At 63.2% G+C, this 57,671-nt stretch carries 47 protein-coding genes and 3 tRNA genes; 33 read left to right on the top strand and 17 right to left on the bottom strand.

Annotated elements, in window-relative coordinates; translation table 11 throughout:
- Positions 1-79 precede the first annotated feature (79 nt).
- Both FFS37_RS10640 and FFS37_RS10645 read right to left on the bottom strand, forming a co-directional pair.
- On the bottom strand, positions 80-748 hold the full coding sequence (locus FFS37_RS10640) for an outer membrane protein (protein WP_137930911.1): 669 nt from the start codon (positions 746-748) through the stop codon (positions 80-82).
- A 136-nt stretch (positions 749-884) separates the two neighbouring features.
- Positions 885-969 (bottom strand) — tRNA-Leu (locus tag FFS37_RS10645).
- A gap of 342 nt (positions 970-1,311) precedes the next feature.
- Between FFS37_RS10645 and tig the strand changes: the two genes are divergently transcribed.
- Positions 1,312-2,796 carry a trigger factor gene (gene tig, locus FFS37_RS10650; protein WP_137930912.1) on the top strand — a complete coding sequence of 495 codons (1,485 nt, stop codon included), beginning with the start codon at positions 1,312-1,314 and terminating at the stop codon, positions 2,794-2,796.
- Positions 2,797-2,987: 191 nt separating this feature from the next.
- The gene (locus FFS37_RS10655; RefSeq protein WP_408631433.1) at positions 2,988-3,470 is read left to right on the top strand and encodes a hypothetical protein; all 483 of its coding nucleotides are present in this window, start codon (positions 2,988-2,990) and stop codon (positions 3,468-3,470) included.
- A gap of 10 nt (positions 3,471-3,480) precedes the next feature.
- Here the strand turns inward: FFS37_RS10655 and FFS37_RS10660 are convergent, their stop codons facing one another.
- Positions 3,481-4,161: a GntR family transcriptional regulator gene (locus FFS37_RS10660; protein WP_137930914.1), complete on the bottom strand. Its 681-nt coding sequence runs from the start codon at positions 4,159-4,161 to the stop codon at positions 3,481-3,483.
- Positions 4,162-4,379: 218 nt separating this feature from the next.
- On the opposite strand from FFS37_RS10660, the gene FFS37_RS10665 reads away from it, so the two are divergent.
- From FFS37_RS10665 to FFS37_RS10695, 7 genes are all read left to right on the top strand, one after another.
- The gene (locus FFS37_RS10665; protein ID WP_137930915.1) at positions 4,380-5,507 is read left to right on the top strand and encodes a sugar ABC transporter substrate-binding protein; all 1,128 of its coding nucleotides are present in this window, start codon (positions 4,380-4,382) and stop codon (positions 5,505-5,507) included.
- A 97-nt stretch (positions 5,508-5,604) separates the two neighbouring features.
- Positions 5,605-7,137, top strand: coding sequence for a sugar ABC transporter ATP-binding protein (locus tag FFS37_RS10670; protein WP_137930916.1), 1,533 nt, complete (start codon positions 5,605-5,607; stop codon positions 7,135-7,137).
- Positions 7,134-9,209 carry an ABC transporter permease subunit gene (locus FFS37_RS10675; RefSeq protein ID WP_137930917.1) on the top strand — a complete coding sequence of 692 codons (2,076 nt, stop codon included), beginning with the start codon at positions 7,134-7,136 and terminating at the stop codon, positions 9,207-9,209. Before FFS37_RS10670 ends, FFS37_RS10675 begins: the two co-directional genes overlap by 4 nt.
- Before the next feature lie 13 nt (positions 9,210-9,222).
- Entirely contained in the window at positions 9,223-10,029 is an 807-nt protein-coding gene (locus FFS37_RS10680; RefSeq protein WP_137930918.1) for an SDR family oxidoreductase, read from the top strand.
- Positions 10,030-10,041: 12 nt separating this feature from the next.
- A complete protein-coding gene (locus FFS37_RS10685) occupies positions 10,042-10,989 on the top strand; it encodes a 3-hydroxyacyl-CoA dehydrogenase (protein ID WP_137930919.1) in 948 nt (315 codons plus the stop codon).
- Positions 10,986-11,948, top strand: a complete 963-nt coding sequence (locus tag FFS37_RS10690; RefSeq protein ID WP_137930920.1) for a BKACE family enzyme — start codon at positions 10,986-10,988, stop codon at positions 11,946-11,948. Before FFS37_RS10685 ends, FFS37_RS10690 begins: the two co-directional genes overlap by 4 nt.
- 41 nt (positions 11,949-11,989) lie before the next feature.
- On the top strand, positions 11,990-12,868 hold the full coding sequence (locus FFS37_RS10695) for an SMP-30/gluconolactonase/LRE family protein (RefSeq protein WP_137930921.1): 879 nt from the start codon (positions 11,990-11,992) through the stop codon (positions 12,866-12,868).
- 52 nt (positions 12,869-12,920) lie between these two features.
- Here the strand turns inward: FFS37_RS10695 and radC are convergent, their stop codons facing one another.
- Entirely contained in the window at positions 12,921-13,667 is a 747-nt protein-coding gene (gene radC / locus FFS37_RS10700) for a RadC family protein (RefSeq protein ID WP_137930922.1), read from the bottom strand.
- A 193-nt stretch (positions 13,668-13,860) separates the two neighbouring features.
- Between radC and FFS37_RS10705 the strand changes: the two genes are divergently transcribed.
- A complete protein-coding gene (locus FFS37_RS10705; protein WP_137930923.1) occupies positions 13,861-15,042 on the top strand; it encodes an MFS transporter in 1,182 nt (393 codons plus the stop codon).
- A 25-nt stretch (positions 15,043-15,067) separates the two neighbouring features.
- Here FFS37_RS10705 and map read toward each other — a convergent pair whose 3' ends face one another.
- Entirely contained in the window at positions 15,068-15,895 is an 828-nt protein-coding gene (gene map, locus FFS37_RS10710; protein WP_137931225.1) for a type I methionyl aminopeptidase, read from the bottom strand.
- 189 nt (positions 15,896-16,084) lie between these two features.
- Here map and FFS37_RS10715 point away from each other — a divergent pair, with 189 nt between their 5' ends.
- From FFS37_RS10715 to FFS37_RS10750, 7 genes are all read left to right on the top strand, one after another.
- Positions 16,085-16,507 carry a hypothetical protein gene (locus tag FFS37_RS10715; RefSeq protein ID WP_137930924.1) on the top strand — a complete coding sequence of 141 codons (423 nt, stop codon included), beginning with the start codon at positions 16,085-16,087 and terminating at the stop codon, positions 16,505-16,507.
- Between the two features lie 111 nt (positions 16,508-16,618).
- Complete coding sequence (locus FFS37_RS10720; RefSeq protein WP_137930925.1) at positions 16,619-16,855, top strand: hypothetical protein; 237 nt, start codon at positions 16,619-16,621, stop codon at positions 16,853-16,855.
- 169 nt (positions 16,856-17,024) lie between these two features.
- Positions 17,025-17,321, top strand: a complete 297-nt coding sequence (locus FFS37_RS10725; protein ID WP_137930926.1) for a DUF982 domain-containing protein — start codon at positions 17,025-17,027, stop codon at positions 17,319-17,321.
- A 164-nt stretch (positions 17,322-17,485) separates the two neighbouring features.
- On the top strand, positions 17,486-17,749 hold the full coding sequence (locus FFS37_RS10730) for a DUF6074 family protein (RefSeq protein ID WP_137930927.1): 264 nt from the start codon (positions 17,486-17,488) through the stop codon (positions 17,747-17,749).
- Positions 17,750-17,955: 206 nt separating this feature from the next.
- Entirely contained in the window at positions 17,956-29,109 is an 11,154-nt protein-coding gene (locus FFS37_RS35735; RefSeq protein ID WP_171026240.1) for a hypothetical protein, read from the top strand.
- A 180-nt stretch (positions 29,110-29,289) separates the two neighbouring features.
- Positions 29,290-30,006 (top strand): MgtC/SapB family protein, encoded by a 717-nt coding sequence (locus FFS37_RS10745; protein ID WP_137930929.1) that lies wholly within the window; start codon positions 29,290-29,292, stop codon positions 30,004-30,006.
- A 170-nt stretch (positions 30,007-30,176) separates the two neighbouring features.
- Positions 30,177-30,252: transfer RNA gene (locus FFS37_RS10750), tRNA-Cys, on the top strand.
- A gap of 142 nt (positions 30,253-30,394) precedes the next feature.
- On the opposite strand, the gene FFS37_RS10755 is transcribed toward FFS37_RS10750, so the two are convergent.
- The gene (locus FFS37_RS10755; protein ID WP_232375620.1) at positions 30,395-31,450 is read right to left on the bottom strand and encodes a hypothetical protein; all 1,056 of its coding nucleotides are present in this window, start codon (positions 31,448-31,450) and stop codon (positions 30,395-30,397) included.
- A gap of 776 nt (positions 31,451-32,226) precedes the next feature.
- Complete coding sequence (locus FFS37_RS10760; RefSeq protein WP_232375621.1) at positions 32,227-33,759, bottom strand: anti-phage dCTP deaminase; 1,533 nt, start codon at positions 33,757-33,759, stop codon at positions 32,227-32,229.
- Positions 33,760-33,813: 54 nt separating this feature from the next.
- Between FFS37_RS10760 and FFS37_RS35740 the strand changes: the two genes are divergently transcribed.
- Positions 33,814-33,990, top strand: a complete 177-nt coding sequence (locus FFS37_RS35740) for a hypothetical protein (protein WP_171026241.1) — start codon at positions 33,814-33,816, stop codon at positions 33,988-33,990.
- Positions 33,991-34,266: 276 nt separating this feature from the next.
- Here the strand turns inward: FFS37_RS35740 and FFS37_RS10765 are convergent, their stop codons facing one another.
- The 4 genes from FFS37_RS10765 to phaC form a co-directional block, all read right to left on the bottom strand.
- On the bottom strand, positions 34,267-34,743 hold the full coding sequence (locus FFS37_RS10765; RefSeq protein WP_137930931.1) for a hypothetical protein: 477 nt from the start codon (positions 34,741-34,743) through the stop codon (positions 34,267-34,269).
- Positions 34,744-34,792: 49 nt separating this feature from the next.
- Positions 34,793-34,867, bottom strand: a tRNA-Glu gene (locus tag FFS37_RS10770).
- 421 nt (positions 34,868-35,288) lie between these two features.
- Positions 35,289-36,551 carry a YcbK family protein gene (locus tag FFS37_RS10775; protein WP_137930932.1) on the bottom strand — a complete coding sequence of 421 codons (1,263 nt, stop codon included), beginning with the start codon at positions 36,549-36,551 and terminating at the stop codon, positions 35,289-35,291.
- 216 nt (positions 36,552-36,767) lie between these two features.
- Positions 36,768-38,603: a class I poly(R)-hydroxyalkanoic acid synthase gene (gene phaC / locus FFS37_RS10780; RefSeq protein ID WP_137930933.1), complete on the bottom strand. Its 1,836-nt coding sequence runs from the start codon at positions 38,601-38,603 to the stop codon at positions 36,768-36,770.
- Positions 38,604-38,646: 43 nt separating this feature from the next.
- Here phaC and FFS37_RS10785 point away from each other — a divergent pair, with 43 nt between their 5' ends.
- From FFS37_RS10785 to recJ, 7 genes are all read left to right on the top strand, one after another.
- On the top strand, positions 38,647-39,093 hold the full coding sequence (locus FFS37_RS10785) for a hypothetical protein (protein WP_232375622.1): 447 nt from the start codon (positions 38,647-38,649) through the stop codon (positions 39,091-39,093).
- Positions 39,094-39,155: 62 nt separating this feature from the next.
- On the top strand, positions 39,156-40,373 hold the full coding sequence (locus FFS37_RS10790) for an LL-diaminopimelate aminotransferase (protein WP_137930934.1): 1,218 nt from the start codon (positions 39,156-39,158) through the stop codon (positions 40,371-40,373).
- A gap of 139 nt (positions 40,374-40,512) precedes the next feature.
- Positions 40,513-41,826, top strand: a complete 1,314-nt coding sequence (locus FFS37_RS10795; protein WP_137930935.1) for a homoserine dehydrogenase — start codon at positions 40,513-40,515, stop codon at positions 41,824-41,826.
- Positions 41,827-41,933: 107 nt separating this feature from the next.
- Positions 41,934-42,290 carry a hypothetical protein gene (locus FFS37_RS10800; protein WP_137930936.1) on the top strand — a complete coding sequence of 119 codons (357 nt, stop codon included), beginning with the start codon at positions 41,934-41,936 and terminating at the stop codon, positions 42,288-42,290.
- An 80-nt stretch (positions 42,291-42,370) separates the two neighbouring features.
- Positions 42,371-42,538: a Thivi_2564 family membrane protein gene (locus FFS37_RS10805; protein WP_013531988.1), complete on the top strand. Its 168-nt coding sequence runs from the start codon at positions 42,371-42,373 to the stop codon at positions 42,536-42,538.
- A gap of 202 nt (positions 42,539-42,740) precedes the next feature.
- On the top strand, positions 42,741-43,724 hold the full coding sequence (gene glpX / locus FFS37_RS10810; protein ID WP_137930937.1) for a class II fructose-bisphosphatase: 984 nt from the start codon (positions 42,741-42,743) through the stop codon (positions 43,722-43,724).
- A gap of 191 nt (positions 43,725-43,915) precedes the next feature.
- Entirely contained in the window at positions 43,916-45,697 is a 1,782-nt protein-coding gene (gene recJ / locus FFS37_RS10815; RefSeq protein WP_137930938.1) for a single-stranded-DNA-specific exonuclease RecJ, read from the top strand.
- Positions 45,698-45,751: 54 nt separating this feature from the next.
- Here the strand turns inward: recJ and FFS37_RS10820 are convergent, their stop codons facing one another.
- The 4 genes from FFS37_RS10820 to folE form a co-directional block, all read right to left on the bottom strand.
- Positions 45,752-46,297 (bottom strand): dihydrofolate reductase family protein, encoded by a 546-nt coding sequence (locus tag FFS37_RS10820; RefSeq protein WP_232375623.1) that lies wholly within the window; start codon positions 46,295-46,297, stop codon positions 45,752-45,754.
- 151 nt (positions 46,298-46,448) lie between these two features.
- Positions 46,449-47,420 (bottom strand): patatin family protein, encoded by a 972-nt coding sequence (locus FFS37_RS10825; RefSeq protein WP_137930940.1) that lies wholly within the window; start codon positions 47,418-47,420, stop codon positions 46,449-46,451.
- A gap of 84 nt (positions 47,421-47,504) precedes the next feature.
- Positions 47,505-47,966 (bottom strand): phosphoribosyl-AMP cyclohydrolase, encoded by a 462-nt coding sequence (hisI, locus tag FFS37_RS10830; RefSeq protein ID WP_137930941.1) that lies wholly within the window; start codon positions 47,964-47,966, stop codon positions 47,505-47,507.
- 42 nt (positions 47,967-48,008) lie between these two features.
- Positions 48,009-48,641, bottom strand: a complete 633-nt coding sequence (folE, locus tag FFS37_RS10835) for a GTP cyclohydrolase I FolE (protein WP_137930942.1) — start codon at positions 48,639-48,641, stop codon at positions 48,009-48,011.
- 240 nt (positions 48,642-48,881) lie between these two features.
- On the opposite strand from folE, the gene FFS37_RS10840 reads away from it, so the two are divergent.
- Both FFS37_RS10840 and FFS37_RS10845 read left to right on the top strand, forming a co-directional pair.
- The gene (locus FFS37_RS10840; protein ID WP_137930943.1) at positions 48,882-49,328 is read left to right on the top strand and encodes an iron-sulfur cluster assembly scaffold protein; all 447 of its coding nucleotides are present in this window, start codon (positions 48,882-48,884) and stop codon (positions 49,326-49,328) included.
- A 23-nt stretch (positions 49,329-49,351) separates the two neighbouring features.
- Positions 49,352-49,825: a cell envelope integrity protein TolA gene (locus tag FFS37_RS10845; RefSeq protein WP_137930944.1), complete on the top strand. Its 474-nt coding sequence runs from the start codon at positions 49,352-49,354 to the stop codon at positions 49,823-49,825.
- 22 nt (positions 49,826-49,847) lie between these two features.
- On the opposite strand, the gene FFS37_RS10850 is transcribed toward FFS37_RS10845, so the two are convergent.
- Positions 49,848-50,765, bottom strand: coding sequence for a LysR substrate-binding domain-containing protein (locus FFS37_RS10850; protein ID WP_137930945.1), 918 nt, complete (start codon positions 50,763-50,765; stop codon positions 49,848-49,850).
- A gap of 91 nt (positions 50,766-50,856) precedes the next feature.
- Between FFS37_RS10850 and FFS37_RS35745 the strand changes: the two genes are divergently transcribed.
- The 6 genes from FFS37_RS35745 (at position 50,857) to FFS37_RS10875 (ending at position 56,462) form a co-directional block, all read left to right on the top strand.
- Positions 50,857-51,015 (top strand): hypothetical protein, encoded by a 159-nt coding sequence (locus FFS37_RS35745; RefSeq protein WP_171026242.1) that lies wholly within the window; start codon positions 50,857-50,859, stop codon positions 51,013-51,015.
- Between the two features lie 81 nt (positions 51,016-51,096).
- Complete coding sequence (gene yidD / locus FFS37_RS10855) at positions 51,097-51,483, top strand: membrane protein insertion efficiency factor YidD (protein ID WP_137930946.1); 387 nt, start codon at positions 51,097-51,099, stop codon at positions 51,481-51,483.
- A 129-nt stretch (positions 51,484-51,612) separates the two neighbouring features.
- Positions 51,613-52,431 (top strand): class D beta-lactamase, encoded by an 819-nt coding sequence (gene blaOXA, locus FFS37_RS10860; RefSeq protein WP_137930947.1) that lies wholly within the window; start codon positions 51,613-51,615, stop codon positions 52,429-52,431.
- Positions 52,432-52,578: 147 nt separating this feature from the next.
- Positions 52,579-54,555, top strand: a complete 1,977-nt coding sequence (gene thrS / locus FFS37_RS10865) for a threonine--tRNA ligase (RefSeq protein ID WP_137930948.1) — start codon at positions 52,579-52,581, stop codon at positions 54,553-54,555.
- An 83-nt stretch (positions 54,556-54,638) separates the two neighbouring features.
- Positions 54,639-55,577, top strand: a complete 939-nt coding sequence (locus tag FFS37_RS10870; protein WP_137930949.1) for a lysophospholipid acyltransferase family protein — start codon at positions 54,639-54,641, stop codon at positions 55,575-55,577.
- A gap of 96 nt (positions 55,578-55,673) precedes the next feature.
- Positions 55,674-56,462: an outer membrane protein gene (locus FFS37_RS10875; RefSeq protein ID WP_137930950.1), complete on the top strand. Its 789-nt coding sequence runs from the start codon at positions 55,674-55,676 to the stop codon at positions 56,460-56,462.
- A gap of 114 nt (positions 56,463-56,576) precedes the next feature.
- On the opposite strand, the gene FFS37_RS10880 is transcribed toward FFS37_RS10875, so the two are convergent.
- Entirely contained in the window at positions 56,577-57,539 is a 963-nt protein-coding gene (locus FFS37_RS10880; protein ID WP_137930951.1) for a hypothetical protein, read from the bottom strand.
- Positions 57,540-57,671 lie beyond the last annotated feature (132 nt).

Genomic DNA, 57,671 nt, shown 5'->3' on the forward strand with positions numbered 1-57,671 from the left:
CCCTGCGGGCGTCGGCCGCTCCCCATTCAAAAAAGCTGGCCGCGCGCATATGTCCACCGGGTGGCGCCGCTGGCAACGCTCAGAACTTGTAGCTCAGATTGATGCCGACGGTGTTCAGCTTCACATCCTGATCGCGGTCGGTGAATCCGTTCGATCCGTCATAGTGTTCCGAGCCGAAATCATAGTAGCGATATTGCGCGCCGACCACGAACTTGTCGGTCAGCGCATAGTCGACGCCAGCTCCCACGGACCATCCGACATCGGTGCGCGAGCTGGAAAAGGAGGCGCCGGCGGCTTGCGACGTTTCGATGCCGGCAAAGGCGAGGCCGCCAATGCCGTAGACCAGGAAGCGGTCCATGGCATAGCCGGCCTTAGCGTTGACCGAGCCGAACCACTTGATGTCGGTGCCGAGCATATTTGCAGGGCCGCCGAGTTCCGCCGTGCCGTCGATCGAGGAATAATTGAGGTCGGCCTCGCCGCCGATCACCGCCTGGTCGAACTGCCAGAGCCCGGCCACGTGCCCGCCGACGAATCCGCCCTTGATATCGGGTGCCGCTGAAAACGGTCCGCCGTCGTTTCCTGAAATATTGGACCGGCCCCAGCCATAGCCTGCCTGCAGGCCGGCATAGTAGCCGGTCCAGTCGAAGCCGGGCGCGGTCATCGGCAAAGCCACTGTCGGGTCGGCGGCGAAAGCCGGTACGGACAGGGCGGCAAGAAGACCTGTGCTTGCGACCACCAGACGATACATCGAACTCCCCGGACGAAGAGTCAGAAAATCCTTGTCGCCAGCTTAACCCGATTGGCAGCAAAACGGAATCAGATTTCTGGCGGCGGCATCCGGGGGGTAATCGGGCGGCGTCTTGCGGAATCGATCAAGGGAGGATTGGTGCGGATGAAGGGACTCGAACCCCCACGCCTTTCGGCACTGGAACCTAAATCCAGGGCGTCTACCAGTTCCGCCACATCCGCATGCCCCGGCAATCCCATGTAGCCATCATTCTGTCAATCTCGGAGCCGAAATGGTGGTTATTCGCCTAAACGCGAAGATGGTTGAAAATTAGCCTCGCCTGTGACAAAAGGCGTGTCGAATGTGACGGGACGCGACGATCCGCTTCTGCAGAATGTGATAAGAAGTAGGAAAAACAAGAACTTATTCACATCTTGGAACGCAGTTTGGAAGAGTTTGAACCGTAATTTCGGTCAGATCGCCAGGTTCCGTACCAAAAGCCATTTCCGGCAAGACTATACCGGCAGGCTGTGAACGGCAGGGAGCCGTATGGCAGTCTCATTGGTGAAAACAAAGGTTTTACGATGCAGGTCACCGAAACACTCAACTCCGGTCTCAAGCGCGAGATCAAGATCACCGTGCCGGCCGGTGACATGGAAGCCAAGCTGATGGCGCGGCTGTCGGATGCGCGCAACAAGGTCCGCATCAACGGCTTCCGTCCCGGCAAGGTGCCCGTGCAGCACCTGCGCAAGGTTTACGGCAAGTCGTTCATGGCCGAAGTGGTCAACGAAATCCTCAACGATTCGACCCGGTCGATCATTTCGGGCCGTGGCGAGAAAGCCGCCATGCAGCCCGAGGTCATCATGACCGAGGACGAGAAGGAAGCTGAGAAGATCCTGGCCGGCGGCGCGGATTTCGAATTCCGCCTCAACTATGAAGTCATCCCGGCGATCGAGATCAAGGACTTCTCCGACATCAAGGTGACGCGTCAGGTGTTCGACGTTCCGGACTCCGAGATCGATGATCAGGTCAAGCGCGTCGCCGAATCGGCGCGCAGCTACGAGCCCAAGACCGGCAAGGCCGCCGAAGGCGACCGCGTCAGCATCGACTATGTCGGCAAGATCGACGGCGAGGCCTTTGCCGGCGGCGCCGGCAACGATCAGCCGCTGGTGCTTGGCTCCAAGGAGTTCATCCCGGGCTTCGAGGACCAGCTGGTCGGCACCAAGGCCGGCGACGAGAAGCAGGTCACCGTGACCTTCCCGGAAAACTACCAGGCGGCGCATCTGGCCGGCAAGGAAGCCACCTTCGACGTCACCGTCAAGGAAGTCTCCAAGCCAGGCGAACTGGAAATCAACGACGAGACGGCCAAGAACCTTGGCCTGGAATCGCTCGAGCGCCTGCGTGACATCGTGCGCGGCCAGATCGAGAGCCAGTTCGGCTCGATGACGCGCCAGAAGGTCAAGCGCCAGCTGCTCGACCAGCTCGACGCGGCCTATTCGTTCGAGGCGCCGTCCAAGCTTGTCGAGGCCGAGTTCAACAATATCTGGGCGCAGGTCAACCGCGACCTGGAAGCCGCCGGCCGCACCTTCGCCGACGAAGAGACCACGGAAGAGGAAGCCCGCGCCGAATACATGCGCCTTGCCGAGCGCCGCGTGCGCCTTGGCCTGGTGCTGGCCGAGATCGGCGAGAAGGCCGGCGTGACCGTTTCGGACGAGGAGCTGCAGCGCGGCCTGTTCGAGCAGGTTCGCCGCTTCCCGGCCAACCAGCAGCAGGAAGCTTTCGAGTTCTACCGCAGCAATCCCGAGGCGCTGAACGCGCTGCGCGCGCCGATGTTCGAGGAGAAGGTGGTCGACCATCTGCTCGGCCAGATCTCGGTCACCGACGTCAAGGTCAGCAAGGAAGAGCTGATGGCCGACGACGAGGAAGCCGAGACCGCGACCAAGGCCAAGCCCGCGAAAAAGGCCGCCGCCAAGAAAGCCGAAGCCAAGGCGAGCGAGGCTGGCGACGAGGCGGAAGAGCCGAAGAAGAAGGCCGCGCCGAAGAAGAAGGCCGCCAAGGACGCCGAATAAGGCGCCCAGAGCACCGAATTTCGAAAGGCCGCCTCCGGGCGGCCTTTTTCGTTGCCAAACTGCAACATCGGATTCGCTCGTGAGAGCCGCCGGTAGCGATACGAAGCCTTGATCATTATCTGGTTGGTTGAAAACCGAGACAGCTGGAGAAGGCGTTGGGGGTGTTCGTGGACATAGGTCGCGCTGCCGCCATGGCGCTTTTCCTTGCCTCTGCCTGCGGCGTCGCCGAGGCCGGCACGGACAATTGGCGCTTCGATGCCGGCGAGGACGGCCTGGTTAGCGCATCGCTTTATGCGACCAACAAGCTGTTCACCGGCGGGGGTGCCCTCGGCTACAGCCCGATCCTGACCATTGCCTGCCGGGCGGGTGGCGAGCCGGGCTGGACGGAATGGCTGCAATTGAACGACGCGGTTTCCGCCAGCCGGAAAATCACCGTATCGGTGACGATCGACAATGACGGCAAATTCGACGAGAGCTGGTCGGTCGGCGCGCGCGGCAGGGTGCTGATGCGCGATGGCGCCGATGGCATAAGACGCCTCGTTCCGGCAAGCCGGCTGCTGCTGTCGTGGCGCTTCGGGTTGCTGGCAGGGCGTGGCCAGGCGGATTTCGACCTTGCCGGCTTCAGTGAGGCGGTCAGCCAGATTGCCGGCAACTGCAAGACTGATCCGCCCTGACCGGTTCCTCTTACTTCAACAGCCCGACCAGAACATCGAAGGCTGCGTCGATGTCGGCGCGAACGGCCGTCCGCACCGCCTCCACGTCGCGGCCGCGCAGCGCCGCCAGCATCTCCTTGTGGTGCTCGTTGGCGGTCGAATAGTTCCCGGAATCGTGCAGCATGTTGAAATACGGGCTGATCTGCAGCCACAGATTCTCGATGATGCTGAGGATGTTTTCGGAGCCGGCGGCCCGGTATATGGAAAAATGAAAGGCGTAGTTGGCGCGCAGGTAGGATTTGACGTCGCCCGCCGCATTGGCCTGTTCGAGCGCGTCAAGGTGCAGGCCGAGTTCGGCTATGCCCTGGTCATCAATGCGCTCGGCCGCCCATGCGGCGGCGATCGCCTCAATCTCGAAGCGGACGTTCCTGAGATCGATGAGGCGGGCGCGGCTGAGTGCCGGAATTCCGATCGACCGGCCTGAAACAACCATCAGTGCGTTGGCGGCGGTCAACCGCCGCAACGCCTCCCGAACCGGCATGGGGCTCACACCGAAGGCGTCCGCCAGGCTCTGCACCGTCACCATCTCGCCCGGTACGATGCTGCCGTCGAGGATCAATTCAGTGACGTGGCGGTAAACCCTGTCCTGCAAGGTCTCCCTGGACAGGGGCGCGATCTCGACCCCCGGCTTCCTGAACGCCGCTCCAGCCATCTCCCCATCAACCTTTCCGCGCAAAGGTCGCGCCACAACCCGCAACCGGAATGCAGGGTTCCGCTTGCGGCGTCAAGCTTCGGCGCCCTTCGTCTTGCAATCAAGATATTTCATCATTGATCTTTGATCAAATGGTGATACGGTCACCCCGTCGAATGACAAGGGCCACGTCTCGTGCCCTTGGGAGGCATTCGGTGTGGGATCGGGAGGAGTTTCCTATGGGTATCGGATTGAAAGTCCGGCGGCTCGCGCTGCTGGCAGGCATGGCCGTCTGCGCTTTTGGCATGTCCGCAGCCGAAGCAGCCGAAAAGCACAAGATTTTTCTGAGCATGAGCTTCATCGGCAATGACTGGCAGGCCGAGGCCGCCAACATGGTCAAGGCCATGGCCTCGCACAAGAGCATGGCCGACAAGGTCGACCTGCAGGTGCAGGTCGCCGGCCCGAACGCCCAGCGCCAGATCCAGCAGATCAATGCGATGGTCCAGGCGGGAGCGGAGGCCATCGTGATCTTCCCGATCTCGCCGACAGCACTCAACCAGGTGGTCAAGAACGCCTGCGACAAGGGCGTCAAGGTCTTCGCCTATGACGCGGAGATCACCGAGCCTTGCGCCTACAATGTGCATATCGACCAGGAAGAAGCGGGCCGGGTAACGGCCGAATGGCTGGTCAAGAAGCTCAATGGCAAGGGCAACATCATCGCTGTGACCGGCGTCCCCGGCACTTCGGTGGACGACCTGCGCACCAAGGCCGCCAAGGAGGTCTTCGCCAAATATCCCGACATCAAGATCGTCGGCGAGGCTGTCGGCATGTGGAGCCAGGCGGTCGCCCGCACGGAGCTTTCCAAGATCTTGGCCACGCGCAACTGGAACGATATCAATGGGTTGTGGATGCAGGTCGGCTGCTTCACCGCGAACTCGATGCAGCTCGAGGCCGGCAAAAAGGCCAGCGAACTCTTGCCTTGCGCCGGTGAGGGCTCCAATGGCGGGCGCATCCAGATGCTGCCGGAGGGCACTGAGGTAGAGGGCGCGGCGTCGCCCTACGCGCCGCTCGGCGCGCCGCGCATCTCCTATGCCTCGCCGCCATATTCCGGCGCGCTCGCCCTGAAGCTCGCCGTCGAGGCGATCGAGGGCAAGGACGTGCCGAAGACGACGATCCTGCCGCTGCCCGTCGTCACCAATGAGACGATCAAGTTGTGCAACGAGGGCAGCTGGGCCGAAATGAAGGCAGGCTGCAACGCCTTCAAGCCATCGCTGGTTTCCAATCCCGGATGGTTCGCTTCGATCTTTTCCGACCAGACACCGGAGATCGGCCTCAACGCCGCTCTCGTCGGCCAGCCGGAAAACTGAGCCTCCCAAGGCCAATGATGACGATGCGCGGGCATCTTGTCCGCGCATCGTCGATCTGCGCTTGTTGATGCCGCCCGAAAGTCCGGCGATCGAGGACATGACAGAACATTCCGAGCTCCCTGCCATCGAGATCGACGGCATCCGCAAGGCCTTCGGCCCGACTGTCGCGCTGGATGGCGTGTCGTTCCGCATCGCGCCCGGCAGCGTCCATGCGTTGCTGGGTGAGAACGGGGCGGGCAAGTCGACCCTGGTGAAATTGCTGTCTGGACTGGTGCGGCCGAGTTCGGGCCATGTCCGTGTTTTCGGCAAGGAGATCGGCTATGGCGCGCCGCGCGCCGCCCATGCGCTGGGCGTGCAGACGGCCTTCCAGGAGATGACGCTGGTGCGCGATCTCTCCGTGCTCGACAACATGCTGCTGCCCTACGCGCCCGTCGGCCTATCCGGCCTGATCAGGCGCGCAGCGGCGCGCAAGGCGGTGCGCCGCCATATCGACGAGCTCGGCTTCTCCGTCGATCTCGACGCCGAAACGGGCGACCTGGAACTTTCGGTGCGCCAGAAGATCGAAATCGCGCGCGCCGTCTACCGCAAGCCGCGCATCCTGCTGCTCGACGAGCCGACCTCGACGCTTGCCGGCCGCGACGTCGACTGGCTGGGAGACATCATCGCCAGGCTGAAGGCGGCCGGCACCACAATCGTCTTCATCACGCACCGCATGCGTGAAGTCCGCGCCTTCTGCGACACGCTGACGATCCTGAGAAACGGTCGCCACATCGTTACCGCGCCGGTTGGCGACGTCTCGGACGCCGATGTCATCGAAAAGATCATCGGTCGCAGCATCGAGCAGACTTTTCCGCCCAAACCCGATGGCGCGCAGGCATTCGGGCCGCCGGTGCTCGGCGTGCGCGATCTCAAGGTCGGGCGCAAGCTTGACGGCGCCAGTTTCGATCTGCGCCGCGGCGAAATCCTGGGTGTCGCGGGGCTGCAGGGCATGGGTCAGCAGGATCTGTTCCTGGCTTGCTTCGGCATGGCCGAGATCACCCGGGGCAATGTTCTGGTCGACGGCCGCGAGGTTTGGCTCGGTTCTCCCACCGATGCCTTGCGGCCCAACATGGCCATCGGGCTGGTGCCGGAAGATCGAAAATCCGAAGGCCTGTTCCTGAAGCTGCCGGGCACCCAGAACGCGACGCTGCCCGTGGTTTCGCGCTTCACGCGCTTCGGCCTTGTCGACACGGCGGCCGAGGCCCGTTCCGTCGAGGCGGCATTCGCCACCGTCGAAGTCGACCGCCGAGCGCTCTGGACGCGGGCGGGAGCCTTTTCGGGCGGCAACCAGCAGAAAATCGCCATCGCCAAATGGCTGGTGGCGCAAAGCCGCATCCTGCTTCTGTTCGATCCCACCCGTGGCATCGATGTCGGCACCAAGCACGAGCTCTATGTGATGATGCGCAACTATGTCGCCGCCGGCGGATCGATCCTGTTGCACTCGACCGAGATTCCCGAACTGGTCCACCAATGCGACCGGGTGCTGGTTCTCTACGATGGGAAGGTGGTGGCCGAACTGGAGGGCGACGCCATCACGGAGCCCGCCATCATGCGCCCCGCGCTTGGTCACGTGGGAGACGTCGCCGCATGAGCAGCGTTTCGTCTCCCGTTTCAACCATGTCGGGCCTGCGCCGCGCGTTGACGCGCAATCGCGGCGCGCTGATCGCAGCCGCCGTTCTTGCTGTTCTGCTGTTCATCGTGGACGCCATAAGCGCCGGGCCGCTGACCTATTTCGACGTGTCGTTTCTGTCCAGCGGCGGCGCCACCTCGGCGCTCGCGGCCATAGGCCAGACGATCGTCATCCTGTCCGGCGGTTTCGATCTTTCGGCCGGCGCCGTGATATCGCTGGTCAATGTCGTCCTGGCCTCAGGCATGGATCCGATGGCGCCCGGCGCCAGCGTCCTTTTGTGGACCGGCGTCGGCATCGGCGTCGGCATGGCTGTCGGCGCCTTCAACGGCTTTTTCATCGCGGTGCTGCGCATGCAGCCCATTGTGGTGACGCTGTCCACCATGTTCATCCTGCAAGGCGTCACGCTCTTGGTGATGGACAAGCCGGGCGGCTTCGTGTCTCCCGATCTCGGCACTTTTTACCTGGGCGACGCGATCACCGGCTGGCTGCCGATGCCGCTGGTGGTCATCGGCGTCGTCCTGCTCGCCTGGTTCTGGCTGAAGGGAACCCGTTTCGGCACCGCGCTCTATGCCGTGGGCAGCGACACGGACTCCGCAGCCGCGGTCGGCATCAATGTCGTCCTGGTGCGCTTTGCCGTCTATGTGATCGCAGGCGGTTGCTACGGCCTTGCCGGCGTGTTCATCAGCGCCCAGACCGGCAGCGGCGACCCCCTGGTCGGCAACCCGCTGCTGTTGTCCATGTTCGCGGCTGTCGTCGTCGGCGGCACACGCCTTGGCGGCGGGCAGGGCGGGCCGGTGGGAACGGTCTTCGGCGCCTACATTCTGATGATGGTGGTCAACATCCTGCTGGTGCTCAACGTATCGGCCTATTATTCGACCATCGCCGAAGGCACGATTCTGGTGCTGGCGGCCCTTGCCGGATCGATCTCGCATGCATCGGTGTTCGCCGTGCAGCTCCGCGCCGCGCGCGCCCGTTTTGCCGCCTGGCGCGCCGGCATCCTGCCGTCTCAACTCGAGCGCGTCGACCGGCGGCTCAAGGCCAACGGACCCGCGCATGGCAACCGCAATTCGGCGTCGCCGCGCCCCGCCTTGCATCTGCGCAACGCGGAGGCGCTGCGCTACGCGCTGCCGGCCTATGTCTGCCTGCTGGTCATCGTGATCGTCACCCAGATATGGCTCGGCCGCGCCATCCTCAATCCGGGCTACTGGAATTCCCTGCTGGTGCTGTCGTCCTTCCTGGCGGTGCTCGCGCTCGGGCAGGGGACGGTGATCCTCACCGGCGGCCTCGACCTTTCCGTGCCGTGGACGATCGGCATTTCCGGCATCATCCTGGCCGGCATGGTCAACGGCTCCGACGCCGCACTCCTCTACGCCTTGCCGGTCGTGCTGGTGATGGCCTGCGCCATCGGCTTCGCCAATGGCTTCGGCATCGTCTATCTCGGCATATCGCCGATCGTCATGACGCTCGCTACCAACGGCATCCTGCAGGGCTTCGCGCTGCTCTACTCGCAGGGAACTCCGGCCGGTTTCTCCTCGCCGATGTTGCGCTGGTTCATGACCGCCAAGCTCGGCTTCGTGACACCGGTGGTCCTGCTGCTGATCGTGTTCGTGATCATCGCCGTGCTTCTGCTTGGACGCACGCCGTTCGGACGGCGCGTCTACGGCATCGGCAACGGGTTGCGCGCGGCGCGCCTGTCCGGCATCGGCGTCGAGCGCACGCTGATCCTGGTCTACATGCTGTCGGCGGTCTGCGCCGCGGTCGTCGGCATCATGCTGACCGGCTTTTCCGGCCAGGCGAGCCTCGGCATGGGGGACGACTATCTCCTGCCGTCGATCGCGGTCGTGGTGGTCGGGGGCGCGCTCATCACCGGCGGACGCGGCCATTATCTGGGCATGCTCGGCGGGGTGCTTTTGCTGACGGCGTTGCAGATGCTGCTGGCCGGCACCACGCTGCCCTATGCCACCAGGGCAATCCTCTACGGACTGGTCGTTCTGGGCGCCGTCATGGCGCTGCGCGAACGGCAACCACAATGAAAGGGACGGGACGATGAGCGTAAAGGCGCCTGGGACGGCGGACGAATTCCTGGCCGGGCTGAAAGGGCAGCGCGTGCTGGTGACGGCGGGCGCCGGCGGCATCGGCTTCGCCATTGCCGACACGCTCTCGCGGCTGGGCGCCCGCGTCGTCGTTTGCGATATTTCCGACGAGGCATTGGCCTTGGCGCCAGGCAAGATCCCGCTGGTGGCGGCGGTCAAGGCCGATGTCTCGCGCGACGATGACGTCGACCGGCTGTTCGAGACGGTCGAGAAAAAACTCGGCGGTCTCGACGCGCTGATCAACAATGCGGGCATCGCCGGGCCGACCGGCGGTGTCGACGAGATCGATCCCGCGGAGTGGCGTCGCTGTCTCGACATCGGCCTCACCGGACAGTTCCTGTGCGCGCGTCGGGCTGTGCCGATGATCAAGGCGGCGGGAGGCGGCTCGATCGTGTCGATGTCGTCTGCCGCGGGCCGCCATGGCTATGCCTACCGCACGCCCTATTCGGCCGCCAAGTTCGGCGTCATCGGTTTCACGCAGAGCCTGGCCAAGGAGCTTGGGCCGCACGGCATCCGGGTCAACGCCATACTGCCCGGCATCATCGAGGGGCCCAGGATCGAAGGCGTCATCTCGGCGCGCGCCAAGCAGATCGGGATCAGCCATCAGGAGATGACTGGGCGCTACCTCCAGAATATCTCGCTGCGCCGCATGACCAGCCCCTATGATGTCGCCTCGATGGTCGCTTTCCTGTTGTCGGACGCCGGCATCAACATTTCCGGCCAGTCGCTGGGCGTCGACGGCAATGTCGAAACACTTTGAGGGACATGATCCATGGCACAGGTAGCGGTCGTCGGCAGCGGATTCATCGGACGCGCCTGGGCCATCAGCTTCGCGCGCGCCGGCCATGATGTGCGCATGTGGGATCAGTCGCCCGCCGCAACGGGCGGCGCGCGGGACTATATAGCTGGCGTGCTCGGCGACCTTGCCGCGAACGATCTGTTGCGGGGACAGTCCATCGACGCCGTGCTCGGCCGCATTGCCATCGCTGTAGAGCTAGAGGAGGCATTGGCCGATGCGGTGCATGTTCAGGAAAACACGCCTGAAAACCTCGATGTGAAGCGGGAAGTATTCTCCCTGATCGATAGCCTGGCCGGTCCGCAGACAATCATCGCAAGCTCCACCTCCGCGCTGTTGCCGTCGAAATTCACCGACCATCTCAAGGGGCGGCACCGCTGCCTGGTCGTCCATCCGATCAACCCGCCCTATCTCATTCCGGCCGCCGAGGTGGTGCCCGCGCCTTGGACATCGGTCGAGACGGTTGAGAGAACGCGCGCCTTCCTCATCGACGCCGGTCATGCGCCGCTGGTGATGAAGCGCGAGCTCGACGGTTTCATTATGAACCGGCTGCAGGGAGCACTGCTCGAGGAAGCGTTCCGGCTCGTCGCCGACGGCTATGCCAGCGTCGAGGATGTCGACATCGGCATCCGCGACGGCCTGGCGCTGCGCTGGTCTTTCATGGGGCCGTTCGAGACCATCGACCTCAATGCGCCCGGCGGCGTGCGCGACTATGTCGAGCGCTACCAGCGCATCTATTCCAACATCTTTCCGCAGATGCTGCGCCGCGTCGACTGGGGCGGCGATGTCATGGAAACCGTCGAGGCCGAACGCAGCAGGCGCCTGCCCAGGAAGGATCTCGGCGATCGGCAAGTGTGGCGCGACCGCCGGCTGATGGCGCTGGCGGCGCACAAGAAGAAATCGGATCAGGAGTTTGGACAATGACGGAAACCAGCCGCAAGACCGGCGCTTCGCAGACAAGGGGCAAGGTCATCATCACCTGCGCGGTGACCGGCGCGATCCACACGCCGACCATGTCGCCCTACTTGCCGATCACGCCCGACCAGATCGCGTCGGAGGCGATCGCGGCCGCGGAAGCGGGAGCGGCAATCCTGCATCTGCACGCCCGCGACCCGGAAACCGGCAAGCCCGACCAGACGCCGGAGGCCTTCGCCCGCTTCCTGCCGCGCGTCAAGCAAGGCACCAACGCGGCCATCAACATCACCACCGGTGGCAGCCCCTATATGAAGGTCGAGGAGCGCGTGCGTCCCGCCGCACAGTTCAAGCCCGAGGTCGCCTCGCTCAACATGGGGTCGATCAATTTCGGGCTCTACCATCTCGCCGACAAATACGAGACCTTCAAGTTCGATTGGGAAAAGCCGCATCTGGAAGCCACGCGCGACCTGGTTTTCCGCAACTCGTTCAAGGACATCGAATACATTCTGGCGACCTGCTACGACAATGGCACGCGCTTCGAGTTCGAGTGCTACGACATTGCGCACCTCTACAATCTCGCCCATTTCGCGGATCGCGGGCTGGTGAAGCCGCCTTTCTTCGTGCAGTCGGTGTTCGGCCTGCTCGGCGGCATCGGAACGCATCCTGAAGACGTCGCCCACATGAAGCGCACGGCCGACCGGCTGTTCGGCGACCAGTTCCGCTGGTCGGTGCTCGGTGCCGGCGCCAGCCAGCTGCGCATCGCCGCGCAATCGGCCGCTCTTGGCGGCAACATAAGGGTCGGGCTGGAAGACAGTCTGTGGGCGGGCCGGGGCAAGCTCGCCAAATCCAACGCCGAGCAGGTCGTGCTGGCGCGCAAGATCATCGAAGGGCTCGGCATGGAGGTGGCGACGCCGGACGAAGCGCGCGAAATCCTGTCGCTCAAGGGCGGCGACAAGGTGGCTTTCTAGGCCCAATCGGCGCAGGCCTGGCAACAAATGAGGAGGACGGAATGAAGATCGAAGTCGTGGTGGACGTGAAGACGACGCTGGGCGAGGGGCCGCTCTGGGACGTCGAGCAGGAGCGCCTCTACTGGATCGACAGTTTCGACGGGCGCGTGTTCCGGGCGACCGCCGATGGGCGCGAAATCCGCTCCTGGGACGTGCCGATGAAGATCGGCTCGATGGCGCTGCGCAAGGATGGCAGCGGTGCCGTTGTCTCGCTGCAGCGCGGCTTCCACCTGCTCGATTTTGCCTCCGGAGAGGTAACGCTGATCCATGATCCGGAGCCGGACAAGCCGGCTAACCGTCTTAACGACGGCAAGGTCGACCGGCGCGGCCGCTTCTTCGCCGGCTCGATGGACACGATGGAGGAAGGGCCATCGGGCGGGCTTTACCGGCTCGATCCAGACTTTTCCGTCACCAGGATCGATTCCGGCATCATCTGCTCCAACGGTCCGTGCTGGAGCCCCGACGACCGCACCTTCTACTTCGCGGACACCTGGACCGGAGAAATCTGGGCCTACGACTACGACATCGCCACCGGCGCCGCCACCAACCGGCGCACTTTCGTGCGTGTCGACGCCAGCAAGGGCGGGGCAGCGGACGGCTCGACAGTCGATGCCGAGGGCTATCTGTGGAACGCGCTGGTCTATGACGGAAGGCTGGTGCGCTACGCGCCCGACGGCTCGGTCGACCGCATCATCGACATGCCGGTGAAGAAGATCACCAGCGTCATGTTCGGCGGGCCGAAACTGGACACGCTCTACGTCACCTCGATGGCAAAGCCGCCCCTGCCGCGTTTTCCCGGCGATGGTGTTCTGCGCGGCAGCCTGTTTGCCATATCAGGTCTTGGCGTGACCGGCGTTCCCGAGCCACGGTTTGGCGGGTGAGGGCGGACCCTTCGAACCCGCCCAGCAGGTTCGAAACGGATGCGGCCCCGCCTCAGATCAGCAACAGGCCCTTCATGCTGGCATAGCCTTTGCGCCCGATGATGATGTGATCATGCACGGCAATGCCCAGCCGCTTGCCCGCCTCGATGATCTCCTTGGTCATCTCGATATCGGCGCGCGAGGGCGTCGGATCGCCTGAGGGATGATTGTGCACCAGGATGATCGCGGTCGCCGATAGTTCGAGAGCCCGCTTGACCACTTCCCGGGGGTAGACGGGCGTGTGGTCGACCGTGCCCGTCTGCTGGACCTCGTCGGCGATGAGGGCGTTCTTCTTGTCCAGGAACAGGATGCGGAACTGCTCGCGGGCCTCGAAAGCCATCGCGCTGCGGCAATAGGCGAGCAGCTGCGTCCAGGACGAAAGCACCTCGCGGCCCTGAACCTCGCCGCGAGCCATCCGCTGTGCGGTCGCCGCGACGACCTTCAGGTCGAGCGCCACCGTCGGGCCGATTCCCTTGACCTCCTGCAGCAGGCCGACCGGCGCGCCAAGCACTTCGGCGAAGGTGCCGAAGCGCGCCAGCAAGGCCTTGGCCACGGGCTTGGTGTCGGCGCGCGGGATCAGCCGGAAGAGCAGGAGTTCCAGAAGCTCGTAGTCGGGGAAAGCGTCAGCTCCCGCTGAAGCAAAGCGTTCGCGCAGGCGGTCGCGGTGGCCGAGATAATGCGGCTTGTCCTTCAATGGGCCGGCCTTCGCCCGCGGCTGAACCGGCATTTCGGAAAAGAAACTCCGCTCGTCGTCGCTCATCTGCCTCTTGCCGCCCGCCCTTCGCCAGGCGCAGACACTAGAGCGACAAAGAGAGACGGTCGAGACCCCTTTGACGAGGGAGTAAGATGGGGTGACGCCGGTTGCATTGGCGAGGAATCGAACAGGTTGATACTTGGCGGCCAATGTTCTCCAATCCAGAGTTTCTCCAAATGCCTGGAGTTTCGCGGATACCATGCCAACGTCGCATCCTGTCGTCACTTTCGCTCTGCTCATCGTTTGTGCGACCCTCTCGCTGGCTGGGACCGATCTCATCTTGCCGGCTGTGCCCCAATTGCCGGGCATCTTCGCCACCAACGAGGCGACGGCGCAGTTGGTGCTCGCCGCCTATGTCGGCGGCAGTGGAGTTGGCCTGCTCCTGTTCGGACGGCTGGCCGACCGGTTCAGGCGCGTGACCTTGCTTGCGTCGTCGCTGGCGGCGTTCGCGATTGCTTCCATGGGCTGCGCCTTTTCGCCTGCCATCGGCGTGCTTATCGTGTTGCGGTTTGTGCAAGGCGCCGCGTCCGCGGCAGCTCCGGTGTTTGGTCCCGGCATCATCCGGCAGTTGTTCGGCGACAAGGCCGGTGTGCGCGCGATCGGATTTCTCGGCAGCGTCGAGTCGCTGGTGCCTGCGCTGGCGCCCATCCTGGGCGCAGTCCTGCTTGCCCATTTCGGATGGCAGTCTTCCTTCGCGCTGCTCTGCGCGCTGGCTTCGATCGCCGCCATTCTCATCCTGGTGCTCGGGCTGCCGCGTGAGGAGCCGGGTTCCGGTGCTGGCGGCAGCTACGCGCAGTTGCTGGGCGACCGCGTCTTCATGCGCTATGCGCTAAGTCAGGCCATGACGCTCGGCGGCCTCATCACCTTTGTGTTCGGCGCCCCGACCATCATCGTCGATACGATGGGCGGCACACTTACGGACTTCGTCATCATGCAGGTGATCAACGTTGCCGCATTCATCGTGGCGGCCAATTCCACGGCGCGGATCGCCGAACGCTTCGGTACCGAGAACATCATCCTGCTGGGCACGGCGATGGCGGCCGCCAGCGCGCTCGCCCTGCTCGGCTACGGCCTGGCTGGCGGCGCCGACAGCATGCTGCTGCCGGTGCTGCTCCTACCCATGACGGTCGGCCTGGGGCTGCGAGGCCCGCTTGGCTTCTATCGGGGGGTCGTGGCCTCCGGCAGCAACAATGCCCGGGGATCGGCGCTAATCGTGTTCTTCATCTTCATGATGACCACGCTGGGTACGGTCGCCGCGGCGCCGATGATCACCAAGGGATTGCCGGCGCTCGCGCTTGTGGTGAGCGCCATCCACCTTTTGTCGGTGGCGTTGCTGCTGTTGCTCCCCAAAATGCGGGAGGAGCCCATGGACGGGCGGTAGCGGCCGTCCTGCGGCGTGCCAGAAACTAGGCGGGCAGGCCGGGGCGGTCGAGCTTCTTCGGCGACAGGGTGAAGATCTCGCATCCCGCGTCGGTTACGCCGACGGTGTGCTCGTACTGCGCCGACAGCGAGCGGTCACGGGTTACGGCGGTCCAGCCATCCGACAGGACCTTCACGTGCGGCCGGCCGAGATTGATCATCGGCTCGATGGTGAAGATCATGCCCGGCCGCATTTCCACGCCTTCATTGGCGTTGCCGTAGTGAAGGATGTTGGGCGCGTCGTGGAAGAGCTGGCCGACGCCATGGCCGCAGAAATCGCGCACCACCGAGCAGCGCTCCGCCTCGGCATAAGTCTGGATGGCCGCGCCGATGGCGCCGGTGCGGGCACCCGGCCTGACAGCGGCGATGCCGCGCATCAAGCACTCATGCGTGACCTCGAGCAGGCGCTCCGCCGCCCGCTTGATGGTGCCGACGGGATACATGCGCGAGGAATCGCCGTGCCAGCCGTCGAGGATGAAGGTGACGTCGATGTTGACGATGTCGCCATCCTTCAGCGGCTTGTTGTCGGGAATGCCGTGACACACGACATGGTTGATCGATGTGCAGGACGACTTCGTGTAGCCGCGATAGTTGAGCGTCGCCGGCAACGCGCCGTGATCCATGCCGAATTCGAAGACGAAGCGGTCGATCGTGTCGGTGGTGACGCCGGGGGCGACCATCGGCACCAACTCGTCCAGGCAGCGCGCGGTCAGGTCGCATGCCTTGCGCATGCCGGCAAAGCCTTCCTCGCCATAGAGGCGGATCTGACCGGTGTTTCTGAGGGGAGCCGTCGCGGCGTCTAGATAGGTGACCATTTTGTCCGTGTGGAAGTGAAGCGATGCAAGCATGCGGATGTCGTCAGATTTGGCACTTGGGGGCGAAAGGTTCAAGAAAGAACTGTCCGATCTGGCTCAAGCCGGCGAGATATTCCCATTCCGAGGGCGATTTTCGCCGGTTTTGGATGGTTTGCTTTCCTTTCCGGCCACCATGCGTTAGGTCGGGTGATGTTCTGGAGATCGCGCCCGCACCCCACGGTCCAGCGCGTCGGATCGCTTGAAGCGCGGCTGACGGCCGCCTGCTCGTGCCTGATGGGCATGGTGCTGCTGGCAATGCTGTGTCTTGGCCGGCCGGACGTGCCGACCTTCGCGGATCCCGCGCAAAGCGGCGCCAGCGTCGGCGTGGAGCGGTCGGGCGAAGTCGCGGCGCTGCTGCGGGTCACCAACAAGGCTCAGGCGCTCGAGGCTCGCGCCGCGCGGCCGATGCTGGCCAAGTTCGCCGGCGGCCATCCGGCCCTGCCGGTCGAGCAAGCTGATTTCTTCTGGTTCGTTCCATCATCGCCGGTGGCGTTCGTTGCCGGCCATCGCGCGATCCGCGCTCCGGACACGGGCGCGAACCAGCCACGTGCGCCGCCGTCCTCGCCGGCTTGAGCGGCTCAAGACCGCGCATTTCACCATCATACCCATGCATTCGCGTCGCACCCTTGCGGCGGCTTTCCGCCGCGCATTGGCGGCTTGGCGCGTCATTTTCGGATTATTGCAATGCAACGTATCAAAACACTCAAAAGCCTGTCGCGTGCGGCCTCGGCCGCCTCGTTTCTCTCCATCAAGGCGATCATCTGCATCGGAACTGTCTACTGGGCGGTCGCGGAGTCACTCTATCTGTCCGGTACCGGAGCGCTGGTCCTTGGCGTCCTGTTCGCGTTGCCGACAGCCTATGTCCTGCTCGTCGTGGTGCGCATGGCTTTCGACGCGGAGACTGACCCGGCCAACCAATAGTGAGCAGCACACGATGGAAAATCTGCCGGACTGCTTGGCGCCGGCAGGTTTCCTTGTTCAAGGGGTGATGGTTCCGCAGTGACGACACATTTCCTTGGCACAAACGATCCAAAGCAACTTTTGACAACGAACGGCGTTGCTTGGGCGACGCTGGTTCGGGAGATGTCGGATGGACAGATTGCAATTCGAAGTGCCGGTACGCATCGCGCCGGGCGCCGGCTTGCCCGTGGAAGAAATCTACAGCGTCGAGCAGGCGCTCGATTTTCTCCAGGACTGGTCGGCGCGCCGGCAGGGACCGGTATACCAGAAGGCGTTCAACGCCTGCTTCGGCGCCACGGTCGACGTGGTCAAGACGGAAGATGCCTGCCGGGCATTCATGGCATTCTGCCGTGTCGCTGGGTTGATGGCCGACGATATGATGGCGCCGCGCAAGCGTGGCGGAGAGGCAAGGGCACTGCAAGCCTGAGGATTGCATCACCTTTCCCGATCAATCGATCCGGCGTCCACCCAGCAATCTGGTGTGCGATAGCGCATCGATCCCGGCGTTAAGCTTCCGTTTCCACCTTCGCCGCTACGCCATTGCTTGTTGGGCAATGGTTGATTCGTTGCGTCAGGTTCAGGGTTTGGAAGATGTCCCCAGAAAAAGTCCGTGCGTTCCCGATCGACCGTCAGTTATTCTTGGTCAGGGAAGTTGCTGCCAAGCTCGGCAACCTGCACGGCGAGTCCGCCACCTCGTTCTGGAAGGCCAAAGCGGCGGAGTTGCTCGATGCCGTAGTAGGATCGGGCAAGGATAGAGCATCAGCAAGCGATGAAGTACGCAGGTTTTTCCTGGCCGTGCAAAGAGAATTGTTGACCGAAATTCTCATTGAGCCGGTGCCAGTTCTTTCTGCTTGAAGCAGGCTTTGCTCTATACTTTACACTGGTTTACTCCAATAGTGCGTAAGCTAGGCGCGATTGCTGGAATTTTTGTGTCGGCAGCGCAACATCTTTCCTAAATTACATCACCTCAATTCTCGGGAGTGCCCTCTCGCTAATGCAATCTGATAGGTTGCATTAGCAAGGGATGATTCGTGCCTGATGGCTCGGATCGGGGGGTGGTCATGGCTCGTGTCTGGGAGAGGGCGGTCGAATCTCGCGGCGTGTCCGCGCGGTTGAATAAGGGATTTCCGGGATTTTCCGGTTTTCTGGCATTCGCGGCCATCATGGCGCTGATGCTGTTCGTCGGCTCGACCGGTCCCGCGCAGGCTGCCTGTAGCGCTGCCAGCGGCAATGTTGAAAATTGTACCGGCGCGCCGCCCCCAGACATCAGCTACACCGCACCCGGCGTCACGACGCTGAACGTAAATACGCTGACGATCGATCCCAGCCGCATATCCCTGACCGGCACGGGCGCGGCGCCCTCCGATCCTGCCGCGGGCGTACAGCACTACACCTGCAGCAGCAATGACCCCGCGCGGTGTACGATAACGCCCGCGAAGCCTGCAAGCGGCAACGATCCCGCGACCCCCGAAACCTGCGCCGGCCCAGATTGTGTGGCGCCGCCGACCAAAGCTGCTGGTGGCCCTTCAGGCACTGCGGGTCCGACACTTCAAGTCAATTACAATCAGCCCGCAGCCGACATAAACACACCCAACAGCGGAGCGGTGATCGCCACCGGTACAATTGGTGTGCTCGGTGCCTCTAACGGCAGTCGTGGCGGCGGTGGTAGCGACGGCTATGTCTTTTCTGATGGTGGCGATGGCCACAATGGTGCCGATGGCGGCGCTGTCACCGTCAATGTCGACGGGGCTGTCCAGACGGACAACAGTTGCGCGTCGAACGCGCCTTGCCCCAGCGCTGGCATTGTGGCGAGCAGCGTTGGCGGCGACGGTGGTAATGGCGGCAGTGCCTACGGCATTACAGGCAGCGCCGGTAAGGGCGGTTTGGGTGGCGTCGGCGGCAGTGCCACCGTCAATTTCACCGGTGGCAGCGTCGAAACCCTTGGTGATTATTCCGCCGGCGTCGTTGCAATCAGTCAGGGCGGTCACGGCGGCAATGGCGGCGGAGGCGGCAGCCTCGTCTTCAATCCAGGTGGCGGCAACGCGGCTGGCAGCGGCGGCAACGCCAATGTCGTTACTGGTGCCGGTACGACGATCACCACCATTGGCGTCTATTCGCACGGTATCGTTGCCCAGTCGATCGGCGGCGGCGGCGGCGGCAGCTCCGGCGGTTTCGGCCTGTTCTCTTCTTCCGGCGGCAGTGGCGGTAATGGCGGCAATGGTGGCGTCGTCACGGTTACCAACAATGGCAATGTCACGACCTGGGGCAACAATTCTCAGGGCATCCTCGCACAGACGATCGGCGGCGGCGGTGGCGATGGCGGCTCGAACTTCGGTCTCTTTGCGTCGGGCGGCAGCGGCAGCCTCGGCGGCAATGGCGGCCCTGCGGATGTCGTGACGGTCGGCGTCACCAATTCCGGTACGATCGTCACCCACGGTCAGCAATCGAACGGCATCCTGGCGCAGTCGATCGGCGGCGGCGGCGGCAATGGCGGCAATTCGGGCGGTCTGGTGGCGCTTGGCGGCAGTGGATCTTCCACGACCAATGGCGGCATCGTCGAGGTGACGAATACCTCTACTGGCTCGATCAGCACCTATGGCAAGCAGTCCGCCGGTATTTTCGCTCAGTCTGTCGGCGGTGGCGGCGGCAATGGCGGTAGCGCCGGCGGCCTGTTCACGGCTGGCGGATCGGGTGGCGCCGGTGGCGATGGCGCGCGGGTAACGGTGACCAACGCCGGCGATATAGAAACCGGAATAAATGGTCCCGGTTCCGTCAGTTCCGCCGGTATTTTCGCTCAGTCTGTCGGCGGCGGCGGCGGCAATGGCGGCGGCGCCTTTTCCGGAAGTGTCGGTTTCAGCGTTGCGCTGGGCGGCTCCGGCGCTCCCGGTGGCGACGCCGGCGTGGTGCAGGTGCTGCGCGACGACCAGAATACAGCCTATTCGATCATCACCCATGGCGACAATTCCGACGCCGTCTTCGCGCAATCGGTCGGCGGCGGCGGCGGCAATGGCGGCTTTTCCGTTTCCGTTGCTGCTGGCGCGGTTGCCCTCGCGATGGGTGGAACGGCCGGCGATGGCGGCGTTGGCAAGGCCGTGACCGTCCAGACGGCAGGTACGCTCACCACCTCTGGCGACGGCTCGCGAGGCATTTTCGCGCAGTCGATCGGCGGTGGCGGCGGCAATGGTGGCGCGGCCATCGCGATCGCCGCCAACAGCACCGGCTTTGCCGCCGCGATCGGCATTGGCGGCTCCGGCGGCAAAGGCGGCGCATCGGATGTCGTCACCGTGTCGAGCCTGAGCGACATTTCGACCATGGGCGACAATGCCGGCGGTATCGTCGCGCAGTCGATCGGCGGCGGCGGCGGCAATGGCGGCTATTCGATCGGCGGCGCCATTGGCGGCATCGGACTTGCCGTCAACATCGGCGGCAAGGGGGCGAGCGGCGGCGCCGGCGAGGACGTGATCGTCGGCAGTTCCGGTTCGATCCACACGCAAGGCGACAATTCGGTCGGCATTCTCGCGCAATCGATCGGCGGTGGCGGCGGCAATGGCGGCTTTACCGTTTCGGCCTCCATCGGCGCGGCGTCGGCAAGTATCGGGCTCGGCGGCGCCGGCTCCGTGGGCAGCAACGCCGGCGACGTGACCGTCAATGCCGACGGCGCCGGTCACACGATTACCAAGGCCGGCTATGCCGGCACGTGGAATTTGATCACCGAAGGCAAGAACGCGGCCGGCATCCAGGCTGAAAGCATTGGCGGCGGCGGCGGCAATGGCGGCTTTTCCGGTAGCCTGGCGCTCGGCGGAGTTGCCAGTGGCGGCGTCAGCCTCGGCGGCAGCGGCAAGGGCGGCGGCGACGCCGCTACAGTTACCGTCAACAATGGCAAGAAGGACAATAACGGCGTCATAACGCAGAACAGCATCCTGACCATCGACGACAACTCGATCGGCATCCTGGCGCAGTCGATCGGCGGTGGCGGCGGCAATGGCGGTTTCGCCATCGCACTGAGCGGCTCGGGCTCCTATGAGGGGGCGGGCGGCGCGGCGGCGGTGTCGGTCGGCGGCAGCGGCTCCACCGGCGGCATCGGCGAGGACGTGACCGTCACCAACTACGGCAACATCACCACCTACGGCAAGCAGTCTGCCGGTATCCTGGCCCAGTCACTGGGCGGCGGCGGCGGCAATGGCGGCTTCAGCATCGGCGCCAGCTTCACCACAGGCGCGGTCGGCGTTGGCGTGGCGGTTGGAGGCAGCGGCGGCAAAGGGCAATCGGCCGGACCGGTCACGGTCATTTCCACCGGCAATATCGAGACGCATGGCGACCAATCGGCGGGCATCATGGCGCAATCGGTCGGCGGCGGCGGCGGCAATGGCGGTTTTGCCGGCGCCGGAGCCATCACGCTGCAAGGTGTCAGTGCCGCTGTCGGCCTTGGTGGCAATGGTGCCGGAGGTGGCGACGCCAAGACGGTCAAGGTCACGTCGACCGGCGACATCAAGACCTATGGCGACCAGTCGATCGGCATCCTGGCGCAGTCGGTGGGCGGCGGCGGCGGCAATGGCGGTTCCAGCGTTGCGCTGGCGATCGGACAACAGGCGGGTGTCGCTGTCGGCCTTGGCGGCAAGGGCGGGGCGGCTGGCGCCGGCCTCGACGTCACGGTTGTCTCGACAGGTAACATCTCGACCGGTGCCGGCTTCACCGCAGGAGGTGTACGCGGCACTGGTGCTGCCGGCATCCTGGCGCAATCGGTTGGCGGTGGCGGCGGCAATGGCGGCTTCGGCGGCTCGCTTGGCGGCGGCAAGTCGGTCGCGGTCGGGGTCTCGCTCGGCGGCGATGGCGCTGGCGGTGGCGATGCCGACATCGTCAAGGTGACAAGCACCGGCAACATCTCGACCAATTTCGACAATTCGTCCGGCATCATTGCCCAGTCGATCGGCGGTGGCGGCGGCAACGGCGGATTCAGCCTGGCTTTCGCGGGTGCTATCGGCGACCCGGCAAGCGCGACAGGGTCGGTGGCCATTGGCGGCACGGGTGGCATCGGCGGTATCGCCAAGGACGTGACGGTGACCAGCACTGGCACGATCACCACGACGGGCAAGTTCTCCAACGGCATCCTGGCGCAATCGATCGGCGGCGGCGGCGGCAATGGCGGCTTTGCCATCTCGGGTTCCGCGACGACAGGCAATGCCGGCATCGGCGTTGGTGTCGGCGGTTCCGGCGCCGGCGGCTCGATCGCCGGGAAAGTCATCGTAAACAGCTACAGCCTCGTCGACACCAACGGAAACCCGGTGCTGCAGGCGCCGCCTGCAAACACCGTTTCAATCTGGACGCAGGGCGACAATTCGTCCGGCATTTTCGCGCAGTCGGTTGGCGGCGGCGGCGGTTCGGGCGGCTTCGCCGGCAGCCTTGGCGTCGGGCTCGGCGGCGGCGGCCTGGGGGTCAGCATCGGCGGCGGTGCGGGATCCGGCTCGAATGCCGATACGGTCACCGTAACCAGCTACAACAACATCCTGACGGGAGGAACGGATTCCTTCGGCATCCTGGCCCAGTCGGTCGGCGGCGGCGGCGGCAATGGCGGCTTTGCCATTGCGTTGAGCGGCAGCCAGAACGGCATCGCGGGCAGCGTCGCCGTTGGCGGCAAAGGCTCGAGCGGCGGCAATGCCGATGTCGTGACTGTTACCAGTACAGGCAACATCAAGACCACCGGCGACGGTTCCCATGCAATCTTCGCGCAGTCCGTCGGCGGTGGTGGCGGCAATGGCGGCTTCGCGGTTTCGGGCACTCTATCGGAAGGCGCGAGCCTCGGCATCGGCATCGGCGGTAATGGCGACAATGGCGGCGACGCCAAGTCGGTCACGGTTACGTCGACTGGCGACCTGAGGACAGAAGGCCTGAAGGCCGATGGTATCCTGGCGCAATCAGTCGGCGGTGGTGGCGGCAATGGCGGCTTCACCGGCGTGCTCGCTATCGCGCTCGATGGCGGTGCGGTGGGCGTCGGCGTCGGTGGCACCGGCAAGGGCGGTGGCAATGCCGACACGGTCACGGTCACCTCGACAGGCAATATCGTGACGCTCAAGAACGGCTCGAACGGCATCCTCGCCCAATCTGTCGGCGGTGGCGGCGGCAATGGCGGCGCTGCCGTGACTGCGACCGGTGCCGGAAAGCAGGCAAGCGCCGCCGTATCGGTTGGCGGCAGCGGCGGTGGCGGCGGTACCTCGAAACTGGTCACGGTCAACAATTTCGGCACCATCGATACGACTGGCGACAAGGCCAACGGCATTCTGGCGCAATCGATCGGCGGCGGCGGCGGCACCGGCGGCTTCGCCATCGCTGGCGATTTGCAGGTGGATGGCGCCGGCGGCGCCACAGTGGCGCTTGGCGGTGGCGGCGGCACCGGCCAGGATGGCGGCCCCGTCATCGTCAACAGCAATGTCGGCACCACGCTCACCAACAACATCGCGACCATCCACACGGTTGGCGGCGATTCCAACGGTATCTTCGCCCAGTCGGTCGGCGGCGGCGGCGGCGATGGCGGCTTTTCCGGTGCGATTACGGTCACCGGCCAGAACGCCAAGGCCGCTGCCGCGGTTTCCATCGGTGGCTCCGGCGCGGGCTCGGGCGACGGCAAGACCGTCAACGTTACCTCCGTCGACAATATCCTGACCGAAGGCGACGGCTCGAACGGCATACTGGCGCAATCGGTCGGCGGTGGCGGCGGCAATGGCGGCTTCGCCTTCGCGGCGACGATCAAGGGCTCGCTTGGCAAGAACCAGAGCAAGAATGGCTCGGTGTCGGTATCGCTGGGCGGCGGCGCTGGTTCCGGCGGCGATGCTGAAAAGGTCACCGTGGATTCCACGGGTATCATCCAGACCGGCGGCGACAAGGCCTTTGGTGTCCTGGCACAGTCGATCGGCGGCGGCGGCGGCAATGGCGGCCTCAGTGTGGCCGCGGCCCTCAATCTTGGCGAGGATGGCAATCAGATCACGGTTGCTGTCGGCGGCGAGGGCGGCGGCGGCGGCGCGGGGGGTGAAGTGCTGCTGACCCGCCATGGAGCGACCATCACCACCGGCGATCAGTCGGTTGGCTTGTTCGCGCAGTCGGTCGGCGGCAGCGGCGGCAATGGCGGCATGTCGATATCAGGCGCGATCGCCGGCACCGATGGCAAGACCTTGTCGGCGAGTGTTGGCGGTTACGGCGGCGCCGGCACCAACAGCAGCAAGGTGACGATCGATAACACCGGCGCCATATCGACCTATGGCGTCGAATCGCACGCCATCCAGGCGCAGTCCATCGGCGGCGGCGGCGGTAATGGCGGTATGGCGGTCTCGGGCGTGATCGGCTCGCTCGGCAATGGCAAGAATTTGAACGTTGGCGTCACGGTCGGCGGCCTTGGGGGCGACGGAGCCATCGCCGGCGATGTGTTCGTCACCAATCACGGCCTGCTGCAGACCGGCCTGCTCGCGCCCGGCCAGACCGTGACTACCGGCGACGGCGCCTACGGCATCTTTGCGCAGTCGATCGGTGGTGGCGGTGGCAATGGCGGCAATGCCATCACCGGCGTACTGGGCGTCAACGGCAACGCCGACGGCACCCAGGTCAATGTCAGCGTCGCGGTAGGCGGCGCTGCAGGCAACGGCAATACGGGTGGCAACGTCACGATCAGGCAGTATGGCGGCATCGAAACCCACGGCACGGGCGCGTTCGGCATCCTGGCGCAATCGATCGGTGGCGGCGGCGGCACTGGCGGCCGCGCCAATTCGATCTCCCTTCAGCTCGGCGCCAAATGCACGCTTCCCGGTGTCTGCCCACCCGCGGGCGGGAAGCCGGGCTGGAACCTTCAGGCGACGGTCGGCGGCGCGGGCGGAACCGGCAACGACGCCCAGACCGTCGATGTCGGCAATTATGATTTCATCGTAACGCATGGTGACAAGTCGTCGGGCATCGTCGCCCAGTCGATCGGCGGCGGCGGCGGTATCGGCGGCGACGCCTATATGGGTCTGGGCGGTCTTTTCGATAATCCGATCGAAGTCGATCCAACCCTGATCCTAAAGCCGCTGGGAACTGCGAGCATCAAGCGCTCGGTCGCAATCGCCATCGGCGGCAATGGCGCCGGCGGCGGCGACGGCGGCACCGTCATCGTCACCAATGAAGGTGCGATCCAGACAAACGGCAGCAAGTCCGATGGCATCCACGCGCAGTCGATCGGCGGTGGTGGCGGCGATGGCGGCGACGGTCAGGCCGGCGCGCTTGGCACCGTCGGCATTGGCGGCCGGGGCGCCGCTGCCGGCAATGGCGGCTCGGTCACCGTCACCAACGGCAAGAACGATGGTGTCGCCAACAACGGCGTCTACAGCCAGGCAAACACCTACATAATCGAGACGTCCGGCACATCGCCGACACCTCCGATAGATGCCCCTCCGAATGCTGATCCCGAAGAAGGTTATTCCGCCGGCATCTTCGCGCAGTCGGTCGGCGGCGGCGGCGGCACGGGCGGTGGTGCAGGCGGCCTGCTGTCGCTCGGTGGCTCAGGAAAGGCTGGGGGCACTGGCGGTGAGGTCACCGTGAACAATTACGGCGGCATCCTTACCCATGCGGATGATTCCGTTGGTATTTTCGCGCAGTCGGTCGGTGGCGGCGGTGGCGCTGGCGGTTCGCTTGGCATCAGCGCGATCGCCGTGGGCGGCGCGGGTGGCTCCAGTGGCGATGGCGGCATTGTCACGGTCACCAACAAGGCCGTGATCACGACGCACGGCATTGATTCCTACGCGATCCAGGCCCAGTCGGTCGGCGGTGGTGGCGGTTCTGGTGGCGGCAAGAATGGCGGCATCACCGGCTCGATCCCGGCCCTTGTCTCGATCGGCGGCAAAGGCGGCGCGAGCGGCACCGGCGGAACCGTCACCGTTACCAACAGCAGCACCCTGCACACCTATGGCGCCGGCGCCGATGGCATCAACGCCCAGTCGATCGGCGGTGGCGGTGGCTCCGGCGGCCGCGCGATAGGCTTTGTTGCGGTCGGCGGCCGCGGCGGCGATGTCGACGACGGCGGTGTCGGCTACGATCCAAACGACCCGAACAACGTCAAGGGCGGCAGCCATGGCGGGGGCGGTGCGGTCAACGTCTACAACAATCCCGGCGGCAACATCATCGTCGAAGGCGTCGGCGCGCATGGCATTTTCGCCCAGTCGGTCGGCGGCGGCGGCGGCTCCGGCGGCGGCGGCATTGGCGCCAGCATCGTGCCGACTTCGGTCGGTGTTGGCGGCAATGGTGGCAGTTCCGGCGATGGCGGTGTGGTTACCGTCGAAAACCATGGCAAGATCACCGCCATAGCCGACGCCTCGGTGGCGATCTTCGCCGAATCGATCGGCGGCGGCGGCGGCACCGGGGCCATGAGCATTGCCGCGGCGCTCAGCCCGGGGGCCGCGACATTCGGCGTCGGCGGCGACGGCGGCGCGAATGGCAAGGGCGGCAATGTTAACGTCACCAACTTTGGCGATGGCCTTATCTACACCAAGGGCTTCGGTTCCACCGGCATCATGGCGCAGTCGGTCGGCGGCGGCGGCGGCAGTGGTGGTGCGAGCTATTCGGTGGCCGGCGGCGCGCCCGGCTTCTCGCTCGCGCTCGGCGGCAAGGGCGCGGCCGGCGGCGACGGTGGCGTGGTTACCGTCATCAACAATGGCGTCATGCAGCTCGATGGCGACAATTCGGTCGCGATCTTCGCACAGTCGGTCGGTGGTGGTGGCGGTAAAGGCGGCACCGCGATTGCCGCGACCATCGGCCCGCCGGTGTTCATCGGCGGCGACACGGGCGTGACCGGCAAGGGCGGCGACGTCACAGTCACCAACACCGGGCAGATCGTGCTCAAGGGCAACGGCTCCGTCGGCATCTTCGCGCAATCGGTCGGTGGCGGCGGCGGCGTGATGACGGCCGGCACCGACGGCATCATCCAGGCTGTCAGTGGCGGCAAGGGCGACGGCGGCGTCGTGACCATCAACAGCAATGTCGCGATGCTGATCACCGGCGACAATTCGGTTGGTGTGTTCGGCCAGAGCATTGGCGGCGGCGGCGGCGTCGGCGGCTTTTCCGGTAACTATCTCGGCCTCGATCAGGCACCGGCCGCAAGCAGCATGATGATGGCCATGGTCGCCGCACCGCAAGGGTTCATGGGCAGCGCCGGCGGCGCCGGGCTTGGCGGCGACGTCACGTTCGAGCAAAAGGCCGACCTCTATGTCACGGGCAAGAATTCCTCCGCGCTGATGGAGCAGAGCTCCGGCGGCAGCGGCAACATCGCCGACAATGGCGATATCAACGTCACCATCGACAAGGATATCCTTATTTTGGGCGGCTCGGGCGCCGGTGCCGGTGTCACCTATCTGGACGGCAGGAACAACGTTCTGAACAACAACGGCTATGTCGGCGCGGTTACCGGAGACGATGGCTGTATCCCGGGCGGCGTGGACACGAACTGCGTGCGCAAGATCGATGGCTATGCCATGCGCGGCGGCGTCGGCAACGACACGTATAACAATTTCAAGGACACGATGGGCTCGATCGCGCTTGGCGCCGGCCAGAACGCCTTCAACAACGAGAAGGGCGCCATCTACCGGATGGGCGACACGGTCGACCTCGGCGCGACGGGGGAGTTCACCAATGATGGCTATGTCGCGCCGGGCGATCTCAATCGCGTGATGACGACCTATGTGAACGGCAACTGGACGCAGTCGGCGACCGGCACTTATCTGCTCGACCTTGATCTCGATCCGGAGGCCGACCAGATCAACATCACCGGCACGGCCTCTCTCAATGGCGTGGTCAGTCTCAACATCATGGAGCCGGGCGCGGCAAAGCCTGGGACACAGGAGTATCTGATCCTGCACGCCGATCAGGGCGTGACCAACCACGATCTGGTGCTCGATTCGATCCCGAGCGCGGTCGCGCAGTATCAACTGCTCTATCCCAATTCGGATGATGTCGTGCTCAATGTCGACATCAACTTCGCCCGCTCCGGCCTCACCCAAAATCAGACCTCGGTCGGCAACGCGGTCAATGCCATTCAGACCGACCTGACCTCGCCGGCCTTCACCAAGATCGCCGAGGCTCTGTTCTACATCCCGACACTGGGCCAACTCGGAGCTGTCTACGATTCGATCTCGGGCGAGGGCGTCAGCGGCGTCGAGCAGCCGCAGTTCGATGCCTACGACACATTCCTGGCGTCGATGAACCGGCAGGCGAATTTCTGGCGCACCGGCTTGGGCACCGGTCCGTCCGATCGCTCCGTGACGCCGCAGGCCTATGACGAGCCGGCGCCGAAGAAGGATCCGTTCAAGGCCATGCAGCCGGACGAACGGCGCTGGAGCTACTGGGCAACGGCTGGCGGCAATTCCGGTCAGCTGAGTGGCGATGCCATCGTCGGCAGCGCCCAGAATGTCTACCAGGGCGGCAGCTTCGCGGTCGGCCTGGATTCCGCGGGCAATCCCGATGTGCTGATGGGCTTCGCGCTTGGCGGCGCCGCTGCCTCCTTCGACGTCGCCGACCGCCAGACCTACGGCAACATCATCGGCGCCCAGGCTGGCGCCTATGTTGCCCGCAAATGGGATGATTTCTACATCAATGGCGGACTGGCGTTTGGCCTCTACAACAACAATGTTCATCGCGCCGCGTCCGTGCCCGGCTCCAACGCGCCGCTCAATCCCGTGCCCGGCGTTTCGACGGAGAACTGGCGCAGCAACTTCCTGAGCGCCGGCTTCGGCGCCAATGTCGAGGCAGGCTGGCGGCAGCAGGTGGGGCAGGGCGCCATCACCCCGTTCGCCGCGCTGCAGTTCTCATTCCTGTCGATGGACGGCTTCGACGAGACGTCGATCGGCGGAAACTCGCTCGGGCTCAGTTTCGATCAGCGCGTCATAACCTCGCTGCCGGTCTCGCTCGGCCTCCAGCTGGATACGACGATAGGGGTCGGCGACGGCCAGTCGCTGCAGGCCTGGGGTCGCGCGGCCTGGGTGCATGAGTTCGAACCGGATCGCTCGGTCCGGCCGAGCTTCCAGGCAGCGCCCGGCTATTCCTTCGTGATCCAGGGTGCCGCGGCGGCAGAGAATGCGGTTGCCGTCAATGCCGGCCTGAAGATGAACTGGAGCAACAACACCGCCATGTTTGCAGCCTTCGACGGCAAGTTCGGCGACGGCGTGCAGACCTATGGCGGCAATGTCGGCCTGAAGGTGAACTGGTAGGGGCATCACTTGGAAATCGGCGGCTTGGGCAAGATGCGTCCGAAGCCGTCGAGAACCTTCAGTTGCCGCCGCGTCGCGGCGTGACCTCGCCGATTCTTTTCCGTCGACGCGACCGGACAATCGTCTCACGAAATTCCCCGAATTGTTCTATGGAAGGGAAAACCGACCCGGATCACGCCGATGAAATTTGTCGAGACCTTCCATCTCTACCCGTTCCTGGACACGACCGTAAGTCTCGCCGCGGCGTTCATTCTTGGCACGCTGATTGGCGCCGAGCGCCAGTATCGACAGCGTACGGCGGGCCTGCGCACCAACGTGCTGGTGGCCGTGGGCGCGGCCGCCTTTGTCGATCTGGCGCAGCGCATCGCCGGTTCGACCGAGGCGGTGCGCGTCATTTCCTACGTGGTCTCCGGCATAGGCTTCCTGGGCGCCGGCGTGATCATGAAGGAAGGCATGAACGTGCGCGGCCTGAACACGGCCGCGACCCTCTGGTGCTCGGCCGCCGTTGGCGCGTGCGCCGGTACCGACATGGTCGCCGAAGCCGCCTTGCTCACCGTCTTCGTGCTCGCCGGCAACACGCTGCTCAGGCCGCTCGTCAACATGATCAACCGCATTCCCATAGACGACAGGGCAACGGAGGCGACCTACGAGGTCAGCGTCATATCCAGCCGCGAGGCGATGCCGCAGCTGCGGGATCTGCTCGTGGAGCGGCTGGAACTGGCAAATTACCCGGTCAGCGACGTGGTCGTCGCCGATCGTGGCGACGACACGGTGGAAATCGTGGCCACGCTGGTCTCGACCGCGGTTGATCCGCATGAGATCGAGGCCGTGACGGACTATCTGGAACAGCAAAAGCACGTTTCCAACGCGAGTTGGGACGGCAGCACCAAGGACTGAGTTCCGCGTCGCCATTCCCAGGGCGAAGTTGTCGAGATCCGGCGCTCGTCCACATGCCATTCCAGCCAGGTGCCTGTCACGTGGACAGCTTCAATTCTGTCGCCGGTCGGTGAGATTTTTACCCAAGGCATCAAGGGTCTGTAAACTTCTCCCCATTACCACCGTCACATGGCCTCGTGGCGGAGCGGCTACGCTAGAGACGGCAAATCTCGGAAGCCTCGGTTCGATTCCGAGGCGAGGCCTCCAACATCCCCACCCGCCTGAATTGCCCGGATCGGTGCCAGTAGTATGGCGATACGCGGCTCGCCCTTTATCCCTACCTCCGCATCGCTTGCGGCGGCCCCGTCGTCTGCGTTGCGCATTACATTTCGGGCGTCGAGCGATCGCGCTAACGGAAGAGATATTTCGACACTTCGGGATTGCCGCGCCGCCACATCACATTGTCGAGGAAATAGTGGTGCACGTTGATGAATATCAGCACGATGAAGAAAAACAGCGATGAACCCAGGATTTGTTCGTCATACGGGACAAGTGCCGTCAGCACGGTCGGAATCAGCCAGAAGCCAAGGCCGCCGAGGAGCAGCCCGGCGCTGACGAACTCCAGAACCCGCACCCTGTAGACCCGGCCGAGAATAGCCAGGATTCTGGATCGCGGGATGCTTTCGGCGTCGGGTCCGTCGCGCTCGACATTGCTCTGATAGCGCCAGACGACCGCCAGATACTGCAGGGAATGAAGCGCCGGCACCACGAGCAGCCAGAGCGGGTTTATCCTCACGATCAGGATCCATAGATACAGGGACGCCGCGTAGGCGACGATCCCGTTATACGGCAGGCCGCCCCCGTTCCTGCTCCAGCGATTGATCAGCATCACGGCCGTGACGGCGGTGGAAGCCGCTGCTATGGACAGCGCGATCGCATTGACCCATGCGGGTGTGGCAAACGTATAATATTGCAGCCCGTAATAGTTTCCTTCGCTGACCGCGGTGTTCGTCTGCAGCCATGCGAACAGCCACACGGCATAGCTGTTGACCAGCAGGATCTTCTTGTCGAGGTCGGTGAAGAACCGGCGCTTCAGAACGGCATCCACCATCAGCATGCCGTAGCCCTGCTTGACATAGTGCCAGCCGACGAAAAAGAACATCGCATTGGCCGCGTTCCCCAAAAGCCTGGCATTGGCCGCCATGGCGCCATAGGCAAAGAATGCGCCCATGAGAAGCGGTACGACAATGCCCGCCAGGATGTAGCGGACCTGAAGGCCTCTGTCGTAGCCCTCGCCACGCACCTTGCGCCCGAAATTGCGGTAGAAGATCTGGTAAGAGTGGGCGAAGTGCGGATAGTTCAGCAAGTACGCCAGGAAGAACGTTATCGCCGCGACCAGGCCCTCGTATCTGAGCGGCACGAAGAACAGGACAGGCAGGATCAGAAAGGCGCTTCCGCCAAGCATCAGAAAATCGGCCAGCGGACCGAAAAGATACCTTGGCGATGGTGTTGCCGCGGGAGACCGAGAATCCGCCGAAAGCTGAACTGCCATTGAGCGCTCCCTCCATGTCCATTTAACCATCGGCCTGCTCGTCTCACAAGGTCAGCGACGCGGGCCGTCAACGGACGGGCTCGACCTCTGTACCTACGGGCCTTGTCCCAATGATACTTGGCAGGCCTATCGAGGCGCTAAGGCGGTGCGCGTCCGCTTTCTGTCGCCGGAGGAGCAGAAGAAGCTTGTTACCTCAAGCAATGGCGCGATCCGTGTCGGCGGCGCTGGTGGCAGGCGTTCGGTTTGGAGAGTCCGCACGGCTGCGGGTTTCGGACTACCAGGTCGCGAACAAATCAGCCTTCGTGGCTGCGAGCAAAAGTGGCAAGGCGCATCATATCCCTGGTTCGGTTGGCGGGATCGATTTGTCGAACGACTGTCCTATGGTCGCTCCGTCGACGCGCCGCCACTTCGACAAGACATGACCTATCACTGACCGTGGAAGGTGCAGCTAGCCAAGCCAAGCCAAGCCAATCCAAGCCAAGCCAAGCCAAGCCAAGCTTTCCCATTTCACGTGCTCCGGGATACGTACGCTAAGCGACGGTGCTCAACGGAGCCTAGCTGATAGTTTTGGCGCAAGCGCTCCGACAAAATGATACGAGGATGGCCGAGAGGCAATATGCATGCCTGGCGCCATCGGATGTGGCCGACAAAATCATATCTAAAGGAGAGGCGCTTGCTTCCAGAAATGATCAACTGTCGGATGCCTCTTCCAACAAGGCAGATTTGTCAGTCACGGATTTGAACGCTTGGAGCATTGCGTCTACGATAAAATTTTCCAACTGAGGATAGAAAGGAAATTTTACATCGCAAACGGGAGACGCAACACCGCCTTTATAAGGCTCAAATTTGCCGTCGACACGCTTGCGTTTGCTTCGTTCGAATAGCTCTCGATACCTACGAGGCGATACCCCGTAGAAATGTTGAAATTGCACCGCCGGATAGCCTTGATACCGACCACGATCGCTGCTCTCCACTTGCAGCGAGTCCGAATGGAGATCTGATGCTAGGCTTTTCGGATATGGCTCTAGAAATATGACTTTCGAGATGCCGGATGCTACTATGTGTTTTGCGCACATGTGACACGGAAACGTTGTACAATATACTACACCGTCTCTGACGGCATGGCCAAGCCTTGCTGCGTCCGTGATAGCGGACATTTCGGCGTGTACAATGCGACCATACTCTAACGCATCCATGAATTGAGAATCGAGAACCTTGGCGCTCTCCAAAACGTCGTTGACGCTCCGCTCAGGATCGATGATCTTGATCAATTCGGATAAAATCTCTCTTTTTCGCTGGTCGTTTGAGTCGTATTCACGCACGTACTCGCGGTCGTCATGATCCTCATTGTGCCAATAGGTTCCCCCAGTAGCTTTGGGAACCTCGTTGGAGCCAAGTGCAAGAATTTCACCGGTCGGCGAAAAAACCGCTGCTCCGACTTGACGTGATAGGTCGAGCGTCCGAAGCGCAGCCGCCTTCGCCAAGAACATACCGTACTCCATTCGAGTCGGCGAAAGAGAGTTCGAACCGAATAGGAGTTCGCAAAAGCGCTCAATCTGCTTTTGGACCGACTGCTCGGCGTCGGTGTTGATTATAAAGTCTGCGTCATGGAAAATCTTTGACACTCGTTGCCCGTGGGCCTGCCCGAGTTCATGTTCATCCGCCTGCGTAAGAGCTTCCGCTTTGTCTCGAAATCGATGAGGACCGGCGGTATTATCGTCACTGGCAAAGCGCCGTGACAAATAGTCGACCCGCGCCCCACGGCGCGAATAGATCGATACCTGATAAAAGAGGTCACCATAGACCGATCTAAGAAGGTCGATTTCCTCTTTCCGCTTGAACTGATGAAGCAGATAAACGACCTTACTGAATTCCTCGACGTTTTCGCGTTTGGGAAGCCGAAGGCGCTTCTTAATTATGCGCATGACGGTAGCTGAAGCCAGAAAGGCATTGTCGGAGAAGCGCTCCCGCAATTGGTCTCCGTAGGCGATATGGGTTTCATAGCGCTCATAGAGCGGTGCTTTTTTGAGCGGCTTGTTGGGTTCAACGTATTTTTGAAAAACTGAAAATACGTCCGTTACCTTGACCTCCACCACGTGATAACCACGACGTTCAAACTGGCTTCGAAAATCCAATAGCGATGGCGCCATTTCAGCTCCCATCGGAGCGACGAATCCGACGAAAATCTCAGGAAATTTAATTTGCTTAATTGCCGCACCCAACGAACTATCCCCTCTGATCTGTGTTATCCTCTAGCTGGAAGCTAGGAGGCAAAAATGGCTGGTATGAACCCCGAGAGAAAATCCCAGGATGCCATCGAGCAGGCCAACCGCAAATTGCTTCATGAGAACGATAAGCGCTTGGAAAAATGGAGAGAAGACCGCTTAAACTCCTTTGAACGAGATAGGGAAATTTCGGCTCAGAATTTCGCTCGGTCGCTGGATAGCGACTAGAATCGCTTATTGGTTCGATGAGAGCGACCAAGTTTCAGGAAGCAAATTTCCCGCATAGGCATTGTCGCTACTCATTCGCATGTCTGTCACGGATTGTTCAGCAGCGACCTAACTCCGGGTCGCTCTAGATATTTGCGTGGATCGACGAAGTTTTTGAAGCTTGGTAACGCGCTCGTGATTCTGCAAGGCACACTCTGCAGAATCAGCATGCCACGCGGTCCTTCACTCCCGCAATTCACAGGCACTTTCGTCTAGCCCCGCCGCCGCCATTCCAAATCAGTCTGCTGATGTCACTGGGGCTTCGTTGCAGGAACTGAACTGCTTGTACGTCCCCATGAATAACCGCCACTCTAAGCGACAAGTTGCGTCTGTGCCGAACCGTTGGCTCGCCGACGCCGCGCTGTCCGACGCAGCGCGCCAGTTCGAATGCGCTTCGAGCTTGCCGACCCAAAGCCCGAGCTCGGCGGCTTCGGCCTTCGCCTGCCGGGAAATTGTTTTGCCTAACGACGTGTCGACAAGGAACGGTACGAGCGGGCCGATAGGGAATCGCGTGTCGCTCTCGATGTCGAGCGCGAAGAACGAGAGGCGAAGATGAGTGGATTGCGGGAAGTGCGGCCTGCAATGGAGACGCAGAGCGCCCCGCTTGCGGTAGCGGATCGGCGATCTCCAAGCCGCCAAACCCCGAATAATGCCTACCGGTAAATAGCGATCAAGAGGCAAACTTGGTGAGACACGAAAGGTCTTAACTGCCAAATCGATACGCGCGACTGCTCGCCCTGCCAATTAATGCATAGGGAAGATCTGGTACGCCCAAGGGGAATCGAACCCCTGTTACCGCCGTGAAAGGGCGGTGTCCTAACCGCTAGACGATGGGCGCGCTCAGACGAAGCGGCTTATACTGACGTTGTGCGCAACCGGCAACCCGTCAGTTGCCGCCTTGGACAACTTTTTTGCGGGCCTGCCGGATTGGCGATTTGGCTGGGGTGGATATCACGGCCACGCGCCTTGGCGATTAGCAGAAACGGAGCAAGGAGCGAAGCGACGCGGCGCAGACCCTGGAACCCATGCCGCGACGTTGAAGCGCGGCGACGGTGCGGAATTCTGCTCCGCTGCGCTCCCCGGTTGACTCCCGGCATGGATCTCCGGGTCTTCGCGACGGAGCTTCGCTCCTGCTCCGCCCGTGGATGACGAAGTTGGGGGCGCTTCGGCCAATCTCGAATGTTTGGAATTATGCGCTGGACACGACATTGGCTAATGGCCTTAGCCGCGGACAGGCTCCGGCACGCCAAAGAGCGCCTTTAGCCCTCGCCACCGCCGCCGCTGCGCCGGCGGCAGCGCCAGTTCCAGTCGCGCTCGGGGCCGACGTCAACATGGACCGATTCGGTGTGGCAATAGGTGCCGACGCCGCCGCGCCCGGGCATGGTCCTGATATAGTTCGCCAGTTCCCACTTGGAGACGCCGGGCACCTGGATGTCGGCGGCTGCGCAATACATGTGCAGCGAATTCTTGGCGCCGTTGGCACGGCGGTTGCGCGCCGGATCGCGATAGCCCGAGGTGACGACCATCTTGCGGCCGTAGTGCCCCTCGATCGTCTTCAGCACGCGCACCAGGGAAGGCTTCAGGCAGGCGACATCGACAGTCTCGTTCTGCTTGAGGAGCCCATTGGGCGCCAGCCTGGCCATGCCCGCGGCGGACGCGACCTGATAGCCGCCGCCGCCTTCGTCCTCGTTGAGATCGACGTCGCTTTCATCGTCGAGGCCGGATTTGCGCTTGATTTCGAACAGCGCCGTCTGGCGCACGCCAGGAAGCGCGTCACTGCCGGTGACATGACCGGTATCGCCGCCGATCGAAGCCAGCTGCACGGGTTTTTGCGTGGTATCCGTCGAGGCCAGCGTGATGATCGGTTTTGCCGGCGCCGGGGCCGGCTTGGCCTGTATGGCAGGCGCCTCGCTTCCGCGCGTGTTGACCAGCGGGGCAGGCGCCGCCTTCGCGGGCGTCGCGCCGAACATCGAGGCCAGGAAGCCTTTTTTCTTCGGCGCTTCGGGTTGCGGCATTTCGCCTGCTGTCACATAGACCGGATTGTTCATCGCCGGAGCCGCGGCCGGCTTGGGCGCCGTTACTTCAGCATCGGCGGCAGCGATCTTCTGGGCGACCGCGTCGGTCTGTTGCGCCGTCTGCGTCGGCGGCTGCAGGGACTGCGGTGTATGCCCCGCGATGGTTTCGGCGTCCGCCGGCGCCGTCAGCGGAAAGGCCGCCTCGGGCTTCGCCGTCGGCACATAGGCGATGGTTTCCGGCAGGGCGGTATCGCCTTCGCCCATCACGGTGGCCTGCTCGGTGGTGTGTGCGCTCGTCATCTGCGATGACGAATCGACCATTGCGACCGGCTTGCCCGTCGAGGCCGCGTGGATGTCCGAGGAAGAGGCATTGTAGCCGGGCGTTCCGACCGACATTGTCGGGTCGCCCGCCGAGGTGCAGGACGCCAGGAGCACGGAGCAGAGCGCTGCCACAATGGCGCGGCGTTCTCCCTTTGCGAGGCTCCATCCTGCTGATTTCAAAGTCAAATTCCCCCTCGATGTCCGGTCGGTATGTCCTTGGCGCAGCACTGGAAATTGCTGCCCGAGGTGACCTTTGTCTCCGATCCGGAAACGAGACCTGTGTCAAATCCGCAAGCGTTGAAGTATTTTCGCGGTGGATGCCGAATTACGGCCGCTCGATGGTTGACGCCACCATTTCGCCCGCTTTTACCGGGCCGTCAACTCACCAGACATTACAGTCCGTTACACACGCACCTTCACATAGGTGCCGGGGGCATCGCCCAAGGTTTTCATATGCTTGCCGGGTTTCCGGGCAGGCACGCGGCTATTGTCCTTGGCCTCTATCCAGCTCTGCCAGTGCGGCCACCAGGACCCCGGATGGTCGGTTGCATCGGCGACCCATTGGTTGAAGTCGCCGGTCGGCGCGCCGCCTGTCCAGTACTGGTACTTGTTGGAGGCGGGCGGGTTGACCACGCCTGCGATATGGCCCGATCCGGCCATCACGTATTCGACCTGGCCGCCGAAATATTTCGAGCCGAGGAAGACCGACAGCGCCGGCGCGATGTGATCCTCCCTGGAAGCGAGATTGTAGATCGGAATCTTGACATCGCCGAGCGAGACAGTGTGCCCGGCCAACTCCATCGTGCCGCGCGAAAGGTTGTTCTCGAGATAGCAATTGCGCAGATAGAAGGAGTGGTTGGCCGCAGCCATGCGCGTCGAATCGGCGTTCCAGTAAAGCAGGTCGAAGGGCAGGGGATCCTTGCCGCGCATATAGTTGTTGATGACATACGGCCAGATCAGGTCACCGGAGCGCAGCATGTTGAAGGCGGTCGCCATCTTCGTGCCGTCGAGATAGCCCTTTTCGTTCATCGACTTTTCCACCGCCGCGACCTGCTCCTCGTCGACGAACACTTTCAGGTCGCCGGCATGGGTGAAGTCGACTTGCGTGGTGAAAAAGGTCGCCGACTTGATGCGGTCGTCGCCTTCTGCGGCCATCAATGCCAGCGCGGCTGCCAGAAGCGTGCCGCCGACGCAGTAGCCGATCGCGTTGACGTCGCGTTCCCCGGTCGCCGTCTCGATCGTGTCGAGGCCGTATTGCAGGCCCTCCCGGATATAGGCTTCCCAGTTCTTGGCGCCGTGGCGTTCGTCCGGGTTGATCCAGGAGATGACGAACACGGTGTGACCTTGTTCGATCGCCCAGCGGATGAACGACTTCTGCGGGTTGAGGTCGAGTATGTAGAACTTGTTGATCCAGGGCGGGCAGATCAGCAGCGGGCGTTTCAACACCGTCTCGGTCGCCGCATCGTACTGGATGATCTCGGCGACATCGCTGCGGCCGATCACCTTGCCGGGCGTGGTCGCGATGTTGCGGCCGATCTCGAAGGGGGAATAGTCGGCCTGGCGCAGTTTCAGATCGCCCTTGCCGGCGGCGATGTCCTCGGCCAGCATCTTCATGCCGCGCACCAGGTTTTCGCCGTTGGAGGCGACTGTTTCTCGAAACAGCTCCGGGTTCGTCAGGATGAAATTCGACGGCGAAATGGCGTTGGACACCTGTTTGACGTAGAAGCTTGCCTTGTGGCGGGTGTGGTCATCCAGGCCTTCGGCATGGTCGACCAGTTCGCTCGCCCAGCGCGATGTGACGAGATAGGCCTGCTTCAGGAAGTCGAAAAACGCATTGCGGCCCCATTCCGGGTCCTGGAAACGCTTGTCGCCTCGCTCCGGCTTGACCGCGTCGTCCTGGCCCTCGGCGTTCGGGCTGACGCGCTGGATGGCATTCGCCCACACGGTCATATAGCCGGCGAACAGCCGCGTCTGCGCTTCGAGCGCGCGCTGCGGATCGGCAAGCCAGTATTCGCTGAGCTTGGAGAAGGTCTTGACCATGTCGACGACGGGTTCGGCGACGTGGTCGCGCACCTCACCCTTTTCGCGCGGCTCGGCCCAGGCTGAAGCCGCTTTGCCGGCTTGTTCGATCATGCGCGCCATGTTCAGCGCGAAGCGTTCCGGATCCTTCACCAGATATTGCTCGACGGTTGAAGGTCCGCCATCTTCCGCTTTGCCCGAATCGGGTGTTTTGGACATGGTTCGCGGGGTTCCTCCGGAAGCGTTTTCTTGACATATTAACATGGGACATCCGACAGGGTCCAATCTCGCTTACCTCGGCTGCCAAGGAAACAATATGACGATTAATGTTGGCGAGACTGTTTTTTTAGGTGCCGCACGCTTTTGCCGCGTCGGCGCGGCGATCGTCCTTCTCGGGGTTGCCGGGTGCTCCAGCACGGGCACAAGCGGTCCGGTGCCCATGGCATCGGATGCCGGCGCGAAGGATACCGGCACCTTTCCGAACCTGAACATTCCGCCCAAGGTCGCGGCGCCGCAGTTCACCGAAGCCGAGCGCAACGCCAAGCTCGCCCAACTGAAGGCCGACAAGAGTGGCCAGGCCCCCAGGGGCGGCGCTCCAAAGGTCGCCGGTCAGGGCGCCATGACCGATCTCGCCAAGCAGCATGGCCCCGAGACGCTGAAGCAGATCGAAGGCAAATGCGACCCAACCCTCGACCCTACCTGCAAATGAGTATATAGCGCGCGCCCAATGCCCTAACATATGCGGGGCTCCCCTTGCTGTCTGGAACTGCCATGGAAGAATTTCACAAGGTCCGCCGGCTTCCGCCTTACGTGTTCGAGCAGGTCAATCGGCTCAAGGCCAGCGCCCGTTCCCGCGGCGCCGACATCGTCGACCTCGGCATGGGCAATCCCGATCTTCCGACACCCAAGGCCATCGTCGACAAATTGTGCGAGGTCGTGCGCGATCCGCGCACGCACCGCTATTCCTCATCGCGCGGCATTCCGGGCCTGCGCCGCGCCCAGGCGAATTATTATGCCCGCCGTTTCGGCGTGAAGCTCAACCCCGACACTCAGGTCGTGGCCACGCTCGGTTCGAAGGAAGGTTTCGCCAACATGGCGCAGGCCATCACCGCGCCCGGCGACGTGATCCTGTGCCCGAACCCGACCTATCCGATCCATGCCTTCGGCTTCATCATGTCGGGCGGTGTCATCCGCTCGCTGCAGGTCGAGCCCGATGACGGCTTCATTCCGGCACTGGAACGCGGTGTTCGTCACTCGATCCCGAAGCCACTGGCGCTCATCCTCAACTACCCGTCGAACCCGACGGCACTGGTCGCCTCGCTCGATTTCTACAAGGACGTGGTGGCGTTCGCGAAGAAGAACGACATCATCATCCTGTCCGATCTTGCCTATTCCGAGATCTATTTCGACGGCAACCCGCCGCCTTCGGTGCTGCAGGTTCCGGGTGCCATGGACGTCTGCGTCGAATTCACCTCGATGTCGAAGACCTTTTCAATGCCCGGCTGGCGCATGGGTTTTGCTGTCGGCAATGAACGGCTGATCTCGGCGTTGACGCGGGTGAAATCCTATCTCGACTACGGCGCCTTCACGCCGATCCAGGTGGCGGCCGCGCATGCGCTCAACGGCGACGGCGCCGATATCGCCGAGGTGCGTGAGGTCTACCACAAGCGCCGCGACGTGATGGTCGACGCCTTCGGGCGCGCTGGATGGACCATTCCGGCGCCTGCCGCTTCGATGTTCGCCTGGGCGCCCATCCCCGAACCGTTCCGGCATCTGGGCTCGCTCGAATTCTCCAAGCTTCTCATCGAGCATGCCGACGTCGCGGTGGCGCCGGGTGTGGGCTTCGGCGAACATGGCGACGATTTCGTGCGCGTGGCCCTGGTCGAGAACGAGCACCGGATTCGCCAGGCGGCGCGCAACATCAAGCGCTTCCTGTCGACCAGCGCCAAGCAGCCCAACAATGTGGTGCCGCTTTCCGCCCACCGGTAAGTAAAGCAATTCCAGGAAAAGTGCGAAACGGCTTTCCGTCCGGAATTGCGTAAGAACAGAGAGTTAGAGCCCTTCAGCGATTCCGTGAAGCGTTGAAGGGCTTTAGAATTTCGATCTGACTTGAGGGACGTCGCCGGACATGGCTGAAGCATTGCGTGTTGGAATTGCCGGACTTGGCACGGTCGGCGCGTCGGTGGCGCGCGTGCTGCGTGACAAGGCGGCGGAACTGACCCGCCAATGCGGGCGCGATGTCACCGTTACCGCCGTCTCGGCGCGGGACCGCAAGCGCGACCGTGGTGTCGATCTCGGTTCGGCGGCATGGTTCGATGATCCGGTCAAAATGGCGCAGACCGCCGACATCGACGTGTTCGTCGAACTGATCGGCGGCGATGAGGGGGCGGCACGCTCTTCGGTGAAGGCCGCGCTCGAAGCCGGCCGCCATGTCGTCACCGCCAACAAGGCGCTGCTTGCCAAGCATGGCGTGGCACTGGCCGAGATCGCCGAGAAGAAGGGCGTGCTGCTCAACTACGAGGCGGCGGTGGCGGGCGGCATTCCCGTTATCAAGACGATGCGCGAGGCGATGGCCGGCAATTCGGTGACACGCGTCTTCGGCATCCTCAACGGCACCTGCAACTACATTCTCACGCGCATGGAGGCCGAAGGCGTCTCGTTCGACGTCGTGCTGAAGGATGCCCAGCGGCTCGGCTACGCCGAGGCAGACCCGACCTTCGACATCGAAGGACACGACACCGCGCACAAGCTGTCGATCCTGACCAGCCTGGCCTTCGGCACGAAGATCGCTGCCAACGATATCTATATGGAAGGCATCTCCAACATCACCCAGGCCGACATTCGCGCCGCCGGTGATCTCGGCTACCGGATCAAGCTGCTTGGCGTCGCGCAGCGCACCGACAGCGGCATCGAGCAGCGTGTGCACCCGACCATGGTGCCGACGGCCTCCGTTATCGCGCAGGTGCATGGCGTCACCAACGCCGTGGCGATCGAAACCGATATCCTTGGCGAATTGCTGCTCTCCGGCCCCGGCGCCGGTGGCAATGCGACCGCCTCGGCCGTTATCGGCGACATCGCCGATATCGCCAAGAGCCGGCCCGGCTTTCAGCATGGTCCTGTCTTCGGCCGGCCGGCCAAGGAGCTGCGGCCCTACAAGAAGGCGCAGATGCGCAGCCATGCCGGCGGTTATTTCATCCGGCTGACCGTGCATGACCGCATCGGCGTGTTCGCCGCGATTGCCAAGCGCATGGCCGACAACGACATTTCGCTGGAATCGATCGTCCAGCACGCGGTCGGCGGCGAGGCGGAAGCGCAGAAGACCGTGATCCTTGTTACGCACGAGACCACGGAGGCCGCCGTGCGCAAGGCGGTCGACGGCATCACGAGGGATGGTCACCTGACCGACAAGCCGCAGGTCATCCGCATCGAGCGGGCAGGGTAGCCCCGCTACAGAAACCGCGTCGGCGCCGCGTGCCGGGCAGTCCAGATCGGCCGGAACGAATTCGTGTCGGAGCCGTTCTCTTGGTCAACAACCAAGGGAGCCGCTTCATGGCCGATACCAGCAAGTCCGACACCCCTCACATGGACGACATCCAGAAAACCCTGGAGAAGCAGATCGCGGATCTCCGCAAGGAGATAACAAAGATCAACAAGAGCCTGGCGGAACGCAGTGCCGAGCTTGTCGACGAGGCCTCGGACCAGGCATCGCATTTCTACGATACGGCCGCCGCCCGCGCGTCGCGGACAGCGCAACAGTTGCGCAGCCAGGCCCAGGTCGTGTCCGAGGTTGCCCGCGACAACCCCGGTACCACCACGGCGGTGGTCGGCGTGATAGGCCTGCTCGGCTTCCTGGCCGGTCTGGCTATCGGCCAGTCTATGAACGACGCGCCGCGCCGCTGGTATTGATCCTGGCCGATTGAGCGGGCCTTGCCCGCTCGTCCCACCGTTCACGACATCCAGATTCAAGACATCCAGCGGAGGCCAACATGGCATCATCTGCACTGATCGGTATTCTGATCACATTCCTCGTCATCATTCTTGTGCTGTATCTGGTTCAGCGCCTGCCGTTGGACGGGCGCATGAGGCAGATCGTCCAGGTCATCGTCATCATCATCGGCATCATTTCGTTGCTCAAATACCTCGCGGTTTTCTAGGCCGCGAAGGCGGCATTCCGATGCGTTTCAGCCGGCTCGGCCCGTCGCGACCGAGCCGGAATCTTTTCAAGAATACGGTTCAATCGATTGATATTGTTTGTGTTTCGATAAAACGCTCGGCAGGTCTTGCCGTTGTCATGCTCGTTTGACAAAACAAGCCCGCCTCCGGCGGGAGGCGGCATTGAAACGAGGATTTGCCGAAATGAATGTGGCCCAGAACATCGTCGCCGGCCTTGACCGGATACTCACCATGGAACTGGTGCGCGTCACCGAACGGGCCGCAGTGGCGGCCGCCAGGCTGCGCGGCCGGGGCGACGAGAAGGCGGCCGACCAGGTCGCGGTCGACGCCATGCGCCAGGAACTCAACCGCCTTGCCATCAAGGGCACCGTGGTGATCGGCGAGGGCGAGCGGGACGAAGCGCCGATGCTCTATATCGGCGAAGAGGTCGGTACCGGCAAAGGCCCCGCGGTCGATATCGCGCTTGATCCGCTCGAGGGCACGACGATCTGTGCCAAGAACCTGCCGAACGCGCTCGCCGTGATCGCGATCGCCGAGAAGGGCAGCCTGCTGTTCGCGCCCGACGTCTATATGGACAAGATCGCCATCGGTCCGGGCTATGCCGAGGACGTCATCGACATCGACGCCTCGCCGGCGGACAACATCGCGAGCCTGGCGCGGGCCAAGGGCGTCGCCGTTACCGACATCACTGCCTGTATCCTCGACCGGCCACGCCATGCCAGGCTGATCGACGCCGTGCGCGCCACGGGTGCGGCGATCCGGCTGATCGGCGATGGCGACGTCGCCGGCGTCATCCACACCACCGATCCCGACGAAACCGGCATCGACATCTATCTCGGCACCGGCGGCGCGCCGGAAGGCGTGCTGGCGGCTGCCGCGCTGCGTTGCACCGGCGGCCAGATGCAGGGCCGATTGATCCTTGATACGCCGGAGAAGGTCGCGCGCGCCGCCAAGATGGGCATTGCCGATCCCAAGCGGGTCTACCGGGCCGAGGACATGGCGCGTGGCGACGTGCTGTTCGCGGCAACCGGCGTCACCGACGGCAACATGCTGGCCGGGGTCAAGTTCGGCCGCACCTACATCACCACGCACACGATCGTGCTGCGTTCTTCCTCACGAACGGTGCGCGAGATCAAGGCCCGGCACCAGGATCTGGATAAGTTCTAGACCCGGCTTGCGCAGCCATATCGCAGTTGCTAGCGATCTGGCGCCGCGGCCAGGCGGGTTGTCCGCGCGCGCGGCTGAAAGGCGGAAAGCGTAGTCTCTGTTGAAATCCCCACGACCGCGTGCCGGCGCGACCCGCTTGGCTTTGCCAGCCTTTGGCCTATCCTGCGGCCATGTATGAGTTGGCAAAGCGCATGACGGGCGAAAGGCGCCTTTTTCTCGATGTCAGGCAGTCGGCAACCGGTCTGTCCTGGGAGCACCGGCTGACCGAGCGGCAGGACATGATCGCGCTCGCCATCGCGCAGGGCCATGGCGTGCCCGACATCGTCGCGCGCGTCCTTGCCGGGCGTGGCGTCACAGCCGAACAGACCGAGCGGTTTCTCGATCCAACGATCCGCAGCCTTTTACCGGATCCGGCCTCGCTGACCGATATGGACAAAGCCGCCATCCGCATCGCGGCGGCGGTGACCGCGAAGGAAAAAGTGGCGATCTTCGGCGACTACGACGTCGATGGCGCGGCCTCGTCCGCCTTGATGAAGCGCTTCCTCGCCCATTTTTCGGTACCCTCCGAAATCTATATTCCCGATCGCATCTTCGAGGGCTACGGCCCCAATCCCGACGCCATGCGCGAACTTGTCTCGCGCGGGGCAAGGCTGATCGTCACCGTCGATTGCGGCACCAACAGCGCCGTCTCCGTCGAGGCTGCCAGGGAAGCGGGCGCCGATGTCGTGGTGCTTGACCATCACCAGGTCGGCGGCGCGCTGCCGGCGGCGCTCGCCGTCGTCAATCCCAACCGCGACGACGACCTTTCGGGACAAGGACATCTGTGTGCCGCCGGCGTCGTGTTCCTTGCCCTGGTTCAGACGGCGAAGGTTTTGCGCGGGCAGGGCAGCGCCGCGATGCCGGATCTGCTTTCGATGCTCGATCTGGTGGCGCTCGCCACCGTGTGCGACGTGGTGCCGCTCACCGGCGTCAACCGTGCCTTTGTGGTCAAGGGGTTGCAAGTGGCGCGTCAGCAGAAGAACGAAGGCCTTGCCGCTCTGGCGCGGGTCTCGCGCATCGGCGAGCCGATCGGCACCTTCCATCTCTCCTACCTGATCGGCCCGCGCATCAATGCCGGCGGACGTATCGGGGACGCCGCGCTCGGCAGCCGGCTGCTTGCCACGGACGATCCGGTCGAGGCCCTCACCATCGCCGAGACGCTCGACCGGCTGAACCAGGAGCGGCAGCAGATGGAGCAGGAGATGCTGGCCCAGGCGCGTGCCGAGGCCGATGCCGAGCTCGCCGGCGGCAGCGGCCCGGCGATCGTGGTCACCGCCAGCAATACCTGGCATCCCGGCATTGTCGGCCTGCTTGCCTCGCGGCTGAAGGACCATGCCCGCCGTCCAGCTTTCGCCATCGCCTTCAACGCTGTGGGCATCGGCACCGGCTCAGGCCGCTCGGTGTCGGGTTTCGACCTCGGACGACTGGTCCGCGAAGCGGCGGAAGCCGGGCTCATCGTAAAGGGCGGAGGCCATGGCATGGCGGCCGGGATAACCGTCGAGCGCGCGAAGCTGGGCGAACTCAGGGCTTTCTTCGAGGAGCGTGCCGCCGCCGACGTGTTCCGGCTGCAGGACGAGGAAAGCCTGGCGATCGACGGCGCGCTTGCTGCGGAGGGCGCAACACTCGGGCTGCTCGATGCGCTTGAAAAGGCCGGCCCATTCGGCGCGGGGCATGTCGCGCCGGTTTTCGCCCTTCCGCGCCATCGGCTTGTCGACGCGCGTCCCGTCGGCACCAATCATATCCGCGCCGACCTGCAGTCGGAGAGCGGCGGCCGCATCCAGGCAATGGCTTTTCGCGCCGTCGACACGGTGCTTGGCGAATTCCTGTTCAAGAACCGGGGCAAGACGATGCACGTCGCCGGCTCGCTGTCGGGCAATTACTGGAACGGCAACCGCACGGTGCAGTTTCGCATTGTCGATGCGGCACGGGCATAGGGCAATTTCAGGAAGCGTGACCGGCTTCCGTCTGGAATTGCGCAAAACAGAGAGCTACGGGGTTGAACCGGCCGGCGCGTACCGCAACAGCGTCACGCCCTGGGACAGGCGTTCCGTGCCGAGCGGTTTCAGCTGCAGCGACAGCCCTGACTGGAAATACGGCTTTCCCCCGCCCAATACGACCGGGTGCACGTACAGCCGGTATTCATCGATAAGGCCGGCCCGTGCCAGAGAGGCGGCAAGATCGGCGCCGCCGACGATGATCATCCCATCTATCTCCTCCTTGAGAGATAGCGCTTCGGCGACGGCGTCGTGGCTCACCAGCCGGGCATTCGATCCCACATGCCTGAGAGTGGTCGAGAACACGACCTTCGGCGTTCGCCGCCACGCACGAGCAAAATCCCGCTCGACTTCGGTGGCTCCATCCTCCCGATCCGGGCTGTCCCAGAAGATCATCGTCTCATACATCCGGCGTCCGGCAAGGACGGTCGCGGACCGTGTCATCATGTCGTTGAAGTGCTGGTGCAGGTCCGTCTCGGGTATCGGCAGGCCGATGTCCTCGTCTGATCGGGCGATATAGCCGTCCAGCGACGTCAGCATCGAATATATGATCCTGGCCATTTGCGCCTCCATTTCGCTTGGGCATACGACCATAACCGATTGTATGTTGCAATCAGTGGTGACGAAGAGAATAGGATGCGTTTGCTGGCGTGTGACGACGGCAGGGTTGCGAGAAGTCTCGAATGGGGCCTTAGGCGAGAACGGCCTGCAATCGCGTCAGTTCGCCGATCTGCGCCATTGTCGCCTGGTAGCCGAGTTTGATGGCTTCGTCGGCGCGGTGGAATTCGGTCAGGCCGATATGGCTGAGCTTGGGTTGCAGCGACATGTCGGGCGGATCGCCGGCGAGCCTGGCGCGCGAGATGCGGTCCTGGATGATGTTGAACGCTTCGACCATGACGCCGGTGATGCCGAGGCGAGACTGATGCGACTGGTGATCAGGGTCCATGTGGCCGGAACGCGGCGCATCCTTTTCCACGACCAGTTCGCCGGCACTGTGCTTGATCACCGCGGCGCGGCCGAACAGGTCATAGTGGAGATTGACTGCGACCACCAGCGGCTGTTCGTAGGCGCGGCAGACCGACACCGGCACCGGATTGACCAGTGCGCCGTCGACGAGCACGCGGCCATTGCAATTGACCGGCTCGAACACTCCAGGCAGCGCATAGGATGCGCGCATGGCTGTTATCAGCGAACCGCTCGACAGCCAGATCTCATGACCGGTGCGGATCTCCGACGCCACGCAGACGAACGGCTTGGGCAGATCCTCGAAACGGATACCGTTCACATGTTCACGCAGACGGGCGTCGAGCTTCATGCCGCCGAAAAGGCCGTTGCCGCGCAGGTTGAGGTCGAGCAAGCCGAAGATGCGCCGCCTGGTGAGGCTGCGCGCGAACTCTTCCAACTCATCCAGCTTGCCGGCGAGATAGCAGCCGCCAACCAACGCGCCGATCGAGGTGCCGGCGATCATCGAGACTTCGATCCCGGCTTCGTCGAGCGCACGCAGCACGCCGATATGGGCCCAACCCCGGGCGCAGCCGCCGCCGAGCGCGAGCGAGATGCCTGTCTTCTTGGGAGGTTTGGTTTCGGACGCGCCGCCCGATGAGGACAGGCCGTTGGCCTCCCTGACATCTGGTCTGTTACGCAATGACGCCCATTCGAGCATCACGATCTCCCTTGTCCCAAGGCTAATATACGGACGGGCCGTATCGAAATGATGAATCTGTGTGGTTGATGTGAGGCAGAAGGTTCACGCTGATGGCTTTCGATACGTCGTCTCGGCATCGAACAGCGGCTTGCTGCCGTCGTCGGCAAGCGTCCCTTTGCCGTCGACCAGCCCCACCGTCCGGTAAAAGCATGAACGCCGGCCTGTATGACAGGTTGCGTCGTGGCCCAACACTTTCACGCGAAGCCACAATGCGTCCTGGTCGCAGTCGGTGCGCATCTCGACGACATGCTGGAAATTGCCCGAGGTTTCGCCCTTCTTCCAAAGCGCGTTGCGCGAACGCGACCAGTAGTGGGCGATGCCTGTTTCCAGTGTGAGTGCGAGTGCCTGCGCATTCATATGCGCGACCATCAGCAGCATGTCGTCTTCTGCATCGGTGACGACAACGGTCACGAGGCCCGCGGCATCAAAGCGCGGCGAGAACGTCGCGCCTTCTTCGAGGGCCTGCTTGTCTGACGGAGCTTTGGGAAATTCCAGTGCCGACATTGCCGGTCTATTTTCCTGCTGACCGCGATGCCGGCATGGGGCTCACACCCCGCCGCGCACCATGGTGACGAAACGAACCTGCTCCTCGGGCGTATCCTTGAACACGCCTGTGAAGGTGGAGGTCAGTGTGGTGGAGCCTTGCTTGCGGATGCCGCGCATGGCCATGCACATGTGCTCGGCCTCGATCATGACGGCGACGCCGCGCGGATTGAGCACATCCTGGATGACACCGGCGATCTGCGCGGTCAGCGCCTCCTGCGTCTGCAGGCGGTGGGCGAAGATGTCGACGACACGCGCGATCTTGGACAGGCCGACAACCTTGCCATCGGGCAGATAGCCGACATGCGCCTTGCCGATGATCGGCACCATGTGGTGCTCGCAATGCGAATGGAACTGGATGTCCCTGACGATGACGAGATCGTCATAGCCGGCGACCTCCTCGAAGGTGCGGCCAAGTTCCTCGGCCGGGCACATGTCATAGCCGCCGAACATTTCGCGATAGGCCTTTGCCACGCGCCGGGGCGTGTCGACCAGGCCTTCCCGGTCGGGATTGTCGCCGGTCCAGCGCAGCAGCGTGCGCACGGCGGCTTCGACTTCGGCTTCGCTCGGCCGGTCGGTGACCGGCTTTTCCATGTAGGCGGACTGGGGCATGATTTTCTTGATGACGGCATCCATAAAAGGCGTCTCCCGTAGTCCCTCTCTCAGGAGGGACGAGTTGAACGGACCACGACCTTTCGGTGTCGGAAACTCGCCCCGTTTCCAGCCCCGTAAGCGGCGTGAACTTCCCGGCCTGGACAGCGGCGCTCATCGCCTTGTCGTTACCGGACTGCCAGCATTATATAAGGGCGTGGCGAGCGAAAGGAAGACACGGCAGCGGCAATCGCTGTTCGCTTGGCGGCGACGGATTGGAAAATAATGATCAACGACGTCTATAACGCGAAAATTCTCGGTTTTGCCGGAAACATCGCGCGCATCGGCCGGCTCGATCACCCCGACGCGACCGCCAAGGCGCATTCCAAACTGTGCGGTTCGACCGTTACCGTCGACCTCGAGATGAGGGACGGCATCGTCACCGATTTCGCTCACGACGTGAAGGCTTGCGCGCTTGGCCAGGCGTCGTCCTCCATTATGGCGCAGCATGTTATCGGCGCCAGTGCCGCGGAATTGCGCGCGGTGCGCGAGACCATGCTGAAGATGTTGAAGGAGAACGGTGCGCCGCCGGAAGGCCGCTTCGCCGACCTCCGGTATCTGGAGCCGGTGCGCGACTACAAGGCGCGCCATGCCTCGACCATGCTGACCTTCGACGCGGTGGTCGACGCCATCGGCCAGATCGAGAAAAAGCACGCCGAAGAAACAGCCTGAGCGTGGGATTTCCTCTTCCCACGATGCGCGAACTTCGCGGCGGCCCGCGATCCCGTTCTTTCCACCAGCTGGTTTTCGTTTCGGGTCTCGCCGGCGCGTTCGTGTCGAGTTGCGGCACCAGCCGCGCCGACGTCGCGCTCACGCGCGACATCGGCGACTATCTGATGAAGGCTATCCAGGTGTGCTGGAACATGCCGGCAGATACCACCAGCGTTACGCGTGTCCGGATCAGCCTGAACAAGGACGGTTCGCTCGCCGGCCCGCCCAAGATCCTCGGCCCCGCTACACCGTCACCAGACAAGGTCGCAGAGGCCGCCGTGCGGGCGATCACGCGCTGCGCGCCGTTTCCCGGGCTGGCTTCCTACGCGGCTCAGTATGATATGTGGCGCGATGTCGTGCTGACATTCAACCCGGTACCGGACACAACGGGCGGACCTTCGGCCGTCGGGGCAGACGACATCGACAAGCTTCTCGAAAAATACAGGAAGGCAAAATAGCCTGGAGCCCGCTCGGGGACAGTTAGAGCTTTGCCTCCAGCGCCCGCCGGCTTTCGGCAAATTCGCTTCTAAGCCAGTCGGCGAACGCAGCGGCCGGCTCCGGGAGGTCGCGCAGACTTCTGGCCACAAGCCAATAGGCGCCTGACGCAACCTCGATACCGAACGGCTTGATCAGTGTTCCAGCCGCGACCTCGCCGCCGATCTGCAGGAGATCGCCAAGCGCCACGCCATGTCCGAGCAAGGCGGCCTGCTTCGACAGCGATGCGTCCGCCAGCATCGGGCCCCGCGCCGGCACCGCTTCGGCAGGTACGCCGGCCGCCTCGAACCACCGTGCCCAGCCCTGGCGGTTCTCCTCGTGCAGAAGCGTGTAGCGAAGGAGGTCTGTCGGCTTATCGAGGGGCGGGCCCGAAGCGAGAAGGGCAGGTGACAGAACCGGCGAATCGACGGTGGATGCCAGCCGCTCGGCCTCGGTGCGCGGCCATGAGGTGGCGTGTGGGCTGAAGCGCAAGGCGAGTTCGGGTTGATCGCCACGGAACTCGACCAGGCGCGGATCGACTTCCAGAGAGACGTCGATATCGGGCCGTAACTGGCGAAACCGGTTGAGCCGGGGCACCAGCCAGACGGAAGCAAGCGACGGCTCGACACTGACGCGAACCACCGATTGCAAAGGGGCGGCGATCAATTCGGACAGCAACCTGTCGATGCTGTCGAAACTGCGGATCAACTGAGCGAGAAGGCGCTCTCCCATATCCGTTAATTCCACACGGCGGTGGTGGCGTTCGAACAGGGGCTGGCGCAGAAACGTCTCGAGTTCGCGGATCTGCCGGCTGATCGCCGCCTGGGAGACAAAAAGCTCCTCGGCGGCCTTGCTGAAGCTCAAGTGCCGCCCAGCTGCCTCGAAGCTCCTCAATGCCGTCAAAGGCAAGCGTCCGCGCTTCATTTCGCATAACCCTGGATTATCCGAAGCGGAAATTATACTCGTTTGAAGGCGAAGGCCAGCGGCGGTCTAATCTCCTCAAAGGAGACCGACCATGATCCAGTTCCTCAACATTTTCGGCGACGTCATGCGGATCGCGACGTTCCAGTGGCGAGACGAGACCCATCACGCCATGCGTTGCGAGGAGCCCGCCAATCCGGACAGGTGGTCGTATCCGGTGGCCAGGCGGCCGCTTCGCCGGTCGCGCCCGTGATACGGGGGGAAGGGGGCGGGGATTGCGTTCTGCGTCGCGAGCTCACATCTATCGCTGGGAGTTCGCGACGCGGAGATTTCGGTGCACGACCAGCACGGGCATGCGCATAGAGCCGCGCCGCCGAGGCGCGGCCGCAACTGGCCCGGCCCGTGGCGCAAGACGCCGGGGCGTCTTCTCGGCACCTCGTTCGTGCGCCTCTATCAACTGACGCTGTCCGGCTTTGTCGGCAATTCCTGCCGGCATCTGCCGACCTGTTCGGAATATGCCCATGAGGCGATCGCCCGCCATGGCCTGTGGGCCGGCGGCTGGATGGGTTTTTTCCGGGTTTTGCGCTGCGGGCCGTTCGGCACGCACGGGGTTGATTTGGTTCCGGAAGTGCTGGCGGACCGCTACGTCTGGTTCATGCCCTGGCGCTACTGGCGGATCGGCAGCAAGCGCGCCGGGAACGACGGCATTGGTCACGGCTGAGCGGCAGTCTGCGTTTACGATCCGGTAGGGTTAACGCAAGCCTGCACAAAGACTGCGCATTTGAGACAAATTCGAGACAAGACACCTCGCTAAGCCAGCTCGCGAACCCCTTCAGAAGCGAGCATCCCCATGCGTAATGTCGACCGTCTCCCCTTTATCCTGGCTGGCGTGCTGTTCCTGCTTGCCTGGCTGCTGGGATTTCCGATGCGCGCGCAATCGGCGCCGCTTGGCGATGTGCAGTGCACGCTGATCGCCGACGCGGCGAGCGGCAAGACGCTTTACCAGGACGGCGTCTGCGACCAGCGGTTCAGTCCGGCCTCGACATTCAAGGTGCCGCTTTCCCTGATCGGTTACGATTCTGGAATCCTGAGCGACGAGCACACGCCGACATGGGACTACAAGCCCGAGTTCAACGCCGTGAAGCGAGACCAGAAAACCGTCGACCCGACGATCTGGGAGCGTGATTCCATCATCTGGTTCTCGCGCGAGATCACCCGCAGGCTCGGCGCCGATAAGTTTGCCGGCTATGTATCGAAATTCAACTACGGCAATTCAGACGTTTCGGGCAATCCCGGCAAGGACGATGGGCTCACCCGTTCCTGGGTCAACTCCTCGCTCAAGATCACGCCGGTCGAACAGGTTGCCTTCCTGCGCCAGATGCTCGCCGGCAAGATGCCCGTGTCGGCCAAGGCCCATGAAATGACGCGGGCCATCATCCCGAGCTTCAAGGCCGGCGATTGGGCGGTTCAGGGCAAGACCGGCAGCACCAGGCTCGGCGAGGCCGGCAAGGACAAGCGCTCGCTCGGCTGGTTCGTCGGCTGGGCGCAGAAAGACGGCCGCCAGATCGTGTTCGCCCGGCTCGTCGTCGATACGAAGCGGACCGATATGCCGAAGGGCCTCGCGACACGGGCCGCATTCCTGAAGGATCTGCCGCAGCTGATTAAGTGAGCCGGGCTTTACGGCGGCGCCATCTGCTCATAAAAGACTGCCGCCGCCGGACGCCTCCGGCTAACTCTGTGCAGACTCGGCGGTAAACCGCCGATATCTGCATTTTACCACCCGCGCTCGTTTGCGGGACTGGATAGGAGATACCCGATGCTGAATTCCGTTTCCCTGACATTTCCCGATGGCTCCGTCCGCGACTACGACGCGGCAATGACCGGCGCTGGCCTCGCCGAATCGATCTCGAAGTCGCTGGCCAAGAAGGCCGTTGCCTATGCGATCGACGGCACCGTGCGCGATCTCTCGGATCCGCTTGGCAAGTCCGGAAAGGTCGAGATCATCACCCGCGAAGACCCGCGCGCGCTGGAACTCATCCGCCATGACACGGCGCATGTGCTGGCCGAAGCCGTGCAGGAGATATGGCCGGGAACGCAGGTCACTATCGGGCCGGTGATCGAGAACGGATTCTATTACGATTTCGCCCGCAACGAGCCGTTCACGCCAGATGATTTCCCGGTGATCGAGAAGAAGATGCGGGAGATCATCGCGCGCAACAAGCCGTTCACCAAGGAAGTCTGGACGCGCGAGAAAGCCAGGAAGGTGTTCTCCGACAAGGGCGAGCGCTACAAGCTCGAACTGATCGATGCCATTCCCGAAGACCAGGATCTCAAGATCTACGCCCAGGGCGACTGGTTCGATCTTTGCCGCGGCCCGCACATGGCCTCGACGGGCCAGATCGGCAATGCCTTCAAGCTGATGAAGGTGGCGGGCGCCTACTGGCGCGGCGATTCGAACAATCCGATGCTGACGCGCATCTACGGCACGGCCTGGGCCGACCAGGCGCAACTCGAAGCTTACCAGACGATGCTGGAGGAGGCGGAGAAGCGCGACCACCGCAAGCTTGGCCGCGAGATGGACCTGTTCCATTTCCAGGAGGAGGGGCCGGGCGTCGTCTTCTGGCATGCCAAGGGCTGGAAGATGTTCCAGAACCTGGTCAATTACATGCGCCGCCGCCTTGATGAGCAGGGCTATCAGGAAGTCAACGCCCCGCAGGTGCTCGACAAGAGCCTGTGGGAGACCTCGGGTCACTGGGGCTGGTATCGCGACGCCATGTTCAAGGTGACCGTCGCCGGCGACGACACCGATGACGACCGCGTCTTCGCGCTGAAGCCGATGAACTGCCCGGGCCACGTGCAGATTTTCAAGCACGGGTTGAAGTCTTACCGCGACCTGCCGGTAAAGCTGGCGGAATTCGGCAATGTGCACCGCTACGAGCCATCGGGCGCGCTGCATGGTCTGATGCGCGTGCGCGGTTTCACGCAGGACGATGCGCATATCTTCTGCACCGAGGAGCAACTGGCGGCGGAATGCCTGCGCATCAACGACCTGATCCTGTCGACCTATGCCGATTTCGGCTTCGACGAGATCAGCGTCAAACTGTCGACCCGGCCGGACAAGCGCGTCGGCACCGATGAGGCCTGGGACCATGCCGAGGCGATCATGGGCAGCGTGCTGGAGACGATCAGGACAAGGTCCGGCAATCGGATCAAGACCTCGATCAATCCGGGCGAGGGCGCTTTCTACGGACCGAAATTCGAGTATGTGTTGAAGGACGCGATTGGCCGCGAATGGCAGTGCGGCACGACGCAGGTCGACTTCAACCTGCCCGAGCGCTTCGGCGCCTTCTACATCGGTTCGGATTCGGAGAAGAAACAGCCGGTCATGGTCCACCGCGCCATCTGCGGTTCGATGGAGCGCTTCCTCGGCATCCTCATCGAGAACTATTCCGGCCATTTCCCGCTGTGGTTCGCGCCGCTGCAGGTGGTGGTGGCGACGATCACCTCCGAGGCAGACGGCTATGCAACCGAGGTGGTGGCAAAGCTCAAGGCCGCCGGGCTGCTGGCGGAAGCCGATTTGCGCAACGAGAAGATCAACTACAAGGTCCGCGAGCACTCGCTGGCCAAGGTTCCGGTCATCCTCGTCTGCGGCAAACGCGAGGCGGAGGAACAGACGGTCAATATCCGCCGGCTCGGCTCGCGTGACCAGGAATCGCTTGGACTTGCCCAGGCGATCGCACAGCTGACCGAAGAGGCGGTCACGCCCGATCGCCGGCGCAAGCGCGCTGCCTGATTGTTCAACACTTTGCAGATGGCGGTGGAGCGATCCACCGCCATTTTCATATCCCTGTCACGCCGGGCTTGTAACGAATCTCCATGCTCAAGCTGAAATTGCGCGAAAAACCGTTTCCCGAGCTTTCCTATGCCAGTCCGCATCAGCCGGCGCTGACGCGCTGGGTCATTCATTCCATTGAAGGCCTGTCGGGGCGCGACCGGTATGCCGCCCTCTATGATTTCTGGCGCCGCCAGGTGGTGCCGACAGGCGAGCGCGTGTTCAGCCGCATGCTCGACCTGATCGACGTGCGGATACGCACCGCCGACCAATGGCCGCCCGCGCCATTGCCGGACACGCCGCTGGTGATCGTTGCCAACCATCCGTTCGGCATCGGCGACGGCATCGCCGTGCTCTCGTTGGTGGAGCAGCTGGGGCGGCCGTTCCGGGTGATGATCCACAAGGATCTGCTCAAGATCCGGGAGATGGAGCCCTATTCGCTGCCGATCGACTTTTCCGAGACCAAGGATGCGCTGAAGAACAACATGGCCGTGCGCCACGAAGCGGTGCGGCTGTTGAAGGAGGGCGTCACCATCGTGGTGTTTCCCGCCGGTGGCGTCGCCACCGCGCCGAAAGGCTTTGGCCGGGCGCGCGACCTGCCATGGAAGATGTTTCCGGCACGTCTGGTCCAGGATGCCAAGGCGTCGGTCATTCCGATGCATTTTTCTGGGCAGAACGGCCGGCTGTTCCATCTGATCAGCGGACCGATGAACATGGCCGAGCGCGACGGCCGCGTGGCCAAATTCGTCGGCAAGGCCTCGCTGACATTGCGTCTTTCGATGCTCATCCACGAGTTCGCGCGGCTGTCCGGCAAGGCGATCGACGTCCGCGTCGGCGAGGTGCTGAGCTGGAGCGAACTGGAGCCGTTGCGCGATCGCAAGGCATTGCTCGACCGGCTCTACCGCGGTGTGTTCGATCTGGCGCCGCAGCTGCCGCGCCGCCGGATTCCCTTCCTGCCGGCACGGGCGAAGCTGGCTGCATAGGTTTACGCGACGTCGGATATTTCGCGCGAGTCTCCAAACGGTCACAGTCATTGGCTGTAGGATTTGGTACGCAAGTGCCGGGTGGAGGCCATTCCAATGCGCGTCGTGACGGGGCTGGTTCTGGCAGTCGTATGGGGTACGGCGCCTGGGTTCGCCAGTGCGGCCGACCTCCCCGTATCTGCGGAGCCGTCGTGGACCGGCACCTATATCGGTGCGAACGTCGGCTATGGCTGGGCTCCGGGTTCGGTTGGCCTGTCCGAAAGCTCGACGGATCCAGCACTTGACGGCTTTTTGGGGGCTGCGGCCAACGCTGGTGTTTTCCCCACGTCGCTTTCGCCAGGGGCGCGCGGCCTGCTCGGCGGTGGTCAGGCTGGCTACAACTGGCAATTGCCGTCGGGCTGGGTTGTTGGCGTCGAGGCGGACTTTAACGCTTCAGGTATCACAGGATCGTCCTCGGTCACGACCACGCCGTCTGGATTTGACGACACGCAGACCGGCGTCAGCAAGAAAATCGACTGGTTCGGAACTGTGCGTGGTCGCGCCGGCTATCTCGTCAACCCGCAATGGTTGCTCTACGCGACAGGTGGTCTGGCCTACGGCAAGACCAGCCTGAACTTCAATACGACAGATGTAACGTCGGGTTGTTTGGTGAATGCTTTTATCTGCGCTGACCAGACTTCGTCAGGTATCAAACTGGGATGGACAGCGGGGGCCGGCATCGAGACGATGCTGACGCCGAATTGGAGCATCAAGGCCGAGTACCTCTATGTCGATCTCGGCAAACGATCCTTCGACGCAACTTCGAATACGCCAATCGTTTTCACCGCGTCGTCTGCCTATCATGAGCAGATCGTCGACTTTGGGTTGAACTATCACTTCAACTGAGCGGCCATCGCCGCCGCCGATCATCGCTCTAAGTCAAAGAGATCGAGCACGATGCCTGGACAAACGGAAACGTTTGTCCGCGAAAAACCGCTTCACACTTTTCGGCATCATGCTCTAGTCGGCGCCTTCTTCCGGATCCATCGCCGCGGCTTCAGTGGCCAGAACCTCGATTTCCTGGTTCTGTCCGGCGACCACCGTGAAATCCTTCTGGTAGATGCGGTCGCGGTTCTTTGCGATGATGGTGTAGTCGCCCTCGGCGAGGACCATGGAAGCGAAAGCGCCGACGGTCTCCTTGATGGGATCGCCCGATTCGTTGAGCAGCGACCAGGACGTGTCGGCGATCGCTTCGCCGCCGGTTTCGCGCACCAGCTTCATCGTGATTTCGGCGGCGTGATGCTCGACGGTGGCTTCCGTCAGCTTGCCGGCCTCGACACGGATGTCGGAGCGGATCACGGCGTTGACCGCGCCATAGGTGGAGACGACGTGGTAGATGCCGGCGTTGAGCCGTACCACGCTGTTGGGCTCGACATCGGGAATGATCAGCGCGCGGTCGCCATTGGGCTCGGCATGGCCGTCATAGATCGAAAAGCGCAGCTTCTTGGGCGGAATGCGCACGCCGCCGGAAAGAACCGCGTCGAGCTTCAGGCCGCCGGCATCAAGCACCACGCTTTCGCGCTTGGCGTCCTTGCCGACCGTGATACGCTTTGTGGCGCCGGCGCGGCCATAAGAGGCATGGACCAGGTAGCTGCCGGGCTCCAGCTGGAAGACCGCGGTGCCGCCATGGGCCGAGGCCACCATCGGCAATTTGCCGTTGACTGCTTCCGGCTTGAAGACGCGCCAGACGAGACCGCGGGTGATATCGGTGCCCTTGTCGGTCAACTGCGCGGAGAGCGTGATCGCGCCGCCGCCGCCGATGGCCAGTGACGTGTCGCCTTTCGGCGTCGCGTAGCTCGAGATACCGGGCAGCTTCAGGTCGCCGACGCCGTCCTTTTCCTGCGCAAGGGCAATGGTTGCCGGCGCCATGACCAGCACAGCGCAGAGCCAGATCAGGAAAAGACGCAGGCGCCCCTCAAACATGTCTTGCGTTGAAGCCCATGGCGGTGGCAATTTCAAGGCTTAAGAGTCCGGTCCACGACTCTTCAGCCTGGCGCCTGTGCGCCTTTGCCCGAGCCGCCCGAATTCCCGATGGTGCGCTTCAGCTCAAAACAG

It is taken from the genome of Mesorhizobium comanense (assembly GCF_005503535.1).
Taxonomy (GTDB): Bacteria; Pseudomonadota; Alphaproteobacteria; order Rhizobiales; family Rhizobiaceae; genus Mesorhizobium; species Mesorhizobium comanense.

Coding starts and splice junctions, on each gene's coding strand:
- FFS37_RS10845 (WP_137930944.1), top strand. CDS start 49,352: ATGCGCGAACTTCGCGGCGGCCCGCGATCCCGTTCTTTCCACCAGCTG.
- thrS (WP_137930948.1), top strand. CDS start 52,579: ATGCTGAATTCCGTTTCCCTGACATTTCCCGATGGCTCCGTCCGCGAC.
- FFS37_RS35740 (WP_171026241.1), top strand. CDS start 33,814: ATGGCTGGTATGAACCCCGAGAGAAAATCCCAGGATGCCATCGAGCAG.
- FFS37_RS10745 (WP_137930929.1), top strand. CDS start 29,290: ATGAAATTTGTCGAGACCTTCCATCTCTACCCGTTCCTGGACACGACC.
- glpX (WP_137930937.1), top strand. CDS start 42,741: ATGAATGTGGCCCAGAACATCGTCGCCGGCCTTGACCGGATACTCACC.
- radC (WP_137930922.1), bottom strand. CDS start 13,667: ATGAGCGACGACGAGCGGAGTTTCTTTTCCGAAATGCCGGTTCAGCCG.
- FFS37_RS10655 (WP_408631433.1), top strand. CDS start 2,988: ATGGCGCTTTTCCTTGCCTCTGCCTGCGGCGTCGCCGAGGCCGGCACG.
- FFS37_RS10670 (WP_137930916.1), top strand. CDS start 5,605: ATGACAGAACATTCCGAGCTCCCTGCCATCGAGATCGACGGCATCCGC.
- FFS37_RS10825 (WP_137930940.1), bottom strand. CDS start 47,420: ATGCTCGAATGGGCGTCATTGCGTAACAGACCAGATGTCAGGGAGGCC.
- FFS37_RS10850 (WP_137930945.1), bottom strand. CDS start 50,765: ATGAAGCGCGGACGCTTGCCTTTGACGGCATTGAGGAGCTTCGAGGCA.
- FFS37_RS10680 (WP_137930918.1), top strand. CDS start 9,223: ATGAGCGTAAAGGCGCCTGGGACGGCGGACGAATTCCTGGCCGGGCTG.
- FFS37_RS10705 (WP_137930923.1), top strand. CDS start 13,861: ATGCCAACGTCGCATCCTGTCGTCACTTTCGCTCTGCTCATCGTTTGT.
- FFS37_RS10755 (WP_232375620.1), bottom strand. CDS start 31,450: ATGCTTGGCGGAAGCGCCTTTCTGATCCTGCCTGTCCTGTTCTTCGTG.
- map (WP_137931225.1), bottom strand. CDS start 15,895: ATGGTCACCTATCTAGACGCCGCGACGGCTCCCCTCAGAAACACCGGT.
- FFS37_RS10805 (WP_013531988.1), top strand. CDS start 42,371: ATGGCATCATCTGCACTGATCGGTATTCTGATCACATTCCTCGTCATC.
- FFS37_RS10790 (WP_137930934.1), top strand. CDS start 39,156: ATGGAAGAATTTCACAAGGTCCGCCGGCTTCCGCCTTACGTGTTCGAG.
- FFS37_RS10870 (WP_137930949.1), top strand. CDS start 54,639: ATGCTCAAGCTGAAATTGCGCGAAAAACCGTTTCCCGAGCTTTCCTAT.
- FFS37_RS35735 (WP_171026240.1), top strand. CDS start 17,956: ATGGCTCGTGTCTGGGAGAGGGCGGTCGAATCTCGCGGCGTGTCCGCG.
- FFS37_RS10660 (WP_137930914.1), bottom strand. CDS start 4,161: ATGGCTGGAGCGGCGTTCAGGAAGCCGGGGGTCGAGATCGCGCCCCTG.
- FFS37_RS10725 (WP_137930926.1), top strand. CDS start 17,025: ATGGACAGATTGCAATTCGAAGTGCCGGTACGCATCGCGCCGGGCGCC.
- FFS37_RS10730 (WP_137930927.1), top strand. CDS start 17,486: ATGTCCCCAGAAAAAGTCCGTGCGTTCCCGATCGACCGTCAGTTATTC.
- hisI (WP_137930941.1), bottom strand. CDS start 47,966: ATGTCGGCACTGGAATTTCCCAAAGCTCCGTCAGACAAGCAGGCCCTC.
- FFS37_RS10840 (WP_137930943.1), top strand. CDS start 48,882: ATGATCAACGACGTCTATAACGCGAAAATTCTCGGTTTTGCCGGAAAC.
- FFS37_RS10665 (WP_137930915.1), top strand. CDS start 4,380: ATGGGTATCGGATTGAAAGTCCGGCGGCTCGCGCTGCTGGCAGGCATG.
- FFS37_RS10795 (WP_137930935.1), top strand. CDS start 40,513: ATGGCTGAAGCATTGCGTGTTGGAATTGCCGGACTTGGCACGGTCGGC.
- FFS37_RS10785 (WP_232375622.1), top strand. CDS start 38,647: ATGGGACATCCGACAGGGTCCAATCTCGCTTACCTCGGCTGCCAAGGA.
- FFS37_RS10800 (WP_137930936.1), top strand. CDS start 41,934: ATGGCCGATACCAGCAAGTCCGACACCCCTCACATGGACGACATCCAG.
- FFS37_RS10685 (WP_137930919.1), top strand. CDS start 10,042: ATGGCACAGGTAGCGGTCGTCGGCAGCGGATTCATCGGACGCGCCTGG.
- tig (WP_137930912.1), top strand. CDS start 1,312: ATGCAGGTCACCGAAACACTCAACTCCGGTCTCAAGCGCGAGATCAAG.
- FFS37_RS10640 (WP_137930911.1), bottom strand. CDS start 748: ATGTATCGTCTGGTGGTCGCAAGCACAGGTCTTCTTGCCGCCCTGTCC.
- FFS37_RS10880 (WP_137930951.1), bottom strand. CDS start 57,539: ATGTTTGAGGGGCGCCTGCGTCTTTTCCTGATCTGGCTCTGCGCTGTG.
- FFS37_RS10820 (WP_232375623.1), bottom strand. CDS start 46,297: ATGCTGACGTCGCTGGACGGCTATATCGCCCGATCAGACGAGGACATC.
- recJ (WP_137930938.1), top strand. CDS start 43,916: ATGACGGGCGAAAGGCGCCTTTTTCTCGATGTCAGGCAGTCGGCAACC.
- blaOXA (WP_137930947.1), top strand. CDS start 51,613: ATGCGTAATGTCGACCGTCTCCCCTTTATCCTGGCTGGCGTGCTGTTC.
- FFS37_RS10690 (WP_137930920.1), top strand. CDS start 10,986: ATGACGGAAACCAGCCGCAAGACCGGCGCTTCGCAGACAAGGGGCAAG.
- FFS37_RS10875 (WP_137930950.1), top strand. CDS start 55,674: ATGCGCGTCGTGACGGGGCTGGTTCTGGCAGTCGTATGGGGTACGGCG.
- phaC (WP_137930933.1), bottom strand. CDS start 38,603: ATGTCCAAAACACCCGATTCGGGCAAAGCGGAAGATGGCGGACCTTCA.
- FFS37_RS10675 (WP_137930917.1), top strand. CDS start 7,134: ATGAGCAGCGTTTCGTCTCCCGTTTCAACCATGTCGGGCCTGCGCCGC.
- FFS37_RS35745 (WP_171026242.1), top strand. CDS start 50,857: ATGATCCAGTTCCTCAACATTTTCGGCGACGTCATGCGGATCGCGACG.
- FFS37_RS10715 (WP_137930924.1), top strand. CDS start 16,085: ATGTTCTGGAGATCGCGCCCGCACCCCACGGTCCAGCGCGTCGGATCG.
- folE (WP_137930942.1), bottom strand. CDS start 48,641: ATGGATGCCGTCATCAAGAAAATCATGCCCCAGTCCGCCTACATGGAA.
- FFS37_RS10720 (WP_137930925.1), top strand. CDS start 16,619: ATGCAACGTATCAAAACACTCAAAAGCCTGTCGCGTGCGGCCTCGGCC.
- FFS37_RS10695 (WP_137930921.1), top strand. CDS start 11,990: ATGAAGATCGAAGTCGTGGTGGACGTGAAGACGACGCTGGGCGAGGGG.